This window comes from Legionella sp. D16C41 (assembly GCF_048541585.1).
In the GTDB taxonomy this organism is placed as follows: domain Bacteria; phylum Pseudomonadota; class Gammaproteobacteria; order Legionellales; family Legionellaceae; genus Legionella_C.
The window spans coordinates 613,015-670,685 of the sequence record NZ_CP183303.1 but is presented as its reverse complement, the minus strand read 5'-3'; the positions used below and the strand labels follow the sequence as shown (position 1 = coordinate 670,685).

The following is a 57,671-nucleotide window of genomic DNA, read 5'->3' as shown; positions in this document are numbered from 1 at the left end:
AAATTACATTGTCATCTATATCATTTAAAGAAATAGACTGAGAAGAATTTTGATTTTTACTTTTAAGAAGCATGTCTAATCTATGCGATAAAATTTCTAATTGAGCCTGCGATAATTGATAACAATGGTATCTTTCAGACATTTGTGGAAATAAAGCCTTTATTCCTTTTAATTGAACCTTTTTAGATTTTTCTAGAACAAGGCGTTTAATTTCATCCATACCATTAATACAGGTTATTAATATAATTGGCATGATAAAACTCATAAAAACCATAGAAAAACTAATAGCTAAAGGCATCGCCACACTATGAAAAATAGTATGCGCTAAAGATAAAAACCAGCCAAGGCTAATAGTAGTAGGCATATTGGCTAATTTTCTGGTACGTAAGTTACGAAAAAAATTAAGCAGATACTCACGCGCAGTAAAGGCTGTGGTAAGAAAAGACAGTATAGTTAAACTAGCAGTCAATAAAATTGAAGGAGGAAAAACAAATGCCAAAGTAATAATTAACCCTATAGCAATTAAATTGATTAATATATTTATCCAATTAGCTTTTTTATGTTTGCTATCTTGTTGTTCGCCCTGACCATCAATGACGTCAAAAATTATATCTTCTTTAATTTTAGCTAAAAGTTCATCATGGAAATTTTTTGGTGGAGAAAAATCAACTGCCTCACTTTCGATAGAAATTGTTAAGCGATGGATACCTAAACCATTAGGCTCTGCATCGACAATGAACTCTGCATCTGCAGGAAGCATTTTTTTTTCAATACACTCATTAATACAAGCATGAAGTAGGCTTTGAATTGTATTACCACAACTATCAAAACACATAATACCAGAAACTAGCAAAGACTCCTGAAAGATAGTTATTTTTTTCATATGAAGGAAGGACAGCTGAATAAAAAATGCTCTATTTTAAATTAGTTACTATTTAATTGCTAGACAAAAGAACCGTTGTTACATAGTTGGCTTTTTAAGCTACTTAAGCTTTTGAAAAATCGTTAATTAAATTGATTTATAAAGTAGAACTTAGTAGCTTATAGAGAAAAGAATTTAAACTTAAAAATTATAAGTTAGCTCAAACATCAATTTTTCGAATCATACCTTTCATATGCTCACTCCTTGTCATAGCAACCTGTGCTTTTTCAGCTTCAGCACGAGTAGGAAAAGGCCCAACAATTACCCGAAACCAATTAATATTGTTTTTATAAATAGGTGAAATTGCCACATCAAAGCCACGTAATACCAAAGCTGCTTTTAAATTTTCAGCATCTTGGCGTTTATTAAAGGCTGCAATTTGAATTAAAAATGCTTCTTTAGCGCGCGTAGTAGCAGAGGCAGTAATTTTACCATCAGCTATTGGTGCACCTTGATGACTCAAGGTAGAAGCTTGACTAGGTAGAAGTGCTAAAGAATTATTCACGAATTTTTGCTTTGCAGTAGCTTGTATTTGTGTACTATTATTTGCTCCTTGTATTGCACCTTGAGTAGCTATACCTGGTGTTATTTGGGAGACTGCGCCTTGCTGAGACTTAGCATTTGCTACTATAGGCCGATTCGCTATTGTAATAGGTGGTGAATTGTCCTTAGCTAATAGCGTATAAAATTCAAATTTTGGTTTAATAACTGGCTGTTTAGCAATTTTCTTTTTCTCAGTTGTTATTTCCTTGTTGTTATTAGCTAAATAGCTATTAACCCAGCTTGTAAAACTGGTAAAATCAAAAATAGTCGCTGTAAGATAGCCACATAAAAAAGAAGCTAATAATGCTATTAATTGTTTCGGAACATTACGACGCTCTTTAACTGATCCCTTTTTAACATAATCCTTTGCCATCACATACTCTCAGGGGTTGAAACACCTAATAATTGCAATCCATTTCTTAATACTTGCCGTACTGCACTTAGCAGACACATACGAGCATTACGTAGTGATTCACTTTCACATAATAAAATTATTGCATTGTAATAGCTATGTAGTCCATTAGCTAATTCACGTAAATAATAAGCAAGCTGATGTGGCTCGCTATTTACCGCTGCTAAATTAATTATTTCTGGATAACGAGTTAGTAAAGTCAATAAAGTTATTTCATGAGGTTCAGTCAGTTCTGCAATAGATTGTAATCCTTGTTCTATATTTAATGTATATTGTCGTTCTTGTAATTGACGTAAAACACTGCATATTCGCGCATGCGCATACTGTATATAGTAAACTGGATTTTCATTGGATTTTGATTTTGCTAAATCTAAATCAAAATCCATATGTTGTTCAGGTTTACGTATGACATAAAAAAAACGTGCTGCATCATTACCGACTTCTTCACGTAACTCTCTTAGAGTCACAAATGATCCGCTACGTGTTGACATTTGCATACGCTCGCCACCACGATATAAGATCGCAAATTGAACGAGTAAAACATCTAAGGCTCGTTCGTCATGACCTAACGCTGTAACAGCAGCTCGAATACGTGAAACATAACCGTGATGATCAGCCCCGAAAATATCAATTACTCGTTCAAAGCCACGATTATATTTATCCCAATGATAAGCAGCATCTGAAGCAAAATAGGTAGTTTGGCCATTAGCACGAATCAATACGCGGTCTTTTTCATCACCAAATGCAATGGCTTTAAACCACACTGCCCCATCTTTTTCATACGTGTGTCCTGCTGCTTTTAAATCATTGATACTCTTTTCAAGCGCTTTACCTTCTAATAAAGAGCGTTCTGAAAACCAGCAATCAAAATGAACACCAAATTCATCTAAATCATTTTTAATATCAGTAAGTACTGAATCTAGTGCTTGCTGATGAAATAAATTAAAGCTTGCTGTACCTAGTAGACTTTTCATACGGGCAATAAGAGCATCAATATAAATTTCTTTATCGCCACCGTCTGTCTCATCAGGCGGCAAGCCTTCAGTAATATCAGACCAAGGATAAACATATTGCTGGCTATACATTGTTAAACAATCTTTAGCAATAGCCCAAACATAATCACCGCGGTAACCATTAACTGGAAATATTAACTGGCTACCTGCAAGTTCAAGATAGCGAAGCCATACACTTACAGCTAAAATATCCATCTGCCGGCCAGCATCATTAACATAGTATTCACAATGTACCTTAAACCCTGCTGCTCTTAAAATATTTGCTAAAGTTGCACCAAAGGCAGCACCGCGCCCGTGACCAACGTGAAGAGGCCCAGTTGGATTAGCTGAAACAAACTCAAGAATTATTTTTTTATTTTGGCCAAGATTAGAACGGCCGAAATTGTCCTTTTCTGTTAGAACAGTGGCAATAACTTTTTGCAAAACATCATTATTAAGAAAGAAATTAATAAATCCTGGTCCAGCTATTTCTATACGGGTAATTTCTGGATGAGGATCTAATGCGCCCACAATTAAATCAGCCATCTGTCTGGGCGGTTTTTGACAGGGTTTAGCTAGCATTAATGCTAAATTAGTAGCAAAATCACCATGATTGGTATCTTTTGCTCGCTCAACCTTAACCTCAATGTTATGATCTTCTGCTAAAATACCTTGCGCTTTAAGCTTAATTAAGACATCAATAAGTAATTGTTCTACAATCTGCTTCATTAGATTTTTCGTTCATCAAAAGGCAACTATTATGCTCTTTTTCATGCCAGAAGCAAAGCTTTTGCTGATGTCTGCTGTCTAAGCTAAAAACTGTCTATAGCATCACCCACTAAGCTTTATACTTTGTTGCAAGCTCTTACAGCTTAAGTCATGTACTTCGGTGTACACTCCTTCGCCTCCTTCACTTGCGCCTTGTCTAAAACTTAGTGAGTAACGCTATACGCTATAGTCAAAGCCCTTCATCCTCTAAATTTTAAGCGCTAAATTTTATACTTTACTCTTCAACTGGTAATTTTTCATACGCTTTTTTAACATAACCGTCTTGCGACAAAATGATAGCTATAGGCCTCGTCGCTTTAAAATGCGCAAACACAATCATCATCATGACGGTAATTGGTACAGCCAAGAACATTCCTAAAATCCCCCAAATTTCCCCCCAAAATGCTAAGGAAAATAAAATTATTAACGGACTTAAATTAAGTGATTTACCTAAATATCTAGGCTCAACTAGATTACCAATTACAAAATGAATAAAAATAAAACCAAAAGAAATAATAAGAAATGGTAGCCAATTATAAAATTGCAAGATGGCCAGTAAAGAGGGGAAAATAATTCCAATAATAGCGCCTATGTTAGGAATAAAATTGAGAAAAAAGATAAGTAATGCCCAGAATTCAGCGAAATCAAGTCCCACAATTTTCATTAATATCCAACTAGCAAGGGCTGTAATTAAACTTAGAAAAGTTTTTAATCCTAAATAAGTTTGTGTATCCTGGACTATATGATTAACTATATTATCTACTAACTCTCGATGGTCAGTTTGCGTAAATAAAGCATCCATTTTTTGTCTTAAAAAATGTTGTTCTATAAATAAAAACAAAGCATATAAAGTGATAAGAACAGTTGATCCTGTAATGGTAGTAAATACCGAATAAATATCAACTAATAAGTTCTGTACATTAAGATTTTTTATAAAACTATTAAATCGTGCTAATGTTTTGATTTGAAAGAAACTATCAATACTTCTAAAAATATTCATTAAATTGTCTTGATAGTGCGGTGCAACATCAACCACCTCCATAATATTATTAGAAATAATATTAACTAAAATACTGATTAAAATCCCAACTATTAATAAGGCAAGTACCATTCTAAGCCAAGTAGGCAAACGTATTCCAATAACAGGCATATGCTTTATCGAAGAACTAATGGTATTAAGCAGATGCCAGATAAAAATAGCGATAACCAATGGAATAATTAAACCACGGCCAACAATTAACAAATACCCAATCAGGTAAACTAAAATCATTCCAGCGGCAAAACTTACAACACGATTCATTCCTTAGCTTCCTTCTTTTAGGACTATAGGTAAAAAATTTTAATAACTATAGTCTCACTTTGAATATAATATTCTCATTTTTCTTGCTTACGTCTCTATTTCACGTTAAGTAAGTTATTTGCAAAGCCTCTCATCTAGCGCCTCTGCTGAGTTTCCTGCTATTATTCTTCTTTTAACTTATTTATCATACCGTGCTGTTACAATCTTGTGAAACATTACCGGGTATTGGGCCTGCTTTAGCTGAGAAACTTAGCCGATGCGGTATTAAAACAGTTGGTGATCTTCTATTTCATCTTCCTTACCGTTATCAAGACAGAACACGGATTACACCTATCCAAGATTTACGTCCAAATGAATATTGTGTCATTGTAGGACAAATTTGCAAAATAGAAATTAAATACGGCAAGCGCATGATGCTTTATTGTTACGTACAAGATAAAACAAGTGCTATTTTACGGTTGCGTTTTTTTCATTTTAATAAACAACAAATAGCGACACTTAAAACCAACACTTGGTTACGTGCTTTTGGTGAAGTACGCGAATTTGCTAATCAATTTGAAATGATTCATCCAGAATATCGAATTTTAGAAAATGAGCAAGATATTACAGTCGATGAAACCTTAACTCCCATTTATCCAACTACGGAAGGCCTAACCCAAAGTCGTATTCGCCAATTAATTAAAATGACTTTAACTAATTATCAATCTGCATTAACAGAACTAGAGTGGCTAACTGATAATCAATTAAAAGGCTATAATTTTCCTTCTCTAGCACAAGCCATCAACTTCGTTCATAATCCACCACCTGATACAACAATGAACACACTTGAAGAGGGTACTCATCCTGCGCTACAAAGAATGAGCTTTGATGAGTTACTTGCGCAACGTTTAAGCATGCAATTTGCAAGGCTTTACCGCAGTCAATTCTATGCGCCTCCTTTTACATTAGATGAATCTTTATATAATCGCTTTCTTCACCAACTCCCTTTTTCCTTAACTCAAGCTCAACTACGTGTCACTGAGGAAATTAAACAAGATTTAAAAAAAAATAAACCAATGCTTAGATTAATTCAAGGTGATGTAGGCTGCGGAAAAACGACTGTAGCAGCAATAGCTGCGTTGCAAGCTATTTCAGAAGGCTATCAAGTTGCGCTAATGGTCCCGACTGATTTATTAAGTGAGCAGCATGCGATTAATTTTCAAAAATGGTTTTCGCCTCTAGGGCTTTCCTGTGTACGCTTAAGTGGAAAAATGAGGGCAAAAGAAAAACGAGAAATTTTAACCCATTTAACTACCGATCAATGTCATATTGTCATCGGTACACATGCTTTATTTCAAGAAGGGGTTGAATTTAATCGACTAGGTTTAATTATTATTGATGAACAACATCGCTTTGGCGTAGAACAGCGTTTACTGTTACAACAAAAAGGCCAACAAGAACAATTAATGCCTCATCAATTATTAATGACTGCAACGCCTATTCCACGTACTTTAGCGATGACCCAATTTGCTCATTTAGATATTTCTATTATTGATACTCTACCTCCAGGCCGGGTTCCTGTTCATACTGCCGTTATCAATCAAGCTAAGCGGGAGCTTATTATAGAGCGACTTCAAACTGCCATTGCTAAAGGAATGCAAGCTTATTGGGTTTGTACACTCATTGAAGAATCTGAGAAATTACAATGTACCGCTGCCAGTTTAACTGCTAAAACATTGCAAGAACAATTACCTAATATCCGTGTAGGTTTAGTACATGGAAAAATGAAAGCGCTTGAAAAAGAAGCTATTATGTGTGCATTCAAAACTAGAGAGTTAGATTTACTTGTCGCGACTACAGTCATTGAAGTCGGAGTAGATGTTCCTAACGCTAGCCTTATGATTATTGAAAATGCAGAACGTTTAGGACTCTCGCAACTTCATCAATTAAGAGGCCGAGTAGGCCGAGGTAATAATCAATCATATTGCTTATTACTCTATCAATCACCTCTTTCAGAACTAGGTACCGAACGCTTACAAACCATGCGCACCACCTCAGATGGTTTTATTATTGCTGAAAAAGATTTACAGCTTCGAGGGGCAGGAGAATTTTTAGGAACAAGACAAACTGGCTATCGCCAGTTTAAAGTTGCAAATCTTTCCAGAGATAATGTCCTTTTACCCGAGGTAGCTCGCTGCAGCAATCATTTAATAGCCCACGCGCCAGAAACAGCTAAACTAATTGCTCAACGCTGGTTAGGCCAATTTGAACAATTTTTACAGAGTTAATAACTTTATAGTTGCCGACACTTAATAGTTTAACTTCCCCCTCCCCCTGACCCTAGGAAGAGGGTTAATGGGGAGTAAAATTAATCACACAATAGTAACTACGTATTTGATAGCTAAACTAATTAAATAAATTTAAAACATACAAAATTTTAAGTTAAATTCATGTCAAGACTAGACAATAATTATTTCTCTGTTACTATAGCCAGCCTTTGCATGCTTCTAATCTAATATCTTGTGGATAACTATTTCTCTTTTTTTCCTTAGCGTCTCTTTTATTAACATATTTAACAAGCAAAATCCTTACTGGATATAGTCTATCAGCTTGATAACTTCTTAATTACTCGCTTACCCTTATCCACAAATTCTGTGGATAATCTTGTGCATAGACGCTTAAAATCCTTATAAATACGAGTCTTATAATAGTGGTTGAGATCTTATCAACTAGTTTCTATAGTTTATTGTTAACTATTACTAGTATTTCTATGCTATGCTTTTTAGTCATCTAATTGACATGCTATCCAATAAATTGAAGCCTATAGAAATATCTTATCCCAGTGGCTCAAAGTATATTGCTCCTACACTACCTGGTTTGCCATTGAGGAGAGCAAATACCACTGCTTCTCCAAAAGTTGATTTTTGAGGATAAGGAAGCACTTCTCTACTTTGATAAGCAACAGCCTTAGATAGATGAGATCTCTTTAAAACTTTTTGATGTTTAGGCTTCGCATTTGTATGTTTAGTTTCTGCATGCCCAAAAAGAAATAGTTCTTCTGCTTTAAAGACACCAACTGTCATAAGACCAGCACCTGCCACATAAATTCCAGGGTTAGTGTGATGGGTGCGGTGATGTTTGATAAAACCAGTTACTTTTATTGTAAAAGTAACTGGGATAGACGCAGGTGAGGTATTGCCTGCTGCATCCGTTTGTGTTGCCCGGATGGTATATATACCGTCTGCCAGCAGGATAATCGGTCTTAAAGCCCAATTGCCCTCTGAACTAACAAGTGCTGTGCCTAAAACTGTATTGCCCTGTACCACTGTCACTGTTGCACCAGGCTCCCCGGTACCACTAATTGTTGGTGTTGGATCATTGATAATAGAGCCATTTGTTGGTGTGGTAATCACTGGTGCGGCAACTACTGTATCAACTGTAAAGGTCACTGGGGTAGATGCCGGTGAGGTATTGCCTGCTGCATCCGTTTGGGTTGCTTGGATGGTGTAGGTACCATCTGCCAGCGGTGTGGCTAGTGTTAACGCCCAAGTACCGCCTGGATTAACGAGCGCTGTGCCTAAAACTGTACTGCCTTGTAATACTGTCACTGTTGCACCAGGCTCCCCGGTACCACTAATTGTTGGTGTTGGATCATTGATAATAGAGCCATTTGTTGGTGTGGTAATCACTGGTGCGGCAACTACTGTATCAACTGTAAAGGTCACTGGGGTAGATGCAGGTGAGATATTGCCTGCTGCATCTGTTTGTGTTGCTCGGATGGTGTAGGTACCATCTGCCAGCGGTGTGGCTGGTGTTAACGCCCAAGTACCGCCTGGATTAACGAGCGCTGTGCCTAAAACTGTACTGCCTTGTAATACGCTCGCTGTTGCGCCAGGCTCACCGGTACCACTGATGGTTGGTGTTGGATCATTGGTGGTAGACCCATTTGTAGGGGTGGTAATCACCGGTGCAGCAGGCGCAGTAGTGTCAACTGTAAAGCTCACTGGGGTAGATGCCGGTGAGGTATTGCCTGCTGCATCCGTTTGGGTTGCTTGGATGGCATGTATACCGTCTGTCAGCGGTGAGGTTGGGGTTAACGCCCAAGTACCGCCTGGGCTAACAAGCGCTGTGCCTAAAACGGTACTGCTTGGTAATAATCTCACTGTCACTGTTGCGCCAGACTCGCCGGTGCCACTAATTGTTGGTGTTGGATCATTGGTGGTAGACCCATTGGTTGGTGCGGTGATCACCGGTGCAGCAGGCGCAGTAGTGTCAACTGTAAAGCTCACTGGGGTAGATGCCGGTGAGGTATTGCCTGCTGCATCCGTTTGGGTTGCTTGAATACGGTGTACCCCATCTGCCAGCGGGGTGGTTGGTGTTAATGCCCAAGTACCCCCTGGGCTAACAAGCGCTGTGCCTAAAATGGTACTGCTTGGTAATAATCTCACTGTCACTGTTGCGCCAGACTCGCCGGTGCCACTAATTGTTGGCGTTGGATCATTGGTGGTAGACCCATTGGTTGGTGAGGTGATCACCGGTGCAGCAGGCGCAACAGTGTCAACTGTAAAGGTCACTGGCGCGGAGGGAGGTGAAGTACTGCCTGCTACATCCGTTTGTGTTGCTTGAATGGTATGTATACCATCTGTCAACGATGTGATTGGTGTTAACGCCCAAGTGCCCCCTGAATCAACAAGCGCTGTGCCTAAAACTGTACTGGTACCCTCTGTCACTGTCACTGTTGCGCCAGACTCGCCAGTGCCACTAATTGTTGGCGTTGGATCATTGGTAGTAGACCCATTGGTTGGTGCGGTAATTACTGGTGCGGCAGGCGCAATAGTGTCTGTAACAGTAAATAAAATAGGGACAGAAGGCACCGACTCATCCTCTGCATTTGCCTGGGTGGCACGGATAGTATAAGTTCCAACTGTCAAATTTGGTGTAATAGTCCAATTCCCATTATCTTCGACCTTAGTCTTTCCTAAAATTGTATTATTACTATCTCGAACTATCACAGTGGTACCTGCTTCACCGGTTCCACTAATTGGTGGCTTTTGCAATAAAGTTGCCCGAAATATTGCACCATTTACAGGTGTGATAATGAGCGGTGCGCTAATGGTTGAAATGTATGTATATCCTTTGTTAAATACCGCATTTCCATCTAATGTTGTCACCACTACATCTACTGCGCCAGTATTACCTGCTGGTGTTATAGCAGTGATTGTTGAATCATTTATCACGGTCACATTGCTTGCTGCAACACCCCCAAATAGTACATTTTGTGTGTGTTTTAGATGAGCGCCGGTAATAGTAATTTTGAGGCCTCCTTCCTTTTTACCTCGGGCTGGAGTAAAGCTTTTAATTGTAGGCAAGGCATCATCAATATAAGTGTATCCATTAAGAAAAGAAGCCTGTTGACCATTAGGGTTTTGAACAACTACATCCACCAATTCATCTGAAACAGCAGCTACTTTTAAGCGAGCCGTTAACGAGACAGGAGGTACAATAACTTTTACCCTTGTCGGCGATAGTACTTCAATATTTGTTGCTAATTGTCCGCCAAAAAATACTAATAAACCTTGGGCAAAATTACTACCAGTAATAGTAACTAGATTACCACCAGCAAAAGGCCCGCTATTGGGCGTCAGGCCAATAATACTTGGAGCTAATAATTTAGTGATTTGTTCAGCAATTGCTAATACTTGATCCATCTTTACTGCAGGCGTTTGTACCCATTGGGTAATATCATTTAAACGTTTTCCGCCCCAAAGATACCTTTCATCATAAAGTTTGCTGCCATCTGCCAATAAGTTTATCTGTAAGCTAACACTGCTGTTGTTTGGGGTAGCATTGTGTGATGTGATATATTGGCCAATTAGCGACAATTCCATACCTAATCTTTGCCAATTCGGCAGCCAACTGACCTCTACTAGATACTTGTCATAAATCTCTCGTGCTGTTGCCTCGCCTCTTACTTTAAAGCGTTCATCAAGCAACTGATCAACTTTAATACCAGCACCTAAACCATCACGGTCTTCACGGGAATTAGACTTAAAAATTGTGTTATAACGCACTTCATCATAATAAACATTTCCACTGACCAAAGTTGAAGGCGTTAATAAGAAATCAATTCCAGCATCTAGTCCCTGGCTGGTTGCACCAGCAATATTGCGATAATTGATGCATAACAATCCTGCTGCAAAACCTTCACAATTTTGACCATTGGACATAAAAATCTTTGAACTTAAATGCTTATTATCTGCTTTGGCATAATATCCACCAGCATTAATTCCTTGTACAAATGGCAAGTTAAATAGCTGCTGGAAGCGTACCCCATAGGCATCTTGGTGTACTTGCGATTTAATATTTCCTGAATCAAATTGAAAAGGTAAGCGCTGATCAAAACGCTCAGCGGTGAATTTAACTTGAGCTAACGGCGAGAGGCTATAACCCAATGTGCCGTTAATTCGGTATTGCTTGGAGCCATATTCCCCTAGAGCGCCAAACACTAAGTTTTCACTTAGAGGTAGCACATACTGTGCATTAAAAAATGTACCTGTTAAATCACTATATGTTATACCCCAATTAAGTCGACTGCTAAGCCCAAGTTGCTGGCTAGTTAGCGATAAATTGTTGAGTATTCTTGTCTCAGTATAATTCGTCAAAGGCGCAACAGGGCTTCCATTTATCCCAGGCTCCAAAGATGAGTTACTAGGCAATGATGATAGAGGAGTAGAGGACGATAACTTAGGCAAGGCAGGTACAACAGCGGCGGCTACTATTTGAAAAACTTGACTGAAAATCAATAAGCTAACAATAAAACTGCGAAAATAATTACATATACTAGCCCGCTTAGATAACTTTATTTTTGTAAACCATGGAGTTAATTCTTTGACTGCTACGTCCTTATACCTCATCAATCATTCCTTGTTCTATAATACAATCCCTGCATTCAAGTTATAATTCCTAACTTACACAATAGACTTCTTTCGAAACTGCCATTGAGGGCTAATCTCAAATGAAAAAAGCATTTCAAAATGCTCATGTACTTTATGTACACTGTGCTTTTTCAGCGCCTTTTTCATTTGACCTTATCGCGTCACTAACAGTTTGGAAAGAAGCCTAATCTTCATTGTCTACAAAATGCAGTATACCGCTTTAAATTAAATAAAACTTTGCTTACAAAGCCGCTTACGTTTGAGGCATGATGAACCATGCCTGCTAAAAATTGACGATATCATATAGTATTTTAAGTCCTCTCGCATTAATTAATCGGTTATACCGAATGATTAAAAGAGAATTATTAAGAGAAATATTGTTAGGACTACCTAAAAAAGGAAAAGCCATTAACAAACTTAGTTATAGCTCGGGCTAAAAATAAATCAGTAATTTTAGACAACAATAAAAATTCTGGTATATAAATTGGCTAAAGATAAAACTATAATTGTTTGATACAATCGTGGCCTCTTTTCTTTAAGAAAGAAAGCAATGTCAGATCGATATCAACAAGCTAAAAAAATAACCTTAATTGGTGCAGGAATTAATGCCTTACTTGGATTAATTAAATTAATTGGTGGACTTTTGTATCATTCACATGCTTTAGTTGCTGATGGCTTGCATTCTTTTTCTGATTTAATTACTGACATTATGGTCATTTTCGCTTCTAAATTTGGAAGCCAAAGTGCCGACAGCTCACATCCATATGGTCATCAACGTATCGAAACAGCCGCAACGTTGTTACTGGCTTTATTATTGATTCTTACAGGCTTTGGTATTGCCTGGGATGCCATTGATGAATTACTCCGAGGTACGCATACTATACCTGCTACGATAACTTTTTTTATTGCTTTATCTTCAGTCGTCTTTAATGAGCTTCTGTTTCATTACACCCAATATATAGGCAAGAAAATACAATCAGCACTTATTATTGCTAATGCTTGGCATCATCGCTCCGATGCTGCTTCTTCACTGGTGGTAACTATTGGTATTGGTGGTAGTTTTCTAGGTTTCCCCTATTTAGATGCGGTAGCTGCTGTCATTGTTGGTTTAATGATTATTAAGATGGGTTTATCTTATGGCTGGAATAGCGTTAAAGAATTAGTAGATACTGCAGTAGAGCCTGAAGTACTTAACAAAATTAGAAAAATTATTGAGCAAGTTGATGGCGTACAGCGTATTCATCAATTACGTAGCCGCATGATGGGTGGTGATATTTTAATTGATGTTCATATTCTAGTTGCACCCTTTATTTCTGTTTCGGAGGGACATTATATTGCTCAACATGTTCATCATTTATTAATGAAGCAATTTCAGCGTGTAAATGATGTTATTGTCCATGTTGATCCTGAAGATGATGAAGTAAGCTGCCCTTCGTTGAATCTTCCTAATCGCAAAACATTAGAAAATAGCTTACTAACCCATTGGAAGCAGCAATTTCCTAATATTCGTTATTGGACACTACATTACTTAGATGGAAAAATGCGTATTGATTTAGTGCATCATTGTTCAGATGAGCAATTAAAAGAACTTGCTTTATTTATTAAAAAAGAAATAGCACAACAACCATTTATAAAGAAAGTTTATTTATTTTACGAAGATAAAATTATTGCCAACAGCTAGCCTTACTTCTATACTCATTCGGCTTGAAAGCAATGGGTTTTTCGTAGCTTGATTTTTAGGTTTATTGAGATTAAAAAGAAGATTCGTATCAATCACTATTACGAATTTTTTTAAATTAAATAGTGCTAAAAAGTAATAACGAAAATTCCGTATTTTTAAGTTGAATAAATATATTATAAAGCCTGATATAAATTTAAGTTTTAATGAGAGATAAAAATGACAATTGCTACTAGTTTAAAATTAATTTTTGGTTTAGCAATCGTCGCCGTTATTCTTTTAGCAGGATGGTATCCTTTTAAAAAACGTTTTCGCCAAGGTGATGAAGAACACCTTGATTTTCCAATTGGTGAGACCTTAGCTACCGGTATCTTTTTAGGTGCAGGTCTACTGCACATGCTTCCTGATGCTAATCATTTATTTAATGAGTTTGGTTATCATTATCCTTTCGCCTATATTATTACCGGTATTGTTTTTTTATTTTTTTTATGGTTTGAGCATTTAGGAAAAGAACTTTATCATCATCACGAAGCTAATCACCCCGCTTTTGCTATTCTTGCTTGGGCTATGTTATCAATCCATTCTTTAATGCTTGGAGCCGCCCTTGGCTTAAATTCAAGTAACTCTTTAATAATCATGCTTTTTTTAGCCATTATTACTCATAAATGGGCTGAAAGCTTTGCTATTTCTATTCAATTAAATAAGAGTTCGCTTAGTATGACTAAGCGGTTAATTTTCTTTTTAAGTTTTAGCTTAATGACACCGATAGGTATTTTTATCGGTTGGTATTTTGGGCAGGGCGTTGAGACACATTCTTTATTTGATCCAATTTTAATTGCTGCATCTGCAGGTACCTTTCTTTATTTAGGTACTTTACATGGGCTTGAAAAATGTGTCATGGTTGAGCGCTGCTGTAATTTAGGGGATTTTAGTTTTGTAATTATTGGTTTCCTTTTAATGGCATCGGTTGCTATTTATGTCTAACCTTTTTATACAAAAACCTTTAATCTTAGCCTCTGGTTCCGAAATCAGACAAAAACTTCTTTATTCCGTAGGTTTAAATTTTAAAGTAGTTCCCTCAAATAGCAATGAAAACGTACTTAAACAACAATTAAAACACTCTACGCCAATAGAATTAGCACGGGCTCTAGCTGCAGATAAAGCATTAATAGTTAGTAGACTTTATCCAGATTTTTTTATTATTGCAGCTGATCAAATATGCGTTTTGGACAATCAGTATTTTGATAAACCAGGAAGTCATGAAATAGCGACCCGCCATTTGCAACAATTAAGCGGTAAAACGCATCAACAAATTGCTGCCTTTTGCATTGCTAAAGCAGATATGCTGCTTTGGGAAGAACAAGACATAGCTTCATTAACGATGAAAAACCTAAGTAATCAAACAATAGAAGCTTATTTACAAACTGATAAACCTTATCAAAGCTGCGGTGCTTATAATTATGAGAGTCAAGCCAAATGGCTATTTAAAACTGTAAAAGGTCATGATAGTACTATTCAAGGCTTACCACTATTACCACTAATCCATGCACTTCAAATTTTAAAAGTTGCCACATTATGTTAATTAAGGGTATATAATAAATAGAAAATAACGCTTCAGGGATATGATGAGATGAGCAGGCCAAAAAAAGAAAAAAGTAAACATCATAAAGAAGCAATTAGTTATATTAATCAACCCGCTAAGGTACGGCCCGGGAAACAGCATTACGACAGAATTGCTTGCGTCTTTCAAGGCGGTGGCGCGCTAGGTGCTTATCAAGTTGGTGCTTATCGAGCAATTCGGGAGCGAGGGTATCTACCAAATTATTTTTCTGGTGTCTCTATAGGTGCAATAAACTCCGCTATTATTGCGGGAAATGCACCAGAAGAACAGCTTGATAAGTTAGATAGTTTTTGGAAAACTATAACGCCTAAGTTATTGATAGATAATTGTTTTGACTTTAATAGAGACGAGTTTATGCATCATATGCATAACCATATAGGTGCTATGTATTCTCTTGTATTTGGTCTAGATGGCTTTTTTAAACCACGCCTTTTTCCACCAAACCCTTTAGTAGAGCATCCACCTGATAAATTAAGTTATTATGATACAACTGATTTGCGCACTACACTTGAGCAGCATATTGATTTTGATCGTATTAACGAAAATAAGAAAATCACTTTATGTCTTGGGGCTGTAAATATTACTTCCGGCCAGATGGTATTTTTTAATAGTCAAAAAAACCATATTACACCAGAACATGTTATGGCTAGTGGTGCGCTTCCGCCTGGCTTTCCGGCTATAAAAATTGGTGAAGATTATTATTGGGACGGTGGAATTTATGCCAATACACCTCTCGTTACAGTCTTAGATGCCCTACCACAACTCGATACATTATGCTTTGTAGTAGATTGTTTTAGCTTACAAGGCCGCCTACCAACCACCATGGATCAAATTGATGAGAGGCAAAAGGATATTCGTTACGCTAGTCACTCTAAGCGCTTAACAAATGTTTATACTGTTAAACAAAATTTACAAGCAGCCATTCAATTTTTAGGAGAAAAATTACCTCCAAAAGCGAAAGAAGATCCAGAAGTACAAAAAATCTTAAAATTAGGTCACCGTAAGCGACTTAGTGTTGTGCATATTATTCATCATGCAACGCCCTACTCTCATTCTTTTAAAGATTATAATTTTATAGAAGCGGTAATAAAACTACGGATGGATGCGGGTTATTGCGATGCCAATACAGTTTTAGATAAACCTGTCTGGGAACAGCAATCTGATAAGACACTTAACTGTTCTATCTATGGCGTGCATTCCGACTATTTTGACCAACATTAGAATTCTATTTATCTTAAAAAGACTTTTTTCGAAACGGTTAACTATGCATGGTTAGTTTGAAAAAAGTCTAAAATTTAATAAGTACTTCTTGTAGATGCTTAACAGCTTCAATTTCAATCGGAAAACCCTGTTTTGATTTCGGGGCATTGGCAAAAGGAATAATGGCACGTTTAAAACCGTGTTTTGCAGCTTCTCGTAATCGCTCTTGGCCACTTTGTACAGGCCTAATTTCGCCAGCTAGACCAATTTCACCAAAAATAATGGTTTCTGGATCAAAAACACGATTACGTAAACTTGAAACAACAGCGGCTAACAAGGCTAAATCACTTCCTGTCTCAGTAACTTTGACCCCGCCAACCACGTTAATAAATACATCTTGATCAAAAGTAGCTATACCGCCATGCCTATGTAATACAGCCAATAAAATTGCTAGACGATTGTGCTCGAGTCCTGCAGTGACGCGTTTTGGTTGCTGCCCATGTGCTTCATCAACTAAGGCTTGTACTTCAACTAACATAGGCCTTGAGCCTTCCCAGGTAACCATAACCGCACTTCCAGGCGTAGGATCAGGCTGTTTAGATAAAAAAATAGCAGAAGGATTAGCGACCTCTTTTAACCCTCGATCGGTCATAGCAAAAATACCTAATTCATTGACAGCACCAAAACGGTTTTTTATTGCTCTTATTACCCTAAAACGACTATCACTTTGGCCCTCAAAATATAAAACACTATCAACCATATGCTCTAAAACTCGGGGGCCTGCAATAGCCCCTTCTTTAGTCACATGACCAACTAAAAAAACAGCCGTTTGCGTCATTTTAGCAAAGCGCACTAATTGTGCTGCTGACTCTCTTACTTGCCCTACACCACCTGGTGCTGAGCTAATAGCTTCAGTAAAAATAGTTTGAATGGAATCAATAACCATAATTTTTGGCATTTCTTTTTGAGCATGATTAATAATAGTTTCAACTTGTGTCTCAGCTAGTAAACGAAGGTTTGCTGTTGGTAATTGTAGTCGCTTAGCACGCATAGCCACTTGCTGTAAAGACTCCTCACCTGTTACATAGAGTGTTTTTTGCTGTTTAGATAAATTAGCGAGCGTTTGTAGCAATAACGTTGATTTCCCTATACCTGGATCACCGCCAATAAGCACTACTGAACCCTCAACAAGACCTCCGCCTAAAACGCGATTAAGTTCAGATAAATCACAGTCCATACGTACTTCATGATCAATGGTGACATCTTCTATGGAGGTAATAGCAGAGCGTTGATTAGCATAATTATTAAAGCGAGGACTTTTTTCAACTTTAATAATATTTTCTTCAACAATAGAGTTCCAAGCGCCACATTGCGTACAATGTCCAGCCCACTGCGCAAACGTACAAGCACATTGACTACATATAAAACGGATTTTAGTTTTCATAAAAAATATAATACTACCTACTTGTGAAAATACTATGTAAATTCTAAAATTTTAAGAATACTACACTTACCTTTAGTAAAGTTGCAAATGACTATCCAAACTTTTAAATGGGCCGTAGTTGGTGCAGGCCCTGCCGGTATTGCAGCAGTTGGTAAATTAATAGATTCAGGTGTTGAGCCAGAAACCATTTTATGGGTTGACCCTTATTTTAAGGTAGGTGATCTAGGCAGGCTTTGGGCTAATGTGCCTAGTAATACGACTGTTGATAAGTTTACACGGTTTCTTTATGCAACAACTGCCTTTAATTATCATGTTATAGCAGATCAATTTAACTTAGTTCATTTACCTAAACACAATACTTGTATATTAAGTGAAATTGTAGATCCTCTGAAATGGGTTAGTAAACATCTTTGTAATAAAGTTGTTAGTAAAATAGCCACTATTAAAAGCGCTATAATGGATGATAAACGCTGGATCTTATCAGCAGATTCTCAAAAATTTATTGCTAGCCAAGTTATTTTAGCCACAGGCTCAATTCCTTCAAGCCTAAATTATCCTGATATCAGTAGCCTTCCTTTAGAAATTGCTATTGATAAACAAAAATTAAGTCAAGTAATTGATTTAAAAATTACTTATGGCGTCTTTGGTTCTTCACATTCCGCGTTCATTATTATACGGAATCTTATTGAACTTGGTGCTAAAAAGGTTATTAATTTCTATCGCTCCCCTTGTCGTTATGCCATTGATATGGGCGATTGGATTTTATTTGATAACACTGGGCTTAAAGGTGATACGGCCATTTGGGTTCGGGAACATATTGATGGCACAATACCCGCCAATTTAGTTCGCTATAATATATTAGAAACTGACATTCATCCCTACCTTGCTTCCTGTGACCAAGTCATTTACGCCGTAGGCTTTGAGCGCCGCAATAACATCACCATTAACAATCTAACCTATCTTCCTTATGATACTCACATAGGCATCTTAGCACCCGGGCTTTTTGGTTTAGGTATTGCTTATCCTGAATTAAAATCAGATCCACTTGGCATAGTTGAAACACAAGTTGGTTTATGGAAATTTAGTAATTACTTAGATAAGGTAATGCCAATTTGGCTTGAATATCATGTTGATTAGTTTTCTTTTTTTAAATTAAAACTAATTTGCTGTTAAACCTCAATTATCATAATAGCCTAAATCATTTTTGACATTTAATGAGCTTACCTTTTTCCCTATAACTCAAAAGTTTTCTTAACTTTATAATCAATTTTTGTTTAAAAAATTTGCAAATAATTTAAAATTTAGTTAAATTGTAATTATATAGAGTTAATTAGAGTTTTCTATGTCAGTTCCATCTACGCATGCAAAATCACTTTTATCTGAAGCTGATGATATACTTGTATCTAAGGTTGATGATGTAAAAGATTTCTTTAGGCAAAATCTACCTACCTCTACCGCTATAGAAGAGGCTAAAGCGACAGAATTACTGTCTAAACTAGCAGAAAATTATTCCTATGAAGAAATTTTAAGACAATGTTTTGTAGGTGATAATTTACAACTAGATTTAGATTTATTTGTTAAATCAGCAGGTTTTGCTTTTTCAAAAGGCAAATTAACTCGCGAGCAGATGAGTAGTATTTGCGAATTTAGAGAAATGAAACTAGGTTTTGCAGCTTTAGAATTAACTAAAAATAACGTGCAAAGTTTTAGTTTTTTAGATGAAAATAACAGTTTAACCAAAGCGCTTTAGATATATTGCCTCATTTTGCGTCTACTGAAGAACAAACTAGATTTTTAGACATCCTAAAAGAAAATCCGCAATCAAAAGAATACTATTTTTTGATTAAAATTCCTCGCAAATCATTATTAGAAAACCCAAAAATCGATGGGCTTTTAGGGTTAGCTCTGCAACTTAAAGTAATAAATAGAAGCCTTAACTTACTTATAGATAGAGGCTATTTACCTTATATAGACCTTAATGAGCAACAAGAAGAAGAATATGAAACTATAACCGTATTTAGTGTTGGCGCAAGAGATGCCTTAACAAAAGCTATTTACGGTAAACATGCCAAAAACCTTTTCCCAAGTACAGGCATATTTGATATCAATGACATTGAAAATTCTATTAGAAGATATGGGCGTTATGCTTCTATATCTTATCCAGATGTTAAAGATGAAACTTCCTTTCATCAGGTAGAAGCTCGCTCTTTTTATTTAGCATTACATGATGAGTTACATAGAAGACTAATTTCCACTATTCCTAATCCAGTTTATGATGCCTTACTTCATTCTATAGACGTGATACGTGAAAAAACAAATAGAAAATGGTCAAAAGAAATATGGGATACTTTAGATATGGAAGTTGGAATTTTTCTCCAAGAAACACAAACGTATCGTGATGCAACTGATCCCAAAGCACTAACTGAGTGTTTTGCTAGGTTATTAAATGCCAAAGTTTATAGCGAAGATAGGCCTATGGGCTTATTTACTGCTTCTATGTTTGTCGAAACGACCTGGTTGCTTATGATAGATATGGTTTTAAATAAACAAAAATGGGAAGCTTTAAGTATAGATATTCATTCCTTCCCTAAACCCTCAGTTTATAGCGAGATGATTGAATTTATAGAAAAATTCCGCCACTTAATTGAGCAGGAGAGTTCACCAGAAAAACAAGTAGCTATTATGATGGCACAGTATCTTAACCTACCTATAGGCTCTTTAGATAATATTAAGTTTGAAAAGCACGGACAATATCTTCAATTAGTAAGCGAGGGTAAATCATTATTTGTTCCTAAAGCTGCTGCCCTAATCCCTTTAACACTTAGCGAGCAAGCAGAATTAAATACAGTACTCAATAAACAAAAATTCGATTTTAAAGAATTTTCAGAAGAGGAAAAACTTATTCTCTTTAGACGAGCAAGTCATCTAATGCACTATATTGACTTAAATAAAATTTCGTTAAAAGAGCTCGTTAGCCTTACTGATGAAGAGTTTATTGCTGTTATAGATTTTGCAATAATCAATCTAATAGAGCGAAGCCGTCTAACTTTGCAAGAATTTAAAGAGTTATATGAGTTAGGATTAGTACAAATCATCAATAATAATACTAAGTTAAAGGGATTAATTTTAGAAGGCTTATTAACTGTTAGTGATTTAAAAAGATTAGATGCTGATGGACAACTTCAAAAACTTATTAATTCAGACTCTGAAATGGAGCAATTCACTATTATAGAAAGCTTTACAGAAATTAAGGATTCAAACTTAAATAATAACGTAAAAATTAATAATCAATCGCCATTAACTAATAATAGTTTTTTTAATGATGCTAATAAGTCTGATAATGAATTATTAAATAATAAATATGATAAAGGTTTTTAAATTAAATTTTTAGATATACGCGTATAAAATATTAATTATTTATAGGAGCAATCCTTTTATTTAATAAGAGATAGATAACATCTCTTCACAAAAGCTAAATTTCACTAAAACATAGCATTTCCTTCTATCTTAGGTATACTTGTCATTTTTATATTTTAAAACGGGATGGTTATGGCTAAAGCTATTCAGTTTGAAAAATCACTTCTCGAACTTGATGACATTGTTAAAAAGCTTGAGCAAGGCGATTTAACTTTAGAAGATGCATTAAAGTATTATGAAAAAGGAATTAATCTTGCCCGTAAATGCCAGACAGACTTAACACAAGCGGAACAGAAAATAGAAATACTGCGTTTAAATTCTATAGATCCGGCTGGATTATGTAATGATTGATGAACAATTAAAGTATTATCATAGCCGTCATGAAAATTTTCTTAAAGAAACTATTACACAAGTAGAAATTCCTGCAGAGCGTATCAAAGAAGCAATACACTATGCCCTATTTCCTGGCGGAAAACGTATTCGACCTATTTTAGTATATTTAACCGGTGAAGCATTAGATATTACTTTACCCTGTCTAGATGTTATCGCCGCAGCAGTAGAACTTACTCATGCTTACTCATTAATTCATGATGATTTACCTGCCATGGATAATGATGATTTTCGCCGCGGTAAACTCAGTTGCCACCGACAATTTGATGAAGCAACGGCCATTTTAGTAGGTGACGGCATGCAAGCGTTAGCTATTGATGTTCTCTTAACCCAATTACCTCATTTTTTAACCGAATCCCAAGTTATCACTATTGCGCGTGAATTAGTTTATGCCAGCGGTCCTAGTGGAATGGTCAGTGGGCAAAGCCTTGATCTCTCAGAGCTTACCAACATTACTATTAGCGAAGCAACACTTCGAGCTATTCATGAGTTAAAGACAGGAAAACTTATTTTAGCTTGTATTAAAATGGTTATTGCAGCCGGCAGCCCCAAAGAACCCTTAAAAATAGCTTTATGTCACTATGCTACTTATCTAGGCTTAGTGTTTCAAATGCAAGATGATTACTTAGATTGTTACGCTCCACTTGATAAACTTGGAAAAAATCGAGCATCTGATTTAGCTAATCAAAAAGTTACTTTTGCTAAACTTTATAGTCAATCCCATTTACTTGATTTAATTAACACCTACTTTCAAAAAGCAAAAGAACAATTAGCGCCTTTTGCAAATAAAACACAAGGTCTTTTAACCTTAACTGAACTATTACAAGAAAGAAACAATTTAGTTAATTGACGTTCACTATCTTATCATTGAGCCAATTAAGCATCCACCGTTGAGTGCTTGGTGGTGCTAAATCAATGCTTTGCATACAAATAAAGGCAATATTCTTTTTTGTTACATGTTTGAGCCTTTGTTTAATTTTTTTTAAAGAGTGACAAGCGCCATTAACAGTAATAGCTTGTAAAGAATTATCATAAACAATATTAGCATTTTTGATTTCTAGATGATAAGCCAATGAAATTGGCCAGTATTGTTTAGGATCGCGCAAAGGATAACTTATATTATTTATCAGTAAATGTGGATGTTGTTTAAAAAAACTTTCAAAAGTTGAGCGTTTTAAGGGAAATGGAACATGGGGTAGATGAAAAAAACGCTTTTCCCAGCCAGCTAACTTAGCGCTATTTTCTTGCAATGTTCGATGTTGGCTGCAGGCTAGTAATTTAACTGGCTGATGCAATAAGCTAGCTTTCAATTTATAAAGGTAATTTTGCCATTTTTTACTAGTTTGTGTTTTCCATTCACCCCGTAAAACAACTTTATTACCTTTAAAAAAATCTTCTGGCGCCATAGGTCGGACCAGAGCACAATCATCATTAACATAGATAAAACGATTAGCAAGCCCTTTAATTCGCCATAAGACAGTTTCAATTGCTACACTATTAAAAGTAGGTAATTGGTCTTCAAAGCCTGCAAAAATTTCTCGATGATCAATGATTTTAATTTTTTGAATGAATATTTTATCTTCTAACTGCTGAACAATAGGCGGAATTTGTTCATCAGTTACTATATAAATAGTTCTAAGCCAGGGAGCAAAACGACTTAAAGACTGTAGACAATAGTTAAGCTCTCCACATTCATTAAAACGCGTCGGCTCTGCAGCTACTGGACGTTGCTGTATGCCTAAATTTTTTAGTGTTTCAGCCAATTTTTTTTGATGTATTTTATCTTGCCCATCTACCCATGTAATTACGGCATCAATTGGTTCACTTATTGGCATAAAAACAATATTTAAATAAATTAGCCTTAACACAGTATTATAAGTAACGTGAAAAGATAAAGATATAGCGCCACTTCTTAAGCTTCATACAAGGTTTTTTACAAACCAACATATTCCTTCATCTCACTTACCACTGCCCTATACTTAGTGAGTAGCACTATAAAATTAACAATTGTAAACTTCATCAAAAATTTTTTTTAAATTATTTAAAAAAATAAACCTATTGAGACAAAATTTAAAAATTATGACTTAATTTATATCACACTAGCTTCTATAAATTCATTAATTTATGCAGTAGACTGTATTTTCAAATAATTCATATACAAAAGGAAAGGTGATATATGGTTCGTGTTTTCTTAGCTGGAAAGTTTGGTCAAAGCTTTTTCTCAACTGCTGTCCCACTTGTTAAAAAATCAATGCCTTATATTATGCAAACGGCAAATATAGCGACCCAAGCTTTAGCTGTTACAAAGGTGACTTCTTATTTAGCGAACCAAAGTAAAGTGATTGGCGAAGAAAAAGAAATAGGACAATTGCCAAGTCCGCGGATGTAAAGTTTTTTTATGCAAAAATTGTTTTAATAGAATTTTTACAAACTTAGAAAGATACTTCCTAGTATTCCTTCTAAGTTTATAAATTATATTCTTATACTTTTGGCGTAGGTGATTCTTGCTGCTGTGGCTCTACCGTCGCAACGGCCTTCATATCTACTTCTGGGCGCTGTTGCGGTTTTGCGGCCTGATTAAAAAATCCATTACGCGCCTGACTAACCTGCGGTTGCTTAGCTTTTTCTGTACTAAAAACATAGTTTTCCAAAAGATCTGAAATATAATTGATGGTAGTAAAAGCCAATATTCCATTAAAAGCACCCCATCCTGTTCCGCAAAACAGTGCCTTTGGACCTTCTTTCTTTACAGTGCTTATTAATACATCCCGAATTTTAGGCGCTGTAAATGTTTTAAAATCAAACTGTACTACCTGCCGTCGATACAACACATCAAACACATTGGAAGGAGGCGCAATGACAGTACCTGCAATAATAGAAGTAGCTGCATTATGCATAAAAGGATGAGCATCTCGCGATATATAAGGATTAATCCAATCACTTAATACTGTTGTTGTACCGATGCAAGCTAATGACGATAAATAATTCCTAGAACCACGAAGTGCTACGCCACTTTTAGCGAATCTAGCTTTTTCTGTTATCGACTCTTTTACAGCTTTAGATGCTACAGAAGCTAGTGATGGCAGATAACTTTTAGTACCAAAAGGTGCTATATTGCCTTTGTATAACTTAAATCTATCTGCTACCGATAGCAAGGGATAATCCTTCTGAGCTGCAAGAAGTGCACGCACATTAGCAAGATAATGGGTAAAGCCCATGTCAAGTAAGGTAACACCTGCAGCAGAAATGCCAGTTACTGCATATTTATTAATATTACCAGTATTTGGCTTATTTTCTTTTCCTTTTTCACCTAACATAGAGTCTACATTTGAAGAAATGCTATCTTTCTGAGTAATGGCTGCATTTTTCATTAAGCTACCTTGGTTAGCTTTTACATAGCCACGAAAAATAATATTCAGCGCTCTATAGTTCATAGTAGCTGGATTCATCAATGACACAGCTATCCCTAATTGTTTCTCAGCTTGACGCAATTCAAATGCATACATCACTGTTGCTACGCTAAAGCTAGTCACACCTGCAGTAGTAAGTGCTTTGCCATATTCATTTTGAACAAAAAAGGATTTAACTCTTGCTGTAAAGCTTGAATTACTACTTCCTACTGAAGTTGCTAACGAGCCTGATAGTCTTTGCTTTACAGCATCCATTGGACTTACAAAGGGGCTTTTGTTAGCTACTGTAGCAGCCACGGGAGTTTGGTTTATTATTATTGGGTTCTTAGCATCCTGCTCTATTGTCCTTTCTATCTTCTTATTAGTCATAAAAGTCTACCTCTTATTATAATTCTGACTAGGTATAGAGCTTTTGGTTTAAAGCCGGTCCAGTATATAAAAAAAAAATTAAGTCAGTATTAATCTGACTTGATAAAAATTTCATAAATCTTTACGATTTATAAAATTGTAAAATAATTAAACGCTCAGAGAGCAAAGAATTTAAAATTTGCGACTACAAAAACTAGTCTATTAGATGTACAACACAGATAAACAACTTAGAAAAAACTAGGCTTTATTAAATATTAAAAAATAAATATTTATAAGTGTTTGATTATATAGTAAAAAGCCCGCTTATTTGCTAGTAACAATAGTTTAAAAATTACTACAATAATAGTTAGTAACTTCAATTCCCCTTAAAAAAACAGTCTTACCTTAATTTTATTACTGTAATAATCGTTTAATAAATACGTTTTAAATTTGTACATTATGCATATTTATAAATTTTTTTGTTTTAGCCTCCTACAGGCTATTTGAAGCAAGCGAGAGCTTACCACCTCTTAAGTTTACCTGCAAGAAATTTTAAACATATAGTATTTAATTTAAAAATTAAGCAATAATAAAAGCTAAAAAGTTAAAATTATATTAATTTATAATTAGATATTACAAAATTATTTAATCTATTTACTTAACTTAAACGAGAACTTACCTGCAAAATTGATTTCTAATTAATCTACTTTCAGCAACTCTTAGCCAGCAATAGTAGTTTGCAAAAAAGTCTATTCATTTTTATATTCGAAACCTCTATCATAAAGATACATTGATAGGAACGTATAATTATGGCAATTGCACTCTTAGCTACAGGCGATGAAATTATTCATGGAGATACGCTAAATACTAACTCTCATTATTTAGCACATGCGCTTAGTTCAGAGGGATTAGCAGTTGGCATACATCTATCTTGTAGTGACGACGAGCTTGAGATATACCAATGCATTAGTTTTCTAGCTCATCAGCATGACATCATCATTATCACCGGAGGACTCGGCCCTACTTCAGATGATAGGACACGTTATGCCCTAAGTCGCTATTTAGAAAGTTCACTTATAGAGTTTGAAGAGGCGCTAACGCATATTCAAAATAGACTATACCATAGTAAGCTGGCGTTAAGCGAAGGCAATAAACAACAAGCTAAATTTCCTGCAAAAGCTTATTTATTACCTAATCCAAATGGCACAGCAATGGGCTGTTATGTTAGACACCATAATAAATTACTTATTATGTTACCTGGCCCGCCTAGAGAATGTCTGCCCATGTTTAATAATTATATTTTACCTATCTTACAAAATACTCAACATACCACTACGAAGCTGCTTAAGTGGCGCTTATTTGGGGTGGCTGAGAGCCAAATTGCTCAAGCAATTGATGACGCTTTACAAACATTTAATTGTAAAACAGGTTATCGGCTTGATACGCCTTATGTGGAGTGTAAAGTTTGGGCTAAACCAGAATTAGTTGAAAGAATTTTAAAAACCCTACAACCTATTATAAGCCCCCACTTAATAACTAAAACCGATAAAAAAGCATCAGAAGAATTAGTCGAGCTGATTCAAAAATGGCAAAAACCTATTATTATTCTAGATGAAGTTACGGGTGGACTTTTACAATCATTAATTCAGCTACCTGAAACATATCCTTTTATTAAATTTCATGAACAAAATCATGCAGCGCTTCATTTTCATATTTGTGGACTCTACGAATACTGGTCTAATCGGCCTAAAAATGGTGAAACTTCGCTAGCTATTTTTTATAGTCATGGCCGTTTTGAAGGTAAAGAAACACATGTCATACCACATAGGAGCCCATTGGTTATCCATTATGCGGCTGAATTAATTAGCTCTCGGCTCTTTCATCTCATCAATCAGCTCCATTAATGCATAACAAAGCTCTTTTGTACCCTCACCCGTTAGAGCAGAAACCATAAAGACTTTATCCTGCCAATTTAAGCCTTGAATAATAGTCTGTTTAATATGGTCTCGTTCGCCTTCATCAGGAACCATATCTATCTTATTTAAAACAAGCCAGCGTGGCTTATTAATTAATTGTGGGTCATATTGCGTCAACTCTTGCAAAACAACTTTTGCATTAGTAATGGGATCACTGCCATCTATTGGTAAAATATCAAGCACATGTAATAAAATACAGGTACGTGCTAAGTGTTTTAAAAAACGATGGCCTAATCCTGCTCCTAAAGCTGCGCCTTCAATAAGGCCTGGGATATCAGCCATCACAAAACTTTTAAAAGAAGATATTCTAACCACACCTAGTTCAGGGTGAAGTGTGGTAAAAGGGTAATCAGCTACTTTAGGTTTAGCGCTAGAAACTGCACGAATTAAAGTTGATTTACCTGCATTAGGTAAGCCCAATAAACCCACATCTGCTAAAACACGTAACTCTAAACGTAAGCGGCGTGCTTCACCCGGCGTTCCAGGTGTTGTTTGTCGTGGAGCTCGATTAACACTACTTTTATACCGTGTATTACCGAGCCCATGAAATCCACCTTGAGCCACTAATAAGCGATCGCCTGCTTGCTTAATATCACCTAATAATTCATCTGTATCACAATCAAAAACAAGTGTTCCTACGGGAACTTGAATAATTAAGTCCTCACCTTTTTTACCTGTGCAATTACTACCCATGCCTGACTGGCCGTTTTTAGCTTTAAAGTGCCTTTGATAACGAAAATCAACCAAAGTATTAAGATCACTATTGGCTTCTAAGTAAACACTTCCACCATCGCCGCCATCACCACCATCAGGGCCACCAAAAGGAACAAATTTCTCACGCCTAAAACTTAAGCAACCATGCCCACCATTGCCAGCTTCAACATTAATAATGGCCTCGTCGACAAATTTCATTTATTTTCTCTATTTAATTAATTTACCTGATAGGACGGGGATTTAATACTACGTAATAACCCAGTTAATGGTGCCAACTTAAGAAAATTTTCATGTAGGTTGGGCTTAGAATGAGGTTATATGCCGCAAGTTACAACCTACGGCACATTAATATCAAAATGTTGACATACATCAGATGATTGAAGTTAGCAACAGTGATTGTTTTACTATTAGTCTAGTTAGCGCTACCTTCAGCTGTTTCAATCGTAACAAATTTACGATTTTTAGCCCCTTTAATACAAAAGGCAACTTTACCAGCAACTAATGCATATAAAGTGTGATCACGACCACAACCTACACCTGCGCCTGCATGAAATCGCGTACCGCGTTGACGGACTAAAATTTCACCAGCATTTACATATTGACCACCAAAACGCTTGACACCAAGATACTTGGGATTCGAATCGCGGCCATTGCGCGTACTACCACCAGCTTTTTTATGAGCCATTGCTTTCCCCTCTTAACCGTTAATCGCAGTAATTTTAATCTGCGTAAAATTTTGTCGATGACCCATTTGCTTCATATGGTGCTTACGACGACGGAATTTAATAATTTTAACTTTTTTATGGCGATCGTGTGCGAGGATTTCGCCTTTCACAGCCACTTTTGCAATTAAAGGCGTGCCCACAGTAACATTATCACCATCAGCAAGCATGAGTACATCAGCAAAATCGACTTCACTCCCAACATCACCAGACAGCGATTCTACTTTAATAATATCGCCTTCTTTTACACGATATTGCTTACCGCCTGTCTTAATTACCGCATACATAGCTTATCTCCAACTCGCCGAAATGGCTTTATAAGTTCAACAAAGTTGCATATTTTATGAAATTACTGGTATTACTTCAAGTTGATTTTAAATTATTGTATACTCTGGCTCCAAATTTATTTTAGTACTTAACTTGGTCGCGCGTTAAGTATCAATGTTTTTTCTATGGAGATAGTTATGTCATCAATAGTTTTAGAAGCCGAAACAAGAGCTGATATAGGGAAAGGTGCGAGCCGCCGCCTACGTCGTCTTGAAAATAAAGTCCCTGCTATTTTATATGGTGGTGACAAAGAACCCCAAACCTTAAATCTTTCTCATAACAAAGTTATAAAAGCGCTTGAGAGCGAAAGTATTTACTCCTCAATTTTTGATATAAGTATAGACGGGAAAATTGAGCATGTAATCCTTAAAGCATTACAACGCCACCCTTATAAGCCTGTTATCCTACATATGGATTTACAGCGTGTATCAGCAAAAGATATTTTGGTAAAAAATATTCCTTTACATTTTATTAATGAAGACATATCTAAGGGAGTAAAAGCAGGCGGCCGTATTAACCATAATATGACTCAAGTAGAAGTTCGTTGCCAAGCTAAGAATTTACCTGAATTTATTGAAGTTGATATGAGTGAAGTTGGCCTTAATGATGTAGTACATTTAGCTGATTTAAAACTACCTAAAGGGGTTCAGCTCACTGCTAACGTCAATGATGCTGATCATAATTTACCAATAGTAGCTATTCATGCACCAAAAGGTGGTACTGAAGAAGAAACGGCTCCTAAGCCTGAAGAAGATATGCCAGAATAGGTAAATTGGGCCTTAGCCCAGTAATAACTCGTGAATGTTGGGCCAAGGCCCAACCTACATATGAATTCCCTTTAGTTGAAGCGAAAATAAATCGCCTCCTTATAATAATTTATGGCAATTAAATTAATCATTGGACTTAAAAACCCGGGCCCAGCTTATGCGACTACGCGTCACAATGCTGGTAGCTGGTTTGTTGAAATGTTAGCTAAAGCTTACAATGTGTCCTTTAAGCTTGAAAAGAAGCTCCATACTGAGCTAGCTATCATTGAACAAGATGGTCACTCTTGTAGATTGCTGTTGCCTACGACTTTTATGAATCAAAGTGGTTTAGCAACTAAGGAAACTAGTCAATTTTACCGGATTAATCCAAACGAGATTCTTATAGTGCACGATGAGCTTGATCTTCCTGCTGGCCGTATTAAATTAAAAGCCGGTGGTGGACATGGTGGTCATAATGGGCTTCGCGATATAACGCAAAAACTTGGTAGTGCAGATTTTCATCGTCTGCGAGTTGGAATAGGACACCCAGGACATAAAGATTTAGTTTTAAATTATGTACTTGGCAGACCTAGCTTAACCGACAAACAATTAATCTTGGCAGCACTTGAACGTGCAATAACAATATTACCCTCACTTATAAAAGGTGAAATGGCGTTAGCAATGAATAAAATTAATAGCTAAAGAAACTTCAAGTTATTAATTAATCGATTACTGATGTAGAGAAATACTTAAAAGAGGCCAATTATGGGATTTAAATGTGGTATTGTTGGTTTACCTAATGTTGGTAAGTCAACCTTATTTAACGCGCTTACTAAAGCAGGTATTGAAGCTCAAAACTATCCTTTCTGTACTATTGAACCTAATGTAGGTATTGTAACTCTACCAGACTCACGCCTAGATGAATTAAGTAAAATTGTTAAACCACAGCAAACTATACCGACTACTATGCAATTTGTTGATATTGCCGGTATTGTTAAAGGCGCTTCTAAAGGGGAAGGCTTAGGTAATCAGTTCTTAGCAAATATTAGAGAAACGGATGCTATCGCTCATGTTGTACGGTGTTTTGGAACTAATCAATCTGATGTTATTCACGTTGAAGGACGCGTTGATCCCTTAAGTGACATCGAAGTGATTAATACAGAGTTAGCTTTAGCAGATATGGAAACAATTGATAAGGCTTTAATTAAAATCAATAAAAATACTAAAAGTGGAAGCAAAGAGGCACTCGCTGAACAACAACTTCTGCTTAAGGTAAAAGCACATTTGGATGCAGGTTTTCCAGTACGTACCCTCTCTTTTAAACCAGAAGAAGAAACAATTATTAAACGTTTCTTTCTCTTAACAGCAAAGCCTGTGCTTTATATCGCAAACGTTGATGACGAGGGCTATGATAACAATCCTCTGCTTGAAAAAGTGATTAATCTAGCCTTACAAGAAAATGCTAAAGTAGTTGCTCTTTGTGCTGCAACTGAAGCAGAATTGGTAGAATTAGACGAGCCTGATCGATTGGAGCTAATGCAGGGACTGGGTTTAAGTGAACCTGGTTTAAATCGTGTTATTCGTGCTGGCTATGAATTATTAGGCTTACAAACCTATTTCACAGCAGGTGTAAAAGAGGTAAGAGCCTGGACAATTCCTAAAGGTGCAACAGCACCACAAGCGGCAGGCGTCATTCATACTGATTTTGAAAAAGGATTTATTAGAGCAGAAGTTATTGCTTATGACGCATTTATTACCTATGGTGGTGAACAAGGTGCAAAAGAAGCAGGAAAACTTCGCTTGGAAGGAAAAGATTATGTGGTTTGTGATGGCGATGTTATGCATTTCCGCTTTAATGTCTAATATAAAATTAGTGAGAAATGCTATATTAAGTTAATAGTTAATTAAATACGTTTTTCAATTGGATTAATTAATAATTATTTTATACTTTATTACCAATAATACTGTGATTACTTTCAAGCATGCGTGTTTGTAATTCTGCTAAAATTAATTCACCTTGTAGACCATTATTAATAATATCAGCCGAGGTCATATAGCTAATACCAACTGATAAACCTTCCCCTATTTCTGTTTCAACTAACTGCTGGACAGCGTTTTTAATACGCTCAAAAATGACTATACAGCCCTCTTGATTCGCTAAAGGGAGAAAAAAGAACATGCTTCCATTTGATCGAGCAGCTAAGTCACTTTCACGAAATACCTGCTTTAAACTCGTAAATAACTGCCCTAATAAGCGCTCGGAATTTTTTTCACCCTGCAATTCAATAAGCTTATTTTCATTGGTAATTTGCAAAATCATTATACTAAAATAAATTGAGCTATAGCGCTCGGCTAGTTTAGCTTGCCAGGTTAAAACAGATAAAAAAATAGGAAAATCAATCACTTTAAAATAATGACTAAAATTAGTATAGATACTTTTATCAATGCCACGAGCTAAATATTCACCACGGCGTGTTATATGATAATTATAAAGGCGGCGTGCTGTAAAATCTGAAGGGGCGGCAACACGCTGACATACTAAACAAACTAAATCCATTGCAGGCTCGGCAAAAAAATGACCGCAATTATTACATATCTTATCTTCCAAAGGTTTTTCATAATCCACACCTAGCTCTTCAAGTTTGGTATGACACCGAGTACATATTAATCGCTCTTGACGTAAAAACTCAGGTACTTGCGCAATATTTCCACAAGCAAAACAATGAATAAAGCGTTGTGGTTTAATATCAATCGAATGGCAACTAGGACAGCTATTTCTTAAATTAAGTAACCCTGAGCCGCAAGCAGGACAAATTGTTATTTCATCAACTAAGCTGTGGTGAGCTAATAAATCTCTTAATACTAGATCTTCCAAAAACTGCCAATGTTCAAAGCCAGATTCTTCATTTAAAAGCACAGTTAATAAGGGATATTCATAAATGTAGGGTGAGCTTGCACTCTTGTAACCATGTACCAACATATTAGTTCTTGAATATAAATAAATAAGCAAGATTGCTTCTTTATCAGTGGCTTCTAAAACAGCTTTAGATATACTCTTTAAGCGCTCATTAATTTGATTAGCGCAGGTAATGAATGTATTACTATCAGCAGCGCCATCAAAAATATGTTTTAATTTTGGCTCAACATCACCATGGTAAAAAATAGGGAGAAAACGATACTCAGGTCTTTTACGAATTTCTTTTACTAAATCAGGCCAATGTTGCTGAGGCGATTTAGCTAAAATTAATGCGTAAGGAGGTTCTGCAGGAAGATCGGTAATATTTTTTGCCTGATCAACTTCCAAAGGAAAAAGGTTTTTATCATCAATATTATTAATAATCCAAACTGTTCTCTGCTCCATCAGTGCTCCAGTTACCTATACTGTAGTTCTATAAATAGTTTTGATTACCTATTTAATCTAATTAACGCTTAATATACATAAATTATTTACTGTATATATATTGATTTTAGCTAAAGAAAAAATAATTTCCGACAAAAAATCTTACTTTTTAAACTAAAATCAAAAATTACTTAATTTGTTTAGCAATCAATTAGTATCTTAGTTACTAACATACTTATTATTTGTTAGTTAACTTGACATTAATTATTATGGACCTTAGCATTCATGGATTAAATGCTTGAGGATAAAAAATGTCGGTAGACCATTTACGAGCGCTTGTTGCTAACGACTTTGAAGCCGTTAATGCTCTAATTATTGATAAAATACAATCGCAAGTAGGGTTAATTGATGATTTATCACACCATATTGTAGAAAGTGGCGGAAAACGTTTACGTCCTCTGCTTGTATTACTTGCCAGTAATGCTTGTAATTATAAAGGTCAAAATCATATCGCTTTGGCGGCTATGGTTGAGTTTTTTCATACCGCTACCCTATTACATGACGACGTCGTGGATGAATCCAAATTAAGACGAGGAAAAGAAACTGCTAATGAAATCTGGGGAAGTAAAGCCAGTATTTTAGTAGGTGATTATCTTTTTACTCAATCCGTGCAACTACTTGTTGATGTAAAAAATTGGTCTATTCTACGTTTATTTTCAAATACCTCTCATGAAATTAGCTGTGGTGAGGTAAAACAGCTAGTTAACCGCCATAATCCTTTGTTAACTATTGATGATTATCTTGAAGTAATAAAAGCTAAAACAGCCCTCTTATTTGCAGCATCAGCAGCCATAGGCGCTATTTTGGGCGAGGTTGGAGAAGAAATAGAACATGGACTTTATAATTATGGTTTGCATCTGGGCAATGCCTTTCAATTAATTGATGATGCGCTAGATTATTGTGCTGATACTAAAGAAACAGGAAAAAATATTGGTACCGACTTAGCAGATGGAAAAGCAACAATGCCTCTTTTACATGCTCTTAAGCAAGGCACCCTTACTCAACAAGCATTAATAAAACAAAGTTTAAAAGAGGGAAATTTAAATAATCTTCCTGAAATTTTAGCTATTATTGAAGAAACGAAAGCCATTGAATTTACCAAGGAATTTGCTGCAAAAGAAATTGATGCTGCCCTTCTAGCATTAAAAATACTGCCTGATTCTATTTTTAAACAAGCCTTAGAAGAATTAGCAGCATTTGCGCTTGAGCGTACTCACTAGTCTTGCATAAAGTTTTGTGAGTAACACTATACTCTATTAATCGGAGTGTAGCTCAGCTTGGTAGAGCACTGCCTTCGGGAGGCAGGGGTCGCAGGTTCAACTCCTGTCACTCCGACCAAAGGTTTGGGAAATAATGTAGCCTGATTGCAAGCTATGGACTCTTAATCACAAGTTATGAAACTTGGTGAAAAGTCAGATTTGCTTGCAGGCCACGCTACTTCCTGACTTCTTTTTCTTACTTCAAACCAAACATCGTGTAAATCCTCGGGCTTGGTTGCTTATCTTTCTTATTACTTAAATTATGAATCGTTTGCGATAAAACATTATTTTTAGTAATCATTTTTGCGATATTAGTATCCAAATTATTTAATTTAGTATTGAACTCATCTAATATCACGATTGAATGTTCCATGTAAAAATGAGCATCTGCTAAACTTCAAAAAATTCAGCAAATATATAAGACAATAAAATTTTCTATGACAGACCTCGGGCAGCTCTAAATAAAAGTATTAAGACGTAAGGGAGAGTCTTGCATTTCAACTACCCTATTAGGTGTGGGAGCTGAAATGCAGATCATTTTATTGCGAAACCCCGTACCAACTTTAGGAATTATTGTACCTATCTCAGGAACAGTTTGTGCCAACTCTAAAACTAACTGGGGATCGGTGCCCATTTCTTTTTGTAGATATTTAGTAAGAGGGATCAACTCATCTCGATCAGCTAAATTAAATTTACGCTGTATAGAGTATTTGGTTTGATATCCAAACAATATATTCATTATTTCTTTAATGGAACGATAATGTTCTTGAGTCCTGGTATCTTTTAGTGATTGATTCGATTGATAAAATTGATGTAATGAAACATTAAAATGCCGATTCCAATGAGTGATGCGCAAGGTATCTTTCAAGGCATCATAGCCAGTGATCAAACACGCATGCTCAAAATCTCCTTTTTCTGTAACAATAGGCTTTCCGTGAAACTCAGGCTCTGACCTAGTATCAACGCTAAAAAAATTAATGCAAGGCTGTCCCTGTTGTAACTCGTGGATCACGCGTGCTCTAAATTCCTCTTCACTGCCTAGTTCCACTACTTCACTTTCATAGCCTAGTGATTGATTTAATAAAGTTGTTAATTGATCTATTTCTAATAACTCACCTTGTATTGATCCAAGATACTTAGATAATTGTCGAATAGATACTCCACTTTTCTCTTGCCCATAAACCCCTTTAGAGTTTTTGAACACAGGAACAGCAGGATAATGATTCTTATGTGCAAAAAAACGATCAACAGAGGCGATGACCGTTAGCTTACAGGTTGCTCCGTACTGTTGAACCATTTCATCTGGAGAGAATGGAAGCATCACTGATTTTTTCTGTAATTCTTCAAGATTGACAGATGGTTCAGCAGAGTTATTAATCACTTTAAACTGGATTTCTGTAGGTGGAGAAACTACTTCAGATGAAGTGTTATTTTCTTCAGAATCAGTTCGATTATTTGAGCCAAATAAAGTATTAGCTATACCTAACATAATATTACATCCTATAATAATTAATTTGCGTTATAAGCCATTTAGCTTAAAAATTATTAATAACCTATCTGAAATCGATGTCATAGGCCAAAATAGAAATTTTTGGTTTATATTTAACCAATTGCCTAGTTCAGAATAGTTGGTGAAAAAATCAAGAGAAATTCCGTTGCGAAACTTACCTATTTTGGCTGAAGTCAACGAATCGTTACTTTGATAAAATTAAGTTTAATTTATGCTTCAGCCCTATCTTCATAATATTCATAATTTTTTGATCATTTTATCAAAATTATCCTCTAAATCGAAATTTGAAATCATATTTTTATTTTAAAATTTTGGGATTGTATAGTAAGGCTCTTAAACTAAGCAAATTGTAGAAGTCAGCCTATATTTCTGCTAACTACTTATATAGAATACCTCAAACAATTATCCAAGGACGAAAACATGGTTGAGGTTACTAATTTAAAACGTGGAGACATTATTATTATAAAATTTAATGGTGTCCCTTATCATGCTGTTATATATGCACCAAACCCTGAGCAAATTGGTGACGTTATCCATATGGGCTATGGACTTAAAAGATCAGGCTTAATTAGAAGCACATTAGCACATACTATTTATTTTCATCATGAATTAAAAAATACAGGTAATCTTTTCCACCCATGGCAAAAAAACAAAATTGAAACTCAAGTTATTCGCAGTAAAACCTTAAGCGGTGAAGAAATTGCAAACCAAGCAGAGTGTTGGTTAAAACAAGGTATACTTTATGACGAAAAAAGGTTAATGGATGCGCTAATAAATAAGGATAAAGACCCTGACACAAGTATTGAAGCCCAAGCAAACAATGTATTTCAATATTTGAAATTTGCGGCAAGGCGGGAAACGGCGCCCATTAAAAATCCTATCTTCCCTCATCCCATTTCAAGTTTTGCTGCAGGCATAGGAGTAATACTAACAATACCTTCATACAATTTGTATAAACCATTCATCAAACTTGGTTTTCATTTAATGGACAAAGGAACGGCTTATGAAGGACGACCTAAAGGTTTTTCATGTGCAGGATTTGTCTTAGCATGCATAGGTGCTGCCGCTCTAAAAGATGAAATCAAGGCCATCACTCCTGAAGGTGGTTGGGTATCATTTAAACATGGCAGTATGCCCGAAGATAAAAAGAGTAACTATGCGATAAATTTACAAAAAATAAGCAACAACTTAAACGCAAATAATACTAAACATCCAGGACTACATACCTTACTAAGTGAAGAGCAAATTAAAAATTTTAATATTGACCACTACACCCATAAGTTAACTCCATTTTTGGCAAATTTAAATCCACAACGACCTAGTATCAAATCATTTATGGCAGGGATTGAGAAAGATAAAGAAAATTGGGAGGATCTCGGACCACTTAGCGAAATTAAACTCGGAAAAACAATATTATCTACCAGTAAAGTATTCAACAAAGAAGAATATAAAGTTGAAAATAAAAAACTACTGCAAGATATCAAAGAAAATCGAGAACAATTTAAGAAAGATTTTGGTAATTCAGCTTTTCAACATGAAAAATATTCTCCTCCTTCTTTTTTCAAACGTTTTATTGCTAAGGCTTTTGGTGAAGAGATTTCAGATATTGCCAACAAACAAACGCTTAAATTAAGCAACTAAAATTAGTTAAAATAGGAAGCAATAAGATATGCATTCGATATGCACCGATAATCATTCAGTACCAACTCATCCATTTTTATCTTTATCGACTGAGATTAAATTTAGTGTATTAAATAATACAGATATTGACGAGGCGGTAGAATGTCTTGCCGAATCGTTTAGTGAAGCTGAGCCTATGACACACGCACTAAACATTTCAGTAACTGAATTTAGTATTTTTGCCCGCTATCTCTGTGAGAAAGCTATAAATAATTCATTAAGTTTGGTAGCCAGAGATAAAACAAATAATAAACTGATCGGCTGTAGAATTTCTGAACCTTTAATAACAAAAGACGATGAACTGCCAGAATTATCAGCAAAATTCTTCCCCATTTTTGCATTGCTTAAAGCAGTATCTGCACCATTACCTATTATTCCATATCCTAAAAAAGTTGCACATTTCGTTACACTAGCAGTAAATAAACATTATCAAGGACGTGGACTTGCAAAACAATTATTAGCTTTACAATTACATTTTTTAAAACGTTTAGGATATGATTATTTTAGTGCTGAATTTACAAGCCCACGAAGTTATCAAGCAATAAAAAGTATTTTATCTAGCGAAATTGAATATACACATGTTATTGAGTATAAAAATTTTATATATAACGGCCACTACCCTTTTGCTAACCTAACCGGTCAAGCAATAGGTTGTTTAAGTAAAATTGATTTACTTAAACCAGATTTGGCGGAATGGGTAAATAAGCAACAAATTAACTTATGAGTTAGATAGTCTCACTAAGTTGCCCCAAAATAATGGCTACAGTAATGTATCGCAACTTAATAGTTTGGGTCCAAAGCCCAAACTATGCTTACTACCTAGAAATTGCTCTCACCTATAACTTATATTAACTTTAATTGGATTCACATTTTTACTAATTAAATGTTTCTTTATTAGACCTCTTGCCTAACCCTTCCATCATTCAAGATTTTTTAGTTTCCCGTTTCTCAGCAGAATTTATATCGTCTGTTCAGACGGGTAAATATGATGTAAATGAGATTGATGAGCAAGGTAATACTATACTACATATAATAGCTAATAAAACAACTTTCTCTGTATATGGTCTCGCACTCTTTTTAAAGGCCGGAATTAATCCAATTACACAAAATCGTCAAGGAAAAACTGCTGTAGATACTTTTTTAGATCTTAATCATGACAGAGATATTATTTTTTCTTACTATCAATTACTTGAAAAATATTATCCTGATGGAAAATTACTTACTAAACTATTAAAAAGCCACCCTGATATTGTGGGCTGTAAAAAAAATGGCTTAAATTTATTAGCTGTTCCGGCTGCATTAAATAGTGAAGAAAAAACATTTGTTGATCAACTAGTAAAGGAATTAAAAAAAGCTTACAAAGATCCTGATATTACCTATTTAGAAACTCAAAGTGCTATTCTGAAAGAAAACGTCATTTATGAACAAGATGCAAATCAAAAACTAAAAAAGTCCTTAGTGTTGGCAGAAATTAAAGCGCGTAGTAATAGTAACTTGGTTTTTTTTACACATAACGCATCAAATTTAGAGCTTTCGCCAGAAGCTTGTTCAACGAACATAATAGGCCCTAATTAACCTCTGCACAGGGAAAAATAGAAAAACTGTTCAATGCGGAATCTAACTTAAATTTCTCCTTTGGATTCCGCCGACAAGCCGGCGTTGTTGCATATATTATGAGGTTTAGTTAAAACAAAGACTAGATAAAAAAAGGTGGCATTACAAACCTAAAGAGTATAACTTCAGCAGCTTTAGCTTGAGTGTAGGCCTGCGGGCCGAAACCTGGGTTTCACGTCGTTTCACCCAGGCTACTTGCTACTTGCTATGTTTAAGTTTTAAACCCTTGTATGTTCAAAGCAGAGGTGCGTTTGAGCCCTTTTTGGAACGTTGTTGGACATGGATGTCCAACATCGAGCCGCAAGGATGGTTTCGGCGATTCCAAAAAAGGCTCAAATGCACCTCTGCCTGCCTCGATCTAATCGATTTATCCTGACGGCTATGGGCCCAAGGCCCGGCCTACAATTGCTGACAACTCTCTGGGCACTGACAGAGGGCTAAAATTAATTCAAATTCATTTTAAACTCTACGTGAATATCTTCTTCAGGGTCATTTTTAGCACTTACTAACGACGATGAATTATTTATAACCCTAGTAACATTAGGATCAGAGACAACTACATTTTGCTTAGGCAATCCGAGGGTAGAGAATAACATTTTTGTACTGTTAGCAAGTGCATTTTCCTTATTAGAATTATTTAATAGCTCAATTTGCTGCTGAAAATTAGCTGTAACAGTATGATGATTTATTTGTGGTGACGCTAACGCTTGCTCAGGTATTTTACTAGTAAGCATACCTAAAATTATTTTTTCTACTGTATCTTTACTTGGGCCTTTAGTTGCCATATGTTTGTCATTAAGAATAATTGCTGCACTCGAATTAGGTAATAATTGATTAATCCCTTCAGCAGTTTTGTAATTGACCATATGATCGTTTATGCAGGAAATTAAACTAATTGGAATTTGATTATATAAAGATAAATTTTTGCTAATATTATCGGTCAAGTTAAATCCATTCATATCTGTTTTAAAAAATTGGTTAAGTACTTCAAGTGAGCAACCGTCTAAACCCATAATCATATAGTCTAGTTTATCTGAGGATAATCCTATTTTCTTTATTAAATAATTAATACCCTTCATAATCGGTATAAGTTGACGATGATAATTTCTTAACAATTTTCCTAAATAGCTATTAAGTAACTTCTCATTTTCTTCTGAATAAAGAGGAGCAAGATTAATAACGATACTTTGAATATAATCATCTTTATCCTGAATTTTACCATCTAATAATTTGTTTAAAGCTAACTTTATGTGATGATAATTAGGATGGTGCTTAAAATTATCCTCTAAATATTGCCTCGAATACTCCTTCTCTCCTGCACCATTTGGACCAACGAGAGAAATAATTTGCTTTAAGTGGATAGTTGCATCATTGATTACCCATTGTGGCCTATGCAGAGGAATATCCATTGCAGTTAAGCTTCCGAAAGAGCCACCATAAACTCGTAAATCCATAGGTTGATTAGGACATAATTCCTCTTTTACATTTTCTACAACATTTGCTGCGATTTCAGTGAAATTATACATACTATATTCTTCATCAATATCGTTAGCAGTATCACTACTATCACAACCGAGAGGGTCAAAAAGAATAACATTAGGTAAAGGAATTTGCAGCGCTTTGGCTTGCTTTTCTAATTGGTTGGTAAAAGCTTCAGTTGAAGCAAGGCCAAAACCTGGCCCGCCCGGAATACATAAAAGATATGGCCTAGAAGCAAAAGATTCATCTGCCGCTAGTACTTTGCAATTAATTTTACGTCCATTAATTAGCAGGTATTTAGCAAAAACTGTTTTCATTTTTTCCTTAAAACTTAATATCCTAACGCCAAAAATTTTACTAATTTTTCGCTTTAATTAATGTTTTTCCACCCATATAAGGTTGTAAAGCAGCAGGAATATGAATGTTACCATCCTGGTCTTGATAGTTTTCCATAATAGCCACTAAGGTACGGCCAACTGCTAATCCTGAGCCATTTAAAGTATGCACTAATTCAATTGAAGAATCGTTTAATCGATAACGCGCTTTCATACGACGAGCCTGGAACGACTCCATATTAGAACAAGAAGAAATTTCCCGATAAGTATTCTGACTTGGTAGCCAAACTTCTAAATCATAAGTTTTAGCAGAACCAGCGCCTAAGTCTCCTGTACATAAAGTAACGATTCGATAAGGTAATTCTAGGCGTTGTAAAATAACTTCTGCATGTTGAGTTAATTTTTCCAACACTTCATAAGATGACTCAGGAGTCGTAACCCACACTAACTCAACTTTTTCAAATTGATGTTGTCGAATCATTCCTTTGGTATCACGGCCATAAGAACCTGCTTCACTCCTAAAGCAAGGTGAGTGGCAAGCATATTTTAAGGGTAAGTACTCAATTGGTGTAATAGTATTGCGAACAGTATTGGTAACTGGAATCTCAGAAGTGGAGGTTAAATAATATTGCTCATCCCCTTTTATTTTAAATAGATCTTTCTCAAATTTAGGAAGTTGACCTGTACCCAATAAACTATCGGCATTAACAATATAAGGTACATAAATTTCTTTATACCCATGCTCTTGAGTATGAATATCTAACATAAATTGAATTAAAGCACGATGTAATCTTGCTAATTCATGTTTCATAACTACAAAACGACTACCAGCTATTTTTGCTGCTAATTCAAAATCCAGTTGCCCTAATGCTTCACCTAATTCATCATGTGATTTAACAGGAAAATTAAACTGCGGCACACTACCCCAGCGTTTAATTTCAACATTTTCATTCTCATCTGCACCCACAGGAACAGTTTCATGAGGTATATTTGGTAAAGTTAATAATAAAGCATCTAAATCACTTAAAACTTGTTCAAGTTCAGCTTTTTTTTGATTTAGTTCTTGACCTAAGTGACTAACAGAATTTAATAAAGCAGAAACATCTTCACCGCGACCTTTGGCAAAACCAATTTCTTTAGAACGCTGATTACGTTCATTTTGTAAAGATTGCGTCGCAACTTGCAACGACTTACGCTGCTCTTCCAGTTTTATATACGCATCAACATCAAATATAAATCCTCTTTTGCCTAACGCACGCGCCACATACTCAGGGTTTTCACGTAATAAATGCGGATCTAACATTACTGTACCTCAATATTTTCTAATTTAACCAATATCCATATCTGCAAGCCAATGCAAAACACGTCCTGGTTCTAATTGATCCCGAAAATGACTTAAAACACTATTTACAATAGTTGGCTCATCACAAAACTCAATAACCATAGGTAGATTTAAGTGCATGTCCATTATTGTAGCCTCACGTAACTTGCCTGAATGGCCAAATCCTTTAACCCCACGAAATATAGTAGCGCCTTTAATTTTATTCTGATGCAAATAATTATAAATGGACATTAGTAAAGGTGAATCCTCACTCAAATAGATACGTGCCACTTTCACTTGCATTAAAAACCTCCTCCAATCCATCGCCCGACATGTATTCCTAAAAATGCTAATGATAAAGAAAAGATATTATTTAGTAAAATATTTGCGCAAGCGAGAAGACTATTTCCACTTTCAAATAATGCCCAGGTCTCCCATGAGAAACTTGAAAACGTAGTGTATGCGCCTAAAAAACCGACAACTAAAAAAAGTCGCCAAAGATCACTAACAGCGAACCGCTCTAAAAGTATTATCATGATGAAACCAGCTAAAAAAGAGCCTACACTATTAACAATTAAAGTGCCGAAGGGAAAACGCATTCCCAGTATAGATTGGGCTAATGTCACACTTGCAAAACGCGCAATAGCACCAACCGCACCACCAAAAGCAACTATTATAATAGTTAACATAATATTATCTAACGATTCCACGCACTGAATTATTTAAAGCATCAATCATAGGTATTACTTCAGGGCAGTCTTGTTGCATCACTTCTAGTTCTGCAACAGCTTGCTGAACTGTTAGTCCCTTACGAAAAATGATTTTATAAGCACGACGCAAATAATCAATTGCGGTTGATGAAAATCCACGTCTTCTTAAGCCCACTGTATTGATACCACAAGCGGAGGTTGTATGGCCTGCAATCATAACATAAGGTAAAACATCTTTAGTTACATAGGTTGCTCGTGCCACAAATGCATAAGCACCAACATGACAAAATTGATGAATTGCAGCATAAGCTCCAATAATTGCATAATCATTGAGAATAACATGGCCCGATAAAGCAGAATAATTAACCATTATGGTGTAATTTCCTACCATACAATCATGACCTACATGAGAATAAGCCATAAAGAAATTGTGATTGCCTATGCATGTTAAGCCACCGCCTTTTACTGTACCCCGGCTAATCATACAATACTCACGAATAATATTATTATCACCAATTTCTAAACGGGTTGGCTCACCTTTATAAGTTACGTCTTGAGGCTCATCGCCAATTGAGGCAAATTGGAAAATTTTATTATTTTTACCAATTATAGTCGGACCTTGTATTACTACATGTGGCCCAATCCAGGTGCCTTCTCCAATTTCCACATCAGCACCAATGTAGCTACCTGGGCCTACTGATACTCCTTCTGCTAATTTTACAGATGGGTGGATCATTGCACGTTCATCTATCACTTTTCACTTCCTTCGCTGCACTCATTAAATCTGCGGAACAAGCAAGCTTGTCGCCCACAAAAGCCTCACCATGCATACGCCAAAAATCACGTTTTTGCCCAATTAACTTTACCTCAAGTCGCAGTTGATCACCCGGTATAACAATTTGTTTAAATTTAGCATTGTCAATTCCAGCAAAAAAGTAGAGGAATTCATGTCCTTCTTTAGGTTCACGAGATAAATTTGATAAAATAGCGCTAGCTTGTGCTAATGCTTCAAGCATCATAACGCCAGGCATAATTGGGTTACCAGGAAAATGACCCATAAAAACAGGTTCATTAATAGTTACATTTTTACTAGCTATTAAATAGTCGAACGCTTTATATTCCATTACTCTATCAACCAGAATAAAAGGATAGCGATGTGGTAATAGTTCAAGTATTTTTATTATGTCTATAGGCTCACTCATATTGCTATCTCTCACTTAAATCAAATTATTTGAACTGTTAACAACAAAATAGTACATTTAGCCTTAATACAATAAGGTTTGCAGCGTATATCCTGTACGCTTATTATCGAGCACAATAATAACACTAGGCTTATAAACATTCACCTAATGGCGTCAACTTAGGAGAATTTTTATGTAGGTTGATCCTTGACCACATATTCACATAGCTATCGTTTGTCCAAGACCTAACCTACATAAGCTTAAATTGATACCATTAAAGACGCGCCTTGGTTTAAGTAAATCCTCTTGAGCAGTTGCTTAGGCTTAGACTAAATTAAATCTTAAGTATTTAAAAAATAACGGACAAGAGTACGCGTTATGCAATAAACATCTTTTCAAACTGCTATTAAGACAGCCAAACTCCATAGAAAAAACAACTGCTAAGTACTTATGTAATTCTTATAAACAATACTTTTTCAATTCTTTTTTCTAAAGAACTTGTCTCATCTTTAATAGTTTGGAAAGAGGTCTAGTAAAGCGCTAGTCAATTATTAAAATTATTTATAGTTACAGAACTTTTAAAGAGCTATTAAAATTAAACAATTAATATCGAATTGTAAAATAAAATTAATGCTATAGCAGTGACACGCAGGTAACTGCTATATGGCAGTAATTTAAATTTACAAATTATTATGAGTTATATTCAATTAATTTCTTTAATAATTTGATCAGTGATATCTAATTTAGAGGTGCTAAAAGGCGCTGCATCTTTCTGTAGAACAAGATCATATTTGCCACTTTCAGCCACTTTAGAGATAGCTTTTCTTATCCTTGAATAAAGATCCTCCATTGCTTCATTATGAGCAGTACTTAGCTCTTGCTGATATTGTTGCCCTTCGCGCTCGAACCGTTGTTGGTTTGATACAATCTTCTTCTCAAGTTCTTTCTTTTGATTTTGGCTCATTATCGTGCTATCACGCTTAAATTTCTCCATATCTTTTTTTAAATCATCTTCCATAGATACGAGTTTATCACGGCGAGGTTTAAAATCTTTTTCTAACTTCTGCTGAATAGCTTTCATTTGATTCGAAGTTTGCATAATTTTTTGCAAATCAACTACAGCGATTCTTGCATCCTCAGCAAATGCAGTTAAGGTCCCTAAACTCATTAATATTGCAATAAGGAAACTACCAACACGCTTCATATTTTTTCTCCAAGTTGAAAGATGTCCATGCTATCATAATTTAATCTACGTTGCGAAGATACTGATGGTAAAATCTAGCTAGTTTATTGGCTTTGCTCACTGCTGAAAGTTATACAAAGCCAAGATAAATTACTTTAATTTTTAGCCTTTAAAAAGCTGATGATAAAGTGAATTGGAATAATTGCGTATCATCACCTGGTTGTTTATTTAATGGCTTAGCCACGCTAAATGCTAAAGGACCAAAAGGCGAGCGCCATTCAAGAGATAATCCTGCTGAATAGCGAACAGGGCCTGAATCAGTCCCAGATAATAAGGGTGGAATACCGCGCGAAAATACATTACCAGCATCCATAAAGGCTGTTGTTCTAATCGTTTCACGGCTAAAAGGATAAGGTAAAATTAAACCAATACTACCATTGACTAAGAAATTAGATCCTAATGCTTGACCATAACTATCTTTAGGGCCTAAAGAAAAACTTTGGAAACCTCTTACCATACCTGGCTGTGATATACCACCTGCATAAAAGTTTTCAAAAAATGGTAACACATCTTTATTAATGCCATTTCCATAACCTATATTACCAAACATAGATAAGATAAAGCCGCGTATCAATGGATAATAAAGGTGTGCTGAGTAAGTCAGTTTATAATATGAAAATGAATCTGAATTAGCTGGCAGTGCTAATAAGCCCGTAAATTGTTGATTTAAACCTCGGGTAGGATAAGGAAATTGATCATAAGTATTTCGATTCCAACCACCTGTTAAGCGGATTTCATTAAAATTACGACCATATAAATTAACAAAATTTTGAATCTGTGGAACAACCCCTACTGATTTAATAGTTAGATTTTGAAATCCATAACCAAATTGTAAATTACTGATTTCACTTAAAGCTATATTGTAACTAATATCTCCACCAACGCGATCAGCAGAATAAGAACTTACATCAAGGTGGTCAGGGTCAACACGTTGATAATATAAGTTAAAACCTCTACCTATACCAGTTTGTGTATAAAACGGATTATAGTAATTAAAAGCATATTCTTGACCCCAATAGCTTGCATTAAAATTTACTCCAACAGCGCGGCCTGTACCCATAAAATTATGTTGGTTGAATGAGGCATTAAATTGTGGACCATTAGTACCATAACCTAGTGATGCACTTGCTTCAGCAGAAGGCGCTTCCTCAACTTGTACATCTAAATCAACTTGATTATTAGCACCTGGCACAGGGGTCGTAGTGATATTAATGTTTTTTAAATAACCTAAAAGACGTAGCTTTCGCTCAGATTCTTTTATGTTATGTAATGATAATAAAGAACCTTCGTCTTGTCGGATAATATTACGTAAAACATAGTCACCTGTTTTCGTATTACCATGAAAATTAATCCGGCGCACATAAACATGCCTACCTGGATTAACGATGAAAGTAATAAAAACTGTTTTATTTTCCTCATCAATTTTAGGCTCTGCATTAATTGCGGGGAAACCAAAACCCTTATCGCCAAGTGCAAGTCCAATAGCAGAAATACTTTCCGTTACCTTTTTACGTGAAAAAACATCGCCTTTTCTTATTTGAACAAGAGACGCTATTTGCTCTTTAGGTAAAATCGCTTTTCCCATAACATCATAGCCTGCGAATCGATATTGCGGCCCTTCATCAACATGAATATTAATAAAAACATCTTTCTTATCTGGTGATAACATCACCTGTGACGAGATAATATTAAACTTTAAGTAGCCTCTATCAAGATAAAAGGAACGTAAAGCTTCTAAAGAGGTATCCATAGCAGATTTAGCGTACTGATCCTTTTTAGAAAAATAAGTAAAAACGTTACTTGTTGACAGAGACATTTGGGATAATAATTCACCACTTGAAAAATCATGATTGCCTATAAATTTAATTTCGCGAATACGAGAAACTCGGCCTTCAGAAATTGTCACTGTAATAGCAACACGATTTTCAGTCAGTGAGGTAATTTTAGTATCAATAAAAGCATTATATTTACCGCGTGCATTATAAGCTTGCTTAAGTTCTTTTTCTAATCTTTCTAATGCAGAACGCTGAAACACACGTCCTTTAACTAAATTCATCTGCTTTAGAAGTTCCTTCATTTTGTCAGAAGGAATTTCTTTATTACCGACAACATTTATGGAGCCAATTGTAGCGCGCTCGATAACATTGACAATTAATGTATTACCTTGCCTCTCTAAAGAAACTGATTGAAAGAAGCCAGTATCATATAAGGCACGAATAATTTCTCCTGTTGTGTCTGGCCCTACTTCTTCCCCGACCTGGATGGGTAAATAATTTAAAACTGTTCCAACAGTTACACGTTGTAAACCTACAACTTTAATATTACGAACGACAAACCCTTCTGCATGAGCATTAATTGACCATGCAAGTAAAGTTGAACAGAAAACGCTGACTACTCTTTTTTTACTGACTTTCTTCATTATTATTTTACGCCCAGCACATCATTAAAAATGATCGTTTTGAATTTAATTTGTTTAACTTAAAATTGCTATTGAGTTACATTTCCAAGGAAATTGGGTATTTGCATCCCTTTTATAGGAACTAACTTGTTCTGTCAAGAAAAGCAAAAGTCACTTATGTAATAATCTTGCAAGATCATTGCTTAATCCCAGCCCCATTAAAGTAATTAATAAGACTAAACCTATGCAAAAACCAAGTGATTTTGCAGCATCAGATAAAGGCTTACCACGAATAATCTCAATCACATAATATAAAAGATGTCCGCCATCAAGCATGGGGATTGGCAATAAATTGAGTACACCTAAACTAATACTGACAAGCGCTAAAAAGGATAAATAGTAGGTAAACCCGCTACGGGCTGACTCGCCTGCACCCTGAGCTATACCAACTGGACCACTAACATTTTGCCAAGCTAACTTGCCAGTAAAAAATCGAGTGATTAAAGAAAAAGTGGCGCCAATTAAATTAGTAGTCTGCTTAAATGAAGTTACTACGGCATGTGTTGGTGATTCTCGATCGTATCTAAGCCATTGTTTAGGCCAATCTACCTTTTGTGAACGAACTCCTAAAAATCCAGTTACCTGACCGTTTTTCTCTTGGCTAGCAACCGTTAAATTAATATTTAAAATATCTTTACCACGCAAAATAGTTAGCGTCAGTGGCTTGTTTGGATTTTTGGCCACATAATTTACTAAGTTTAACCAATCATCTAGCAATTTATTATTGAGCTTTTTAATATAATCGCCTGGTTGAAGCCCTGCTTTTTGTGCTGGCGAATTCATAACTACTTCACCTACTATAGGTGGAATTTTAGGAATAAAAGGCACAATCCCTAAGCCTGCCAATGGGTCTGGGTTATTAGTATCTAATTTCCAACTCGCCATAGGAAGATAAACTATTCTCTGTTGGCCAGATTTAAGCGCTTTTAAGGTTAACTTAATTGAGTCATCACTCCCAATGAGCGGCATTAATGCATATTGAAAATCCCGCCAACTTTTTATAGGAGTATCATTAAAAGCTATAATTTCTTCTTCTGTTGTTATTCCTGCAAAGGCTGCTGGACTATTAGGCTTTACCGTATCAATTATTGGTGCCAGTGAATAAATTCCAATAATTAAAACTAACCATAAAGCTACAAAAGCAAATAAAAAATTAAAAATAGGGCCTGCTATAACAACTGCAATACGCGACAACACTGGTTTATTATTAAAAGCTAAATGACGCTCTTCAGTAGGAACCTCATCTTCACTTTCATCAAGCATTTTAACGTAGCCACCTAAAGGCAGAATAGACCAGACGAATTCTGTTCCATGTCTATCACGCCACCTTGCAAGTACTTTACCAAACCCAAATGAAAAACGTAGTACTTTTACGCCACAGGCACGAGCTACTAAAAAATGTCCGTATTCATGTACCGTAATCAATAGGACAAGTGCAATAATAAAATATATTAGAGTTAGAAACATAATTATATCCCGGGTGCAAAAATACACATGCCCCAATAAAAGAATGGTACTGCCGCTATTAAACTATCTAATCTATCTAGTATGCCTCCATGACCCGGTAAAAGATGGCCTGTATCTTTTACATGTCTTCGACGCTTGAGCATACTAATAAAGAGATCGCCAAATAAAGCAACTAAAGTCATTCCAACAGCAATAATAAACCAGTTAGCAACAAAATGAGGTTGGAAAATAAAATAGCCTACTACACTTACTAATAAAGTTAATAAAAACCCACCAAAAAAACCTTCTATGGTTTTACCTGGGCTTACCTGGGGAATCAATTTATGGCGTCCACAAAATTTGCCCATTAAATAGGCGCCAATATCAGCAGCCCATACAAGAAATAGAAGATAAACAACTAACATCCGTCCCTTATTTAATACAAAAATAGACATTAAACCTTGACCAAATAGCGGTAAAAACAAAATACCTAATAATCCTATTATAATAGGATAAGACCATAATTTTTGTAATTTAGGATACTGCTGTATTAATATAAATATTAAAAACCATATAACTAAACTTGTATAAAGCCAATAAGTATAGAACCAAGGTAGTATTAAAAAGCTAATAACAATACTTATTAGATAAATTATTTTCTCAACATTTTTAGCTATAGGAATTAATTGCAACCACTCTAAACTACAGCCTAAAACTAATATCAGTATGACACCATTTAATATCAAATAACTACTGTAATAAATGCCAATAAGTACTAAAGGAATTAATATTAAGGTAGTCAACAACCTTTGTCTAAACATGGATTATCTCAGTTAATTGTTGAGAAGTTTTACCATAACGACGCTCACGTTGCCCAAAACTTACTAATGCTTTTTCAAATTCTTCAGCAGTAAAATCAGGCCAATAGGTTTGGGTAAAATATAATTCTGTATACGCTAATTGCCAGAGAAAAAAATTACTAATTCTATGCTCTCCACTGGTACGAATAAATAAATCTGGCTCAGGTAAATCATTCATATTGAGATAATTGGTAAAGATAGTTTCATCAATATCATCAATTGCTAAATGACCATTTAAGACTTCTTTGGCTATAAGTTTTGTAGCATTTACAATATCCCAACGCCCGCCATAATTAATGACTATATTTAATATCAAGCTCTTATTTTTAATAGTAAGCTCTTCAGCTTGCTGCATTTGTTCTTGTAATAAAGCTGATAGCGTATCTCTGGAGCCTGTAAAGCGTACGCGTATATTACGCTCATGTAACTCATTTACTTCATGATGTAATGCTTTTAAAAAAAGTGACATGAGAAATTCAACTTCTTTTTCCGGACGTGCCCAGTTTTCACTACTAAATGCAAATAAGCTTAACACGGGAATAGAGTGCTCAAGGCAGCAACGAATTATAGTTTTAACTGTTTCTACACCGGCACGATGACCTTCAAAGCGTAATAATCCTCGCGCTTCAGCCCAACGTCCATTGCCATCCATTACAATAGCTACATGCTTGGGTAATCTTTTTTTCAACCAAATTCTTCCGACAACTATTAATGTATCTAGTTTAACCGCTTTGCATCAAAATATTAAGTACTAAGCTAAGACAATCATTATAATTAATATAAATTCACTATACCTAAATTACTTAATTTAAATCTTTTTCCCTTAGGTCTAATATGCTTATACTTGCTGCTTTAATTTAAATACTATAGCATCGTTTACCTAGCTTTATAAAAGTATACAAAACACTGGAGTAAATGGTTTAACGCTAAATAAATAACGCTTAAAATATAAGTGCACTCATCTTACTTCTACTAAATTAGCTTTGGAGTTTAAAATGTTTCAGCGAAAACCCCTGGTTTTAATGATCCTTGATGGCTGGGGTTATCGTGAAGAAAAAATATATAATGCTATTGCTGCTGCAAAAACGCCACAATGGGACGCCTGGTGGAAGCATTATCCCCATATGCTTTTAAATGCATGCGGTAAAAGTGTAGGACTACCTGATTTACAAATGGGTAATTCTGAAGTTGGCCATATGCACATTGGTGCTGGCCGAATCATTTATCAAGACTTTACACGTATTAATGAAACTATCGATTCAGGTAATTTTGCCGCCAATCCAAGTTTAATTAATGTCATTAATGATATGAAATATAGTGGACGAGCCCTACATGTTATGGGCTTATTATCGCCAGGTGGAGTCCATAGTCACGAAAATCACTTATTCGCTTTTTTAGCATTATGTCATCAATTAAATTTTAACAATGTTTATTTACATTTATTTTTAGATGGGCGAGATACTCCACCTCAAAGTGCTTTAAATAGCATACTTGCTCTTAATGCTTGCTTAGCTAAGTATCCAGTAGCAACTATTGTTTCAATTAGCGGCCGCTATTTTGCTATGGATAGAGATAAACGGTGGGAACGTATTGAACCTGTTTATGACTTATTAACCAAAGCAAAAGCAGATAGGACTTTCCTTGATCCTGTTACAGCTATTAAAACGTTTTACAAAGAACAAAAATACGATGAATTCATTCCACCTACTGTAATTGGCGCTGGTAAAAAACTAGAGGATGGTGATTCAATTTTCTTTTTTAATTTTCGTGCCGATCGAGCTCGTCAACTTACGCAAGCCTTTATTGATCCTAATTTCAATGCTTTTCCACTTAAAGTAAAGCCTCTATTATCTCATTTTATTACTATGACTAGCTATGCAAAAAATCTACCCACTGAAATAGCTTTCCCACCTATAAAGATGAATAATACTTTTGGCGAGGTTATCGCAGCGCATGGTCTAAGCCAACTTCGTATTGCAGAAACAGAAAAATATGCTCATGTAACTTTCTTCTTTAATGGTGGGTCAGAACAAGTTTTTCCAAATGAAGATCGTATTTTAATCCCCTCACCCCGTATATCTACTTATGATTTAAAGCCCGAGATGAGCGCAAAAGAATTGACTCAGGCTTTAGTAGATGCAATTAACAGCGATGATTATGATGTTATTATTTGTAATTATGCAAATGCTGATATGGTTGGTCACACTGGCGATTTTGCTGCCACCATACACGCTATAGAATGTTTAGATGCCTGTATGCGACAGGTTGGCCAGGTTGTTTTAGCTAAAAAAGGCGCTTTACTGATTACAGCTGATCATGGCAATGCTGAAATGATGTTTGATACCACAACTAATCAAGCCTATACAGCTCATACTTGTCAACCTGTGCCACTTTTATTTGTTGGTGACGGTTGGCATTTTACCGAGGTCAATGGTAGCTTAAGTGATATTGCTCCTACTCTATTAGCTTGGCTTGAGATAAATAAACCAGCTGAGATGACTGGAAAGTCATTAATAGTTCGAAAAGACTAATTATAGATTTATTAGGAAATTATTAGTGCTTAATTATGGATAACTAAATGATTACTCATAAGCTCTTCTTTAAATTTATCGTACCCTATCATTTATTATTCTTCATATTATTTAGTGTTATTACTTTCTCATTTGCGAGTAACAATCCAAAAGTTGCAGAAACAGCAGATAAACTTAAACAATTAACAGTGCAGATTAAAAAGCTGCAGCAAAAACTTGCTAATGCTGCAGATAAAAAAAGTACTTTAGATCAAGAACTTTCTCGTACTGAGAAAAAAATTAATGTCAATGCGCAGAAGTTACAACTTGCCCAACAGGAACTAACAATTAGACAACAAAAAATTGCAGACTTTGCTCAGCAAGTAAAAGAAATTAACCTTACCTTAAAAAAACAACAGGATTTATTAGCAGAACATATACGAGTTAGATATAAAATGGGGGAATATCAGCCCCTTAAATGGATAATAAACCAAAATGACCTATTTTATATAAGTAGGTTACTGACCTATCATCAATATTTAGCTTATTCGCGCCAACAAGTAATTGATAAAATTAATACAACTAAAGCTAGATTGGCTCAAAATCAAGCCGCTTTAAAATCAGAAATAGTCAAAAAACGTGCCCTACAAGCGCAATTAGTTTCTTATCAAGAGAAATTAGAACGCCATAAAAAATACCATGCGGTTGTTATAAAAACGCTTGATGCCGATATCCAAACTAAACAGCAAACCTTATTAGAATATGAACATAATAAAGAGAACTTAGCCAAGTTACTAGCTAACTTAACTGCGCAAGCAACAAGCTTTAAACAAAAGTTACCTCCATTTACCTATATGCGCCATAAGCTACGATTTCCTGTTCAGGTTGACAAAAAAAATTATGAAGTAATGAACCAGGGCATAACTTTTTTTGCTAATGAAGGTGCACCTGTTTATTCGGTCTATGCAGGAAAAATTGTTTTCAGTGACTGGTTAAACGGCTATGGTCTATTATTAATTATTGATCATGGCCAAGGGTTTATGTCGTTATATGCTCATAATCAATCTTTGTATAAAAAACAAGGTTCAATCGTTGAACAAGGTGAACAAATTGCCGCTGTAGGCCATACAGGTGGAATAAAGCAAAACGGGCTATACTTTGAAATAAGGCAACGTGGTAAGGCAGTTTCACCGCTTGGTTGGTTATCTTAAGTAAAATTAAATACTAGAGATTGTTATTTAATCTAGTTAAATCTCAACAATACAAATTAAGCTCCAGAAGACATTTATAAAATTAACTAGTTTATTAACAATAACTTTGCTAGTAGTGAACAGCTGGCATCTATATTGCTTTCTTCAACTTATAGACTACGTTATAGGAAAATTATTAACAATTAAACTACTTCTTATAGCAAAGAGACTATATTTTATTAATGAATGTTTGAAACTGGAAAGTGGCTGATAAAGCTAACCTATCCTTGTAGGAGAAACCATATGTTCATAAATCGGTGGTATTCTAGTGTTTTAGCAACACTATTGATGACTACATCTTTATTACCCTTGCCACTTTTTGCAGCTGAAGATGCAACTTCTAGTAGTAATTCGGAGCAAAGTGCCACGCCTACACGTATACCTATGGAAGACGTGCAACGCTTCTCTAATGCAATTAGTGAAATAAAAAAATATTACGTCAAACCAGTTGATGATAAGCAACTTTTTGATAATGCAATACGAGGCATGCTAACAGGCCTTGATCCGCATTCTGATTATTTAGATGAGGAAGAATTTAAAGAATTACAAACTACTACTGCAGGTGAATTTGGTGGCTTAGGAATTGAAGTCACCATGGAAGACGGAGTGATCAAAGTTGTAACGCCATTAGTGGATACTCCGGCTTTTCGTGCCGGTGTTAAAGCTGGAGATTACATTATTAAATTAGGTAACCGATCAGTACAAGGCATTAGTCTTAAAGATGCTGTAGAATTGATGCGCGGCAAAGAGGGTTCAACTATTGATTTAACTATCCTTCGTAAAGGCGAAACAAAACCATTAATTTTCTCTTTAGTACGAGAAAAAATAGTTGTTAAAAGTGTAAAAAGTAAATTACTTGATGGCAAATATGGTTATATTCGTTTAACCCAATTCCAAGCAATGACCAGCCAAGATATGGAAAAAGCTGTCGCTCAACTTAAGCAACAAGCCGGTGGTAAATTAAAAGGCTTAATTCTCGATTTACGTAATAACCCAGGCGGCTTATTGGATTCTGCTATACAAGTTGCCGATGACTTTATCGATATTGGTAAAAATGGCGAAAAAGAGATGATTGTATATACACAAGGCAGACTACCAGGCTCAAAATTTACAGCACTCGCTAATCCTGGTGACATCTTAGATAATGCACCTATGGTTGTACTTATTAATAATGGTTCCGCTTCTGCTTCAGAAATTGTTGCAGGTGCCTTAAAAGATGATAAGCGTGCAATCATTGTTGGTACACAAAGTTTTGGTAAAGGCTCAGTACAAACTGTATTACCATTGGACGATAAACGAGCTATTAAATTAACCACAGCACTTTATTATACTCCTTCAGGTATATCTATTCAGGCAAAAGGTATTACACCTGATATTATTATTGAAGAAGTAGAAATGGCTAAAAATGACAATGATAAAAAGCCTGCTTTTTCTGGCTTTTCTGAAGCTGATTTAAGTGGCCATCTAGATAATGGCAATACTAATAGCAATAGTACTGGTACTGGAACTGGAACTGGAACTAATGATAGCACTGGAAATCAGCAAAGCCCTCCTGTGTTAGAAGCTGATCAATCTATCAAAGATGATCAAGCACTACTTCATGAAGATTATCAACTCTACGCTGCTTTAACCATTCTTAAAGGATTAGCAGTAGCTAGGAAATAATGTTTTGTCTATTGTGCTTACGTTTTGTAAGCACAATAAACTATAAATTAGCTTTATGGTCGTAAAAATAGTTTATACTCATTCCATTATTATTCATTATTTATTAAACTATGTGGCATAATTATGGCTTTACAAAGCTGTTATCCATGCGCTTAGCCCTTCTCTTCATTTTATTTATGATACAGCTGAATTGTTTTGCGACTGTAGAAGAAGTATTTGAAGCTGTTAAAAAAGATCCTAAACAATTACATACTTTTCTCAAAGCTATGCCTAAAGGTGGTGAGTTACATTATCATTTAGCGGGCGGCGCTTATCCTGAGGCAATGCTAACACTTGCAGCTAACGGCAATTATTGCCTTAAGTCGAAAACATTTGCTCTAACTTATCAAGTAGGCAAATGTCTTAATTCAGGTATTAAAGTAAACTTAATACCTACACAGAGTGCTTTTTATAACAAAACTATACAAGCTTGGTCATTTAAAAACTTTAAAGCAAAACAAGAATCAGGCCATGATCATTTTTTTAATTCATTTTATAAATTTATGCCAATAGTTATTAACCAGCCAGCTCCTTTACTTGCTAAAGTGATGCAACGCGCTGCAGCACAGCATGAACTTTATATGGAAATCATGTTATCTGTTAAAGATTCTAATCAACAAGTTGTTAAGAATCAGCGCATTATTCCGCGTAATTTCAACCATTTAAAACAGCTTTTATTTGCTGATCCAACTTTTAATACAGCTATACAAGAAATAAGTTCAGAACTAACTAATTTATTACCCGAAACTAAAAAATATTTAGGCTGCCATACGCAACCTAAGCAAGCCGTATGTCAATTAAAAGTTAATTTTCAATTACATGTTTTACGTGAACAACCATTAGCTAACGTTTTTGCTCAAGCTCTACTTTATTTTACAATTGCTGCTAAAGTACCGCAGGTGGTGGCAGTTAATTTAGTACAAGCAGAAGATGGCCCTCTTTCTTTAAAAGATTATCATCAACAAATGGAAATCTTTAACTTCATGCATCAGCTTTACCCAGAGGTTCATATTGCCCTACATGCAGGCGAGTTAGCTAAAAGTGCAGGTATACCTTTACAAACGAAGAATTTGCGTTTTCATATCAATGAAGCAATTAAGCTAGGTCATGCTGAAAGAATTGGGCATGGGGTTGATATTAAGCATGAAACTAATGTCAAGGAACTGGTTAACTATATGGCTTATCACCCTATTCCAGTTGAAATTAATTTAACTAGTAATAAACGAATTTTGAATGTATTTAAAGATCAACACCCATTTAAATTCTACCTAAACCATCAAGTTCCTATTGTGTTATCCACCGATGATGAAGGTATATTACGTACGAGTCTAACGCATGAATATATTACGGCCGTAACTGATTATAATCTTGACTATCAAACTCTAAAACGAATTAATCATAATGCGTTGACCTATAGTTTTTTACCTGGAAAAAGCCTTTGGGCCAATCCAATTACTTTAAAGCCAATCAAAGCATGTCAAAAGCTAAATAGTCAGGCTTGCTTAAATTTTGTTAAAACAAGTGAGAAAGCAAGATTACAAAGGCAATTAGCTTTAAAGTTTATGATATTTGAGAAAGCATATAATAGCGTCGCAAATTTTAACTAGAGGATGGTTAAATATTTATTAACTCCCTTTGCAGAAAAGATAATTTCTTTATTATTAAGTTCAAGTTTAGATAATATATCGTCAAGCTTCTTAACTATATCTTGCGTTTCTTCGTTAGAAAAATTTCTTAAATTATCGAATAATTCTTTAATATGCGGGTATAAAGAGCGGCTATGGCGCAGACTAGAGAACCAACCTAAAGAATGACCTGGCCTCTCAACTTGGCTAAAATAGTCTTTGTAGGCTTGTAAAAAAACTTT

48 protein-coding genes and 1 tRNA gene (2 of these 49 only partly in view) are annotated in these 57,671 nt (G+C 35.4%); 24 read left to right on the top strand and 25 right to left on the bottom strand.

The window, feature by feature from the left end:
• From ACNVED_RS02985 to ACNVED_RS02970, 4 genes are all read right to left on the bottom strand, one after another.
• A protein-coding gene (locus ACNVED_RS02985) for an HAD-IC family P-type ATPase (protein WP_419420279.1) crosses the window boundary here: on the bottom strand, window positions 1–883 show its 5' portion. It extends 2,003 nt beyond the left edge of the window; only the first 883 of its 2,886 coding nucleotides appear in the window; it begins with the start codon at window positions 881–883; its stop codon lies off the left edge, out of view.
• 199 nt (window positions 884–1,082) lie between these two features.
• Window positions 1,083–1,838, bottom strand: a complete 756-nt coding sequence (locus ACNVED_RS02980; RefSeq protein WP_419420278.1) for an SPOR domain-containing protein — start codon at window positions 1,836–1,838, stop codon at window positions 1,083–1,085.
• A complete protein-coding gene (argS, locus tag ACNVED_RS02975; protein WP_419420277.1) occupies window positions 1,838–3,598 on the bottom strand; it encodes an arginine--tRNA ligase in 1,761 nt (586 codons plus the stop codon). Before argS ends, ACNVED_RS02980 begins: the two co-directional genes overlap by 1 nt.
• A 274-nt stretch (window positions 3,599–3,872) precedes the next feature.
• Window positions 3,873–4,937: an AI-2E family transporter gene (locus ACNVED_RS02970; RefSeq protein ID WP_419420276.1), complete on the bottom strand. Its 1,065-nt coding sequence runs from the start codon at window positions 4,935–4,937 to the stop codon at window positions 3,873–3,875.
• Window positions 4,938–5,128: 191 nt separating this feature from the next.
• Here ACNVED_RS02970 and recG point away from each other — a divergent pair, with 191 nt between their 5' ends.
• Window positions 5,129–7,204, top strand: a complete 2,076-nt coding sequence (gene recG / locus ACNVED_RS02965; RefSeq protein ID WP_419420275.1) for an ATP-dependent DNA helicase RecG — start codon at window positions 5,129–5,131, stop codon at window positions 7,202–7,204.
• A 546-nt stretch (window positions 7,205–7,750) separates the two neighbouring features.
• On the opposite strand, the gene ACNVED_RS02960 is transcribed toward recG, so the two are convergent.
• A complete protein-coding gene (locus tag ACNVED_RS02960; protein WP_419420274.1) occupies window positions 7,751–11,830 on the bottom strand; it encodes an Ig-like domain-containing protein in 4,080 nt (1,359 codons plus the stop codon).
• 571 nt (window positions 11,831–12,401) lie between these two features.
• On the opposite strand from ACNVED_RS02960, the gene ACNVED_RS02955 reads away from it, so the two are divergent.
• The 4 genes from ACNVED_RS02955 to ACNVED_RS02940 all read left to right on the top strand — a co-directional run bounded on the left by ACNVED_RS02955 (window position 12,402) and on the right by ACNVED_RS02940 (window position 16,371).
• Window positions 12,402–13,532, top strand: a complete 1,131-nt coding sequence (locus ACNVED_RS02955) for a cation diffusion facilitator family transporter (RefSeq protein WP_419420273.1) — start codon at window positions 12,402–12,404, stop codon at window positions 13,530–13,532.
• A 216-nt stretch (window positions 13,533–13,748) separates the two neighbouring features.
• The gene (locus ACNVED_RS02950) at window positions 13,749–14,513 is read left to right on the top strand and encodes a ZIP family metal transporter (RefSeq protein ID WP_419420272.1); all 765 of its coding nucleotides are present in this window, start codon (window positions 13,749–13,751) and stop codon (window positions 14,511–14,513) included.
• Entirely contained in the window at window positions 14,506–15,111 is a 606-nt protein-coding gene (locus ACNVED_RS02945; protein WP_419420271.1) for a Maf family protein, read from the top strand. The genes ACNVED_RS02950 and ACNVED_RS02945 overlap by 8 nt, the downstream gene beginning before the upstream one ends.
• A gap of 48 nt (window positions 15,112–15,159) precedes the next feature.
• Window positions 15,160–16,371, top strand: coding sequence for a patatin-like phospholipase family protein (locus tag ACNVED_RS02940; protein WP_419420270.1), 1,212 nt, complete (start codon window positions 15,160–15,162; stop codon window positions 16,369–16,371).
• A 67-nt stretch (window positions 16,372–16,438) separates the two neighbouring features.
• Here the strand turns inward: ACNVED_RS02940 and radA are convergent, their stop codons facing one another.
• Entirely contained in the window at window positions 16,439–17,794 is a 1,356-nt protein-coding gene (gene radA, locus ACNVED_RS02935) for a DNA repair protein RadA (RefSeq protein ID WP_419420269.1), read from the bottom strand.
• 87 nt (window positions 17,795–17,881) lie between these two features.
• On the opposite strand from radA, the gene ACNVED_RS02930 reads away from it, so the two are divergent.
• From ACNVED_RS02930 to ACNVED_RS02910, 5 genes are all read left to right on the top strand, one after another.
• Window positions 17,882–18,931, top strand: coding sequence for a pyridine nucleotide-disulfide oxidoreductase (locus ACNVED_RS02930; RefSeq protein ID WP_419420268.1), 1,050 nt, complete (start codon window positions 17,882–17,884; stop codon window positions 18,929–18,931).
• A gap of 205 nt (window positions 18,932–19,136) precedes the next feature.
• Window positions 19,137–19,544, top strand: a complete 408-nt coding sequence (locus ACNVED_RS02925) for a hypothetical protein (RefSeq protein WP_419420267.1) — start codon at window positions 19,137–19,139, stop codon at window positions 19,542–19,544.
• An 89-nt stretch (window positions 19,545–19,633) separates the two neighbouring features.
• A complete protein-coding gene (locus ACNVED_RS02920; RefSeq protein ID WP_419420266.1) occupies window positions 19,634–21,172 on the top strand; it encodes a hypothetical protein in 1,539 nt (512 codons plus the stop codon).
• Between the two features lie 171 nt (window positions 21,173–21,343).
• Complete coding sequence (locus tag ACNVED_RS02915; protein ID WP_419420265.1) at window positions 21,344–21,562, top strand: exodeoxyribonuclease VII small subunit; 219 nt, start codon at window positions 21,344–21,346, stop codon at window positions 21,560–21,562.
• Window positions 21,555–22,451 (top strand): polyprenyl synthetase family protein, encoded by an 897-nt coding sequence (locus tag ACNVED_RS02910; RefSeq protein ID WP_419420264.1) that lies wholly within the window; start codon window positions 21,555–21,557, stop codon window positions 22,449–22,451. Before ACNVED_RS02915 ends, ACNVED_RS02910 begins: the two co-directional genes overlap by 8 nt.
• Here ACNVED_RS02910 and ACNVED_RS02905 read toward each other — a convergent pair.
• Window positions 22,444–23,436: a Stealth CR1 domain-containing protein gene (locus ACNVED_RS02905; RefSeq protein WP_419420263.1), complete on the bottom strand. Its 993-nt coding sequence runs from the start codon at window positions 23,434–23,436 to the stop codon at window positions 22,444–22,446. The two genes, ACNVED_RS02910 and ACNVED_RS02905, sit on opposite strands and share 8 nt — an antisense overlap.
• A gap of 341 nt (window positions 23,437–23,777) precedes the next feature.
• Between ACNVED_RS02905 and ACNVED_RS02900 the strand changes: the two genes are divergently transcribed.
• Window positions 23,778–23,990 (top strand): hypothetical protein, encoded by a 213-nt coding sequence (locus tag ACNVED_RS02900; protein WP_419420262.1) that lies wholly within the window; start codon window positions 23,778–23,780, stop codon window positions 23,988–23,990.
• Between the two features lie 91 nt (window positions 23,991–24,081).
• Here ACNVED_RS02900 and ACNVED_RS02895 read toward each other — a convergent pair whose 3' ends face one another.
• Complete coding sequence (locus ACNVED_RS02895; RefSeq protein WP_419420261.1) at window positions 24,082–25,380, bottom strand: hypothetical protein; 1,299 nt, start codon at window positions 25,378–25,380, stop codon at window positions 24,082–24,084.
• Between the two features lie 788 nt (window positions 25,381–26,168).
• Here ACNVED_RS02895 and ACNVED_RS02890 point away from each other — a divergent pair.
• Window positions 26,169–27,263, top strand: a complete 1,095-nt coding sequence (locus ACNVED_RS02890; protein WP_419420260.1) for a competence/damage-inducible protein A — start codon at window positions 26,169–26,171, stop codon at window positions 27,261–27,263.
• Here ACNVED_RS02890 and cgtA read toward each other — a convergent pair.
• The 3 genes from cgtA to rplU form a co-directional block, all read right to left on the bottom strand.
• A complete protein-coding gene (gene cgtA / locus ACNVED_RS02885) occupies window positions 27,219–28,247 on the bottom strand; it encodes an Obg family GTPase CgtA (RefSeq protein WP_419420259.1) in 1,029 nt (342 codons plus the stop codon). The two genes, ACNVED_RS02890 and cgtA, sit on opposite strands and share 45 nt — an antisense overlap.
• Window positions 28,248–28,461: 214 nt before the next feature.
• Window positions 28,462–28,734 (bottom strand): 50S ribosomal protein L27, encoded by a 273-nt coding sequence (rpmA, locus tag ACNVED_RS02880; protein WP_419420258.1) that lies wholly within the window; start codon window positions 28,732–28,734, stop codon window positions 28,462–28,464.
• Window positions 28,735–28,746: 12 nt separating this feature from the next.
• Complete coding sequence (gene rplU, locus ACNVED_RS02875; protein ID WP_419420257.1) at window positions 28,747–29,058, bottom strand: 50S ribosomal protein L21; 312 nt, start codon at window positions 29,056–29,058, stop codon at window positions 28,747–28,749.
• A gap of 177 nt (window positions 29,059–29,235) precedes the next feature.
• On the opposite strand from rplU, the gene ACNVED_RS02870 reads away from it, so the two are divergent.
• From ACNVED_RS02870 to ychF, 3 genes are all read left to right on the top strand, one after another.
• Window positions 29,236–29,865, top strand: coding sequence for a 50S ribosomal protein L25/general stress protein Ctc (locus ACNVED_RS02870; RefSeq protein ID WP_419420256.1), 630 nt, complete (start codon window positions 29,236–29,238; stop codon window positions 29,863–29,865).
• 111 nt (window positions 29,866–29,976) lie between these two features.
• A complete protein-coding gene (gene pth / locus ACNVED_RS02865; protein WP_419420255.1) occupies window positions 29,977–30,546 on the top strand; it encodes an aminoacyl-tRNA hydrolase in 570 nt (189 codons plus the stop codon).
• 63 nt (window positions 30,547–30,609) lie between these two features.
• Window positions 30,610–31,707 (top strand): redox-regulated ATPase YchF, encoded by a 1,098-nt coding sequence (ychF, locus tag ACNVED_RS02860; protein ID WP_419420254.1) that lies wholly within the window; start codon window positions 30,610–30,612, stop codon window positions 31,705–31,707.
• A gap of 79 nt (window positions 31,708–31,786) precedes the next feature.
• Here the strand turns inward: ychF and ACNVED_RS02855 are convergent, their stop codons facing one another.
• Window positions 31,787–33,205 (bottom strand): diguanylate cyclase domain-containing protein, encoded by a 1,419-nt coding sequence (locus ACNVED_RS02855; protein WP_419420253.1) that lies wholly within the window; start codon window positions 33,203–33,205, stop codon window positions 31,787–31,789.
• A gap of 290 nt (window positions 33,206–33,495) precedes the next feature.
• On the opposite strand from ACNVED_RS02855, the gene ACNVED_RS02850 reads away from it, so the two are divergent.
• Together ACNVED_RS02850 and ACNVED_RS02845 are read left to right on the top strand one after the other, a co-directional pair.
• Window positions 33,496–34,464 (top strand): polyprenyl synthetase family protein, encoded by a 969-nt coding sequence (locus ACNVED_RS02850; RefSeq protein ID WP_419420252.1) that lies wholly within the window; start codon window positions 33,496–33,498, stop codon window positions 34,462–34,464.
• Window positions 34,465–34,505: 41 nt separating this feature from the next.
• Window positions 34,506–34,582, top strand: a tRNA-Pro gene (locus ACNVED_RS02845).
• A 378-nt stretch (window positions 34,583–34,960) separates the two neighbouring features.
• On the opposite strand, the gene ACNVED_RS02840 is transcribed toward ACNVED_RS02845, so the two are convergent.
• On the bottom strand, window positions 34,961–35,992 hold the full coding sequence (locus ACNVED_RS02840) for a hypothetical protein (protein ID WP_419420251.1): 1,032 nt from the start codon (window positions 35,990–35,992) through the stop codon (window positions 34,961–34,963).
• 441 nt (window positions 35,993–36,433) lie between these two features.
• On the opposite strand from ACNVED_RS02840, the gene ACNVED_RS02835 reads away from it, so the two are divergent.
• The 3 genes from ACNVED_RS02835 to ACNVED_RS02825 all read left to right on the top strand — a co-directional run bounded on the left by ACNVED_RS02835 (window position 36,434) and on the right by ACNVED_RS02825 (window position 39,268).
• Complete coding sequence (locus ACNVED_RS02835; RefSeq protein WP_419420250.1) at window positions 36,434–37,654, top strand: hypothetical protein; 1,221 nt, start codon at window positions 36,434–36,436, stop codon at window positions 37,652–37,654.
• Window positions 37,655–37,682: 28 nt separating this feature from the next.
• Complete coding sequence (locus ACNVED_RS02830) at window positions 37,683–38,417, top strand: GNAT family N-acetyltransferase (protein WP_419420249.1); 735 nt, start codon at window positions 37,683–37,685, stop codon at window positions 38,415–38,417.
• 179 nt (window positions 38,418–38,596) lie between these two features.
• Window positions 38,597–39,268, top strand: coding sequence for a hypothetical protein (locus ACNVED_RS02825; RefSeq protein ID WP_419420248.1), 672 nt, complete (start codon window positions 38,597–38,599; stop codon window positions 39,266–39,268).
• A gap of 482 nt (window positions 39,269–39,750) precedes the next feature.
• On the opposite strand, the gene ACNVED_RS02820 is transcribed toward ACNVED_RS02825, so the two are convergent.
• The 11 genes from ACNVED_RS02820 to ACNVED_RS02770 all read right to left on the bottom strand — a co-directional run bounded on the left by ACNVED_RS02820 (window position 39,751) and on the right by ACNVED_RS02770 (window position 51,028).
• Window positions 39,751–41,103, bottom strand: a complete 1,353-nt coding sequence (locus tag ACNVED_RS02820; RefSeq protein WP_419420247.1) for an alpha/beta fold hydrolase — start codon at window positions 41,101–41,103, stop codon at window positions 39,751–39,753.
• A 40-nt stretch (window positions 41,104–41,143) separates the two neighbouring features.
• Window positions 41,144–42,424, bottom strand: a complete 1,281-nt coding sequence (gene serS / locus ACNVED_RS02815) for a serine--tRNA ligase (protein ID WP_419420246.1) — start codon at window positions 42,422–42,424, stop codon at window positions 41,144–41,146.
• Window positions 42,425–42,448: 24 nt separating this feature from the next.
• A complete protein-coding gene (locus tag ACNVED_RS02810) occupies window positions 42,449–42,745 on the bottom strand; it encodes a DUF190 domain-containing protein (protein ID WP_419420245.1) in 297 nt (98 codons plus the stop codon).
• Window positions 42,745–43,131: a fluoride efflux transporter CrcB gene (crcB, locus tag ACNVED_RS02805; RefSeq protein ID WP_419420244.1), complete on the bottom strand. Its 387-nt coding sequence runs from the start codon at window positions 43,129–43,131 to the stop codon at window positions 42,745–42,747. Before crcB ends, ACNVED_RS02810 begins: the two co-directional genes overlap by 1 nt.
• 4 nt (window positions 43,132–43,135) lie before the next feature.
• On the bottom strand, window positions 43,136–43,906 hold the full coding sequence (gene lpxA / locus ACNVED_RS02800; RefSeq protein WP_419420243.1) for an acyl-ACP--UDP-N-acetylglucosamine O-acyltransferase: 771 nt from the start codon (window positions 43,904–43,906) through the stop codon (window positions 43,136–43,138).
• Window positions 43,896–44,354 (bottom strand): 3-hydroxyacyl-ACP dehydratase FabZ, encoded by a 459-nt coding sequence (gene fabZ / locus ACNVED_RS02795; protein WP_419420242.1) that lies wholly within the window; start codon window positions 44,352–44,354, stop codon window positions 43,896–43,898. Before fabZ ends, lpxA begins: the two co-directional genes overlap by 11 nt.
• Before the next feature lie 682 nt (window positions 44,355–45,036).
• Window positions 45,037–45,537: an OmpH family outer membrane protein gene (locus ACNVED_RS02790; RefSeq protein ID WP_419420241.1), complete on the bottom strand. Its 501-nt coding sequence runs from the start codon at window positions 45,535–45,537 to the stop codon at window positions 45,037–45,039.
• Window positions 45,538–45,685: 148 nt separating this feature from the next.
• Window positions 45,686–47,995 carry an outer membrane protein assembly factor BamA gene (bamA, locus tag ACNVED_RS02785; RefSeq protein WP_419420240.1) on the bottom strand — a complete coding sequence of 770 codons (2,310 nt, stop codon included), beginning with the start codon at window positions 47,993–47,995 and terminating at the stop codon, window positions 45,686–45,688.
• Between the two features lie 150 nt (window positions 47,996–48,145).
• Entirely contained in the window at window positions 48,146–49,501 is a 1,356-nt protein-coding gene (gene rseP, locus ACNVED_RS02780; RefSeq protein ID WP_419420239.1) for an RIP metalloprotease RseP, read from the bottom strand.
• Window positions 49,502–49,503: 2 nt separating this feature from the next.
• Window positions 49,504–50,301, bottom strand: coding sequence for a phosphatidate cytidylyltransferase (locus ACNVED_RS02775; RefSeq protein WP_419420238.1), 798 nt, complete (start codon window positions 50,299–50,301; stop codon window positions 49,504–49,506).
• Entirely contained in the window at window positions 50,294–51,028 is a 735-nt protein-coding gene (locus tag ACNVED_RS02770) for an isoprenyl transferase (RefSeq protein ID WP_419420237.1), read from the bottom strand. The genes ACNVED_RS02775 and ACNVED_RS02770 overlap by 8 nt, the downstream gene beginning before the upstream one ends.
• A 307-nt stretch (window positions 51,029–51,335) precedes the next feature.
• On the opposite strand from ACNVED_RS02770, the gene gpmI reads away from it, so the two are divergent.
• From gpmI to ACNVED_RS02750, 4 genes are all read left to right on the top strand, one after another.
• Window positions 51,336–52,871, top strand: coding sequence for a 2,3-bisphosphoglycerate-independent phosphoglycerate mutase (gene gpmI, locus ACNVED_RS02765; RefSeq protein ID WP_419420236.1), 1,536 nt, complete (start codon window positions 51,336–51,338; stop codon window positions 52,869–52,871).
• 47 nt (window positions 52,872–52,918) lie between these two features.
• Window positions 52,919–54,061, top strand: a complete 1,143-nt coding sequence (locus ACNVED_RS02760) for a murein hydrolase activator EnvC family protein (RefSeq protein ID WP_419420235.1) — start codon at window positions 52,919–52,921, stop codon at window positions 54,059–54,061.
• Window positions 54,062–54,343: 282 nt separating this feature from the next.
• Window positions 54,344–55,765, top strand: coding sequence for a S41 family peptidase (locus ACNVED_RS02755; RefSeq protein WP_419420234.1), 1,422 nt, complete (start codon window positions 54,344–54,346; stop codon window positions 55,763–55,765).
• Window positions 55,766–55,911: 146 nt separating this feature from the next.
• Window positions 55,912–57,411, top strand: coding sequence for an adenosine deaminase family protein (locus tag ACNVED_RS02750; RefSeq protein WP_419420233.1), 1,500 nt, complete (start codon window positions 55,912–55,914; stop codon window positions 57,409–57,411).
• Here the strand turns inward: ACNVED_RS02750 and ACNVED_RS02745 are convergent.
• A protein-coding gene (locus ACNVED_RS02745; RefSeq protein ID WP_419420232.1) for a hypothetical protein crosses the window boundary here: on the bottom strand, window positions 57,408–57,671 show its 3' portion. The gene runs 12 nt beyond the window's last position; only the last 264 of its 276 coding nucleotides appear in the window; the start codon falls outside the window, past its right edge — the gene reads right to left on this strand; it ends in the stop codon at window positions 57,408–57,410. The genes ACNVED_RS02750 and ACNVED_RS02745 overlap by 4 nt on opposite strands.

Bases quoted from the DNA above. Each gene is read 5' to 3' on its own strand.
- ACNVED_RS02945 (WP_419420271.1), top strand. From the start codon at position 14,506: ATGTCTAACCTTTTTATACAAAAACCTTTAATCTTAGCCTCTGGTTCC.
- ychF (WP_419420254.1), top strand. From the start codon at position 30,610: ATGGGATTTAAATGTGGTATTGTTGGTTTACCTAATGTTGGTAAGTCA.
- fabZ (WP_419420242.1), bottom strand. From the start codon at position 44,354: ATGAGTGAGCCTATAGACATAATAAAAATACTTGAACTATTACCACAT.
- ACNVED_RS02955 (WP_419420273.1), top strand. From the start codon at position 12,402: ATGTCAGATCGATATCAACAAGCTAAAAAAATAACCTTAATTGGTGCA.
- ACNVED_RS02930 (WP_419420268.1), top strand. From the start codon at position 17,882: ATGACTATCCAAACTTTTAAATGGGCCGTAGTTGGTGCAGGCCCTGCC.
- serS (WP_419420246.1), bottom strand. From the start codon at position 42,424: ATGTTAGATCCGCATTTATTACGTGAAAACCCTGAGTATGTGGCGCGT.
- ACNVED_RS02900 (WP_419420262.1), top strand. From the start codon at position 23,778: ATGGTTCGTGTTTTCTTAGCTGGAAAGTTTGGTCAAAGCTTTTTCTCA.
- ACNVED_RS02905 (WP_419420263.1), bottom strand. From the start codon at position 23,436: ATGCCAATAAGTGAACCAATTGATGCCGTAATTACATGGGTAGATGGG.
- ACNVED_RS02910 (WP_419420264.1), top strand. From the start codon at position 21,555: ATGATTGATGAACAATTAAAGTATTATCATAGCCGTCATGAAAATTTT.
- argS (WP_419420277.1), bottom strand. From the start codon at position 3,598: ATGAAGCAGATTGTAGAACAATTACTTATTGATGTCTTAATTAAGCTT.
- pth (WP_419420255.1), top strand. From the start codon at position 29,977: ATGGCAATTAAATTAATCATTGGACTTAAAAACCCGGGCCCAGCTTAT.
- ACNVED_RS02830 (WP_419420249.1), top strand. From the start codon at position 37,683: ATGCATTCGATATGCACCGATAATCATTCAGTACCAACTCATCCATTT.
- radA (WP_419420269.1), bottom strand. From the start codon at position 17,794: ATGAAAACTAAAATCCGTTTTATATGTAGTCAATGTGCTTGTACGTTT.
- rplU (WP_419420257.1), bottom strand. From the start codon at position 29,058: ATGTATGCGGTAATTAAGACAGGCGGTAAGCAATATCGTGTAAAAGAA.
- ACNVED_RS02915 (WP_419420265.1), top strand. From the start codon at position 21,344: ATGGCTAAAGCTATTCAGTTTGAAAAATCACTTCTCGAACTTGATGAC.
- ACNVED_RS02870 (WP_419420256.1), top strand. From the start codon at position 29,236: ATGTCATCAATAGTTTTAGAAGCCGAAACAAGAGCTGATATAGGGAAA.
- ACNVED_RS02810 (WP_419420245.1), bottom strand. From the start codon at position 42,745: ATGCAAGTGAAAGTGGCACGTATCTATTTGAGTGAGGATTCACCTTTA.
- ACNVED_RS02760 (WP_419420235.1), top strand. From the start codon at position 52,919: ATGATTACTCATAAGCTCTTCTTTAAATTTATCGTACCCTATCATTTA.
- ACNVED_RS02895 (WP_419420261.1), bottom strand. From the start codon at position 25,380: ATGACTAATAAGAAGATAGAAAGGACAATAGAGCAGGATGCTAAGAAC.
- ACNVED_RS02850 (WP_419420252.1), top strand. From the start codon at position 33,496: ATGTCGGTAGACCATTTACGAGCGCTTGTTGCTAACGACTTTGAAGCC.
- ACNVED_RS02980 (WP_419420278.1), bottom strand. From the start codon at position 1,838: ATGGCAAAGGATTATGTTAAAAAGGGATCAGTTAAAGAGCGTCGTAAT.
- ACNVED_RS02970 (WP_419420276.1), bottom strand. From the start codon at position 4,937: ATGAATCGTGTTGTAAGTTTTGCCGCTGGAATGATTTTAGTTTACCTG.
- crcB (WP_419420244.1), bottom strand. From the start codon at position 43,131: ATGTTAACTATTATAATAGTTGCTTTTGGTGGTGCGGTTGGTGCTATT.
- ACNVED_RS02755 (WP_419420234.1), top strand. From the start codon at position 54,344: ATGTTCATAAATCGGTGGTATTCTAGTGTTTTAGCAACACTATTGATG.
- ACNVED_RS02840 (WP_419420251.1), bottom strand. From the start codon at position 35,992: ATGTTAGGTATAGCTAATACTTTATTTGGCTCAAATAATCGAACTGAT.
- ACNVED_RS02940 (WP_419420270.1), top strand. From the start codon at position 15,160: ATGAGCAGGCCAAAAAAAGAAAAAAGTAAACATCATAAAGAAGCAATT.
- ACNVED_RS02835 (WP_419420250.1), top strand. From the start codon at position 36,434: ATGGTTGAGGTTACTAATTTAAAACGTGGAGACATTATTATTATAAAA.
- cgtA (WP_419420259.1), bottom strand. From the start codon at position 28,247: ATGAAATTTGTCGACGAGGCCATTATTAATGTTGAAGCTGGCAATGGT.
- rpmA (WP_419420258.1), bottom strand. From the start codon at position 28,734: ATGGCTCATAAAAAAGCTGGTGGTAGTACGCGCAATGGCCGCGATTCG.
- ACNVED_RS02855 (WP_419420253.1), bottom strand. From the start codon at position 33,205: ATGGAGCAGAGAACAGTTTGGATTATTAATAATATTGATGATAAAAAC.
- ACNVED_RS02750 (WP_419420233.1), top strand. From the start codon at position 55,912: ATGCGCTTAGCCCTTCTCTTCATTTTATTTATGATACAGCTGAATTGT.
- ACNVED_RS02775 (WP_419420238.1), bottom strand. From the start codon at position 50,301: ATGTTTAGACAAAGGTTGTTGACTACCTTAATATTAATTCCTTTAGTA.
- ACNVED_RS02950 (WP_419420272.1), top strand. From the start codon at position 13,749: ATGACAATTGCTACTAGTTTAAAATTAATTTTTGGTTTAGCAATCGTC.
- gpmI (WP_419420236.1), top strand. From the start codon at position 51,336: ATGTTTCAGCGAAAACCCCTGGTTTTAATGATCCTTGATGGCTGGGGT.
- bamA (WP_419420240.1), bottom strand. From the start codon at position 47,995: ATGAAGAAAGTCAGTAAAAAAAGAGTAGTCAGCGTTTTCTGTTCAACT.
- ACNVED_RS02790 (WP_419420241.1), bottom strand. From the start codon at position 45,537: ATGAAGCGTGTTGGTAGTTTCCTTATTGCAATATTAATGAGTTTAGGG.
- rseP (WP_419420239.1), bottom strand. From the start codon at position 49,501: ATGTTTCTAACTCTAATATATTTTATTATTGCACTTGTCCTATTGATT.
- ACNVED_RS02960 (WP_419420274.1), bottom strand. From the start codon at position 11,830: ATGAGGTATAAGGACGTAGCAGTCAAAGAATTAACTCCATGGTTTACA.
- ACNVED_RS02820 (WP_419420247.1), bottom strand. From the start codon at position 41,103: ATGAAAACAGTTTTTGCTAAATACCTGCTAATTAATGGACGTAAAATT.
- ACNVED_RS02925 (WP_419420267.1), top strand. From the start codon at position 19,137: ATGTCAGTTCCATCTACGCATGCAAAATCACTTTTATCTGAAGCTGAT.
- ACNVED_RS02890 (WP_419420260.1), top strand. From the start codon at position 26,169: ATGGCAATTGCACTCTTAGCTACAGGCGATGAAATTATTCATGGAGAT.